This window comes from Pedobacter sp. UYP1 (assembly GCF_040547305.1).
In the GTDB taxonomy this organism is placed as follows: Bacteria; Bacteroidota; Bacteroidia; order Sphingobacteriales; family Sphingobacteriaceae; genus Pedobacter.
This window is the reverse complement of record NZ_JBEPPL010000002.1, coordinates 806,380-864,050: the sequence shown is the minus strand read 5'-3', so window position 1 is coordinate 864,050 and position 57,671 is coordinate 806,380. Positions and strand designations below refer to the sequence as shown.

Genomic DNA, 57,671 nt, shown 5'->3' with positions numbered 1-57,671 from the left:
CAAAATTTATATCTTTGTTTTTTTATAAAGTTAAAATTGAAACCATAATATGTCTGTACAAAAAATTAAAGTAGACCAGCCAGTTGTAGAGTTAGATGGTGATGAGATGACCCGTATCATCTGGAAATTCATTAAGGATAAACTGATTTTACCTTATCTTGATCTTGATATTAAATATTATGATCTTGGTATAGAATACCGTGATGAGACTAATGATCAGGTAACTATTGATTCAGCTGAAGCCATTAAAAAATACGGTGTGGGTATTAAATGTGCTACCATTACTCCTGATGAAGACCGCGTAAAAGAATTTAATTTAAAACAAATGTGGAAGTCACCAAACGGAACCATCCGTAATATTTTAGATGGTACTGTTTTCCGTGAACCAATTGTGATGAGCAATGTTCCTCGTTTAGTGCCAAACTGGACTGCACCGATCTGCATCGGCCGTCATGCTTTTGGTGACCAATACCGTGCTACTGATTTAGTAACTAAAGGAAAAGGTAAATTAACTTTGACATTCACTCCTGAAGACGGTGGTGAAGTTCAGTCATTCGATGTATATAACTTCAAAGGTGATGGTGTTGCTTTAGCAATGTACAACACTGATGAAAGTATCCGTGGTTTTGCACATGCTTGTTTCAATCAGGCATTAATCAAAAAATGGCCGTTATACTTATCTACAAAAAACACTATTCTTAAAAAATATGATGGTCGTTTCAAAGATATCTTCCAGGAGATTTATGAAAATGACTTCTTAACTAAATTTAAAGAAGCAGGTATTACTTATGAGCACCGTTTAATCGATGACATGGTAGCTTCTGCCTTGAAATGGAATGGTAATTTTGTTTGGGCTTGTAAAAACTATGACGGAGACGTTCAATCTGATACAGTTGCACAAGGATTTGGTTCATTAGGCTTAATGACTTCAGTATTAGTTACACCAGATGGAAAAACTATGGAAGCAGAAGCAGCGCATGGTACTGTAACCCGTCACTACCGTGATCACCAAGCTGGTAAACCAACTTCTACTAACCCTATTGCTTCTATCTTTGCATGGACAAGAGGATTGGAATTCCGTGGTGTACTAGATAACAATCAGCCATTAATCAACTTCTGTCACGCTTTAGAGCAGGTTTGTATTGAAACTGTTGAAAGTGGGAAAATGACTAAAGATTTAGCTGTTTGTATCCATGGTAACAAAGTAGAGCATGGTAAACACTATTTATATACTGAAGAATTCTTAGCTGCAATTGATGAAAACTTACAATCAAAACTAGCTTAGTTACTGAGGTAATTTTATTTTAAAAGTCCTGCTCTTCATTGAGCAGGACTTTTTTTTTAGAACGCCCTGTACCTAAAACAATTTTAATACTTAAATTCACAGCTCACATTGAAATATATTTTTTTCATGAAACATCCTTTCAATTAACTTGTTAACAAAATAGCTTTAGCAAGCTCCTGATTATCATTAATTTAATATATGCACTCTTAAAAACCATATTCCAATGAAAAGATATCTTCTTTTGCTGAGTACCGTCCCATTCATACTTTCTTGTAATTCGCAAACAAAAACGAATACAACAAAGACAGATACAGTGGGTACTGATACAACTACAAATGCATTGAACCTGCCGGCACCAGATACCGGCGCTTCAAAAACCAAATTCAGTAAAGTAATAGGATGGCCAGCAGAAAAAACGCCTGTAGCACCTGCAGGGTTTACTGTTACTAAGTTTGCAGGAAATATTAAAAGTCCAAGAAATATTTATGTCGCTCCTAACGGTGATATATTGGTTGTACTTTCTAACTCTGAGCGTAATACCAAAGAGAAAATTGCCAATGCTTTAAGTGGCAAAGATAAAGCAGAAGTAAGCGGCTCAAGTGCGAATACGGTACTGCTGTTCAGAGACACCAATAAGGATGGTAAATTTGACTTACAGACAACCCTTTTATCTGGACTGGATCAGCCTTACGGCGTTTTGATTATTGGTAACTCATTTTATGTAGCCAATACTGATGGCCTTTATGTATATCCTTACAAAACTGGTGACACCAAAATTACTGCGAAAGGCAAAAAAATTGTAGAGTTGCCTGCAGGTGGATATAACAATCATTGGACGAGAAATCTGATTACCAATGCTGATCATTCTAAAATATATATTACAGTAGGATCTGGGAGCAATGCAGGTGAGAATGGCATGGAACACGAAGTACGCCGTGCTAATATTCTGGAAGTCAATCTTGACGGAACGGGTGAAAAAATATATGCAGCAGGATTAAGAAATCCCGTAGGTGTGGCCTGGGCACCTGTTACCAATGTGTTATGGACCGCCGTGAATGAACGCGATGGACTTGGAGACGATCTTGTACCTGATTATATCACTGGTGTTAAGCCAGGAGGCTTTTACGGCTGGCCATATTCTTACTACGGTCAGCATGAAGATCCAAGATTAAAAGGCCAGCATCCTGAGCTGGTTAAATCTGCTCTTGTTCCTGATGTTGCAGTTGGTTCACATACTGCCTCTTTAGGGCTGACATTTTATACGGCTAAAAAGTTTCCTGAAAAATACCTGAATGGAGCTTTCATTGGTCAGCATGGCTCATGGAACCGCTCAGTACTGGCAGGTTACAAAATAGCTTTTATCCCTTTTAAAGATGGGAAGCCAGCCGGAAAATTAGAAGATTTTCTAACAGGTTTCATTGCAGACGAAGCTAAAGGCGAAGTTTATGGTCGCCCCGTTGGTGTAGCTGTTGCAAACGACGGCGCATTATTAGTTGCAGATGATGTAAGTGGTGTGGTTTGGAGAGTCGCGGCCAAATAGATGAAGCAATTCATTACGCTCCTACTTCTGACCTTAACTTTAAAGGGTTTTAGTCAGATTAAACCAGATACAACCAAGAAACTTGAAGAGGTTATTATTCGTCCTTATTTTTCTACGCAGCCCTTGTTAAGAACAACAGGGGCTGTTGCTATTTTAGACAAAAAAACCTTTGATCAGCAACCAAACAGTTCCTTAGTCACTGCTGTAAATACCATATCAGGAGTACGTATGGAAGAACGTTCTCCGGGAAGCTACAGGTTATCTATAAGAGGAAGTCTGTTACGTTCTCCCTTCGGAATCAGGAATGTTAAGATTTATTTTGACGAATTTCCCTTGACTGATGCGGGTGGCAACAGCTACCTGAATGCGCTGGACTTGTCTGGCATACAAAATATTCAAATCCTGAAAGGCCCTCAAAGCAGCATTTATGGTGCTAATTCGGGAGGCGTTGTGTTGATAGCTCCCAATACGCTGACGACAGACAGCACCCAGCTTTCCTTAAATCTTACTGGCGGCTCATTTGGCTTATTCCATGAAAATCTGAATTTAGGTAAAAGATGGAAAAATTACACCCTCAGTATTAACCAGTCTTATCAGAGAAGCGATGGTTTCCGGGATCATAGCAAAATGGAAAGGAAATACTTCCAGATACATCAAAAATGGGACTATGCACCGAAATCAAATCTGAAAGCTCTATTATTCTACAGTGATTTGCAGTATGAAACTCCAGGAGGGCTAACAGCTGCAGAGTATGAATTAAACCCAAAAGCTGCAAGACCGGCATTTGGTAAAACCAGAAGTCCGGCAGAGCAGCAAGCAGGAATTTACAGCAAGACATTTTATGCAGGTGTAACGAACAACTGGCAATTAAATTCACAGTTTAAACATGTCCTTTCTGCTTTTACTTCTTATACAGATTTTAAGAATCCATTCCTTACAAATTATGAACACCGTAAAGAATTCACAATCGGAATTCGAACATATGTGGAATACTTTAAAAAATCAGAGGATATAACATGGAGGTTCAATTTAGGTTTAGAAGCCGCCAAAACGGCCTCAAACATCAATAACAAAGATAATGACTATGGAACCCCAGGCAACTTACAAGCTTCAGACCGACTAAAAGCTGCAACCAATTTTAGTTATGCACATTTAAATGTGGATATCTTTCAAAAGTTTTTACTCGAATTTTCAGTCAGCGGGAACTTATATCAATACAAATATGAACGTATAGCTCCTGTCCCTGATCCTCAGAAAACCAAGAATTTTGACTTGCAGTTTATGCCAAGAGCAGCACTCTCCTACTTGCTAAATAAAGAGTTATCCTTACGCGGATCCGTTAGCCGGGGTTATTCACCACCAACACTTGCCGAAATAAGGGCATCTGACAATGTGATCAATATTGACTTACAGCCAGAGAGTGGATGGAATTATGAAACAGGTATCAGATACCAGACAGAAAACCGAAGGGTATCCCTGGATCTCAACAGCTTTTACTACCAGCTAAAAAACGCAATAGTAAGAAGACTAAACGAAAATGCTACAGAGTTTTTCATTAATGCAGGCGGAACAAAGCAATGGGGACTTGAAGCCTCTGCATCAGCATGGTTAATTCTGCCAAATAAAAATACAACTATAAGAGGATTGTCAATTAATAGTGCTTATACACTGAGTCGTTTTAAATTCGATCATTACCTGGATCGTACAATAGACCTTTCCGGAAAAGATCTTACCGGTGTTCCAAAAAACGTGATCGTCACCTCCATAGATCTGCAACTTCCAAAAGGATTCTATATTTTCCTCCAGCACAACTATACCTCAAGAATTCCGCTAACCGATGCCAATACTATTTATGCCAGAGACTACCACCTGATACAAAGCAAAATCGGCTGGAAAGAACTGCATATTGCAAACACGCAGGTAGAAATCTTCGCCGGAGCCGACAACCTGCTCAATCAAAACTACAGCCTTGGTAATGACCTGAATGCTGCCGGAGGAAGATATTTCAATCCTGCTGCAACCAGAAGTTTTTACGGAGGGCTCAATATTAATTTCTAAAAAAACTATTCCCTCTATCTCCGGCAGACAGAGGGAATAGTCACCTTATAATTCATACTTGTCAACTATTTCAAGCTTATGGATTATTATTTCGGTTGTGTACCTCTGATCACCATTCTTATCTGTATAAGTCTGAGCACTCAACTTCCCTTCAACCTGCATGGCCATACCTTTTTTCACGATATTTTCTACCAGCTCCACTTTCTGATTCCAGAAAATCAGATTAAACCATTGAGTTTGATCTACCGCTTCTCCCAAACCATTTTTGAAAAACTCATGTACCCCAATACCCAGCCTGGCCATCTTTTTCCCTGTAATAAAACTAACAATTACCGGGTCCGTAGCCGCATAACCAATTAAACGCACACTGTTTCTTACTCTATCCATATTTTATCTTTTAAATAGCAGAAATCAGAAATCCTAATACAGCACAAGAAGTTTTCACTGTAATAGAATCGCTGACTATTAAACCAAATATGAGAATAAGAATATTTATTAGTCGTTCATTAAACGTTTATTATCGGCTAAACAAATATTAAAAAGAGAAATATTTAACCATAAACTAACAAAAACAGATTAATTTGCGCTTATGAAATATTGCCAGGATTGCGGAACTATACTCAAAGGGCGTACAGATAAAAAATTTTGCGATGACTATTGCCGGTGCCATTATAACAATGACAGGAATAGGAACCGGGAGCAGTATTTCAAAAAGATCAATAGTATTCTGAGAAAAAACACCAGTATTCTGGAAAAATTTGTTGAACAGGGAACCAGAATCTCGACACCCTATATGCTTTCTGCGGCGGGTTTTAATTTTAGCTTTTTCACACACCAATTAAATGAACAAAATGGAGAAATGTGCATTTACTGCTATAATTATGGATATGTAAAAATAAATGAAGGACAATTAGTGATTAAACAAGTCACTCATTCACTGTCTTCTAACTAAAAAAAGCAAAATAATGCCGAAATAGTGAAATTCGAATGACAGGTTATTTCAATGTTAGTACCTCAATATCATTTAGGTTTAGTACTTTGGTCTATCAATCAATTTAGACCAAACCTTTAATGAGTTTTTTAACCGCAGAATGGAGAAAGTTAGCAATTGCTAATTATGCCATCGATCAAGAAATCCTACGTCCTTACTTGCCAGCAGGTACGGAACTGGACATTTGGAACGACACCTGTTACGTAAGTTTAATAGGTTTCCTTTTTAAAAACACTAAACTACTGGGCTTCAGCGTTCCTTTTCATGCTAATTTTGAAGAGGTTAACCTGCGTTTCTACGTGAAGTACACAGAAGGCGACACCGTCAAACGCGGCGTAGTCTTCATTAAGGAAATAGTTCCTAAATTTGCGCTTTCCGTAGTAGCTAATACCGTTTATCATGAGCATTACGAAGCCATGCCAATGACCCACAGGTGGTCTGAAACTGAGGATGAGCGCGAAGTAGAATATAGCTGGCGATGTAAAAATGAATGGCAGGTATTCTCTGTAAAAGCGAATAAAGCCTTGTCTGAAATTTTACCAGACAGTGAAGCCGAATTCATTACCGGTCATTATTGGGGTTATACCAAATGTAATGAAACACAAACTAACGAATACGAAGTAAAACACCCTAAATGGGCACAATATAAAGTTAAAGAGTTTAAAATTGCAGTAGATTTTGCACATACTTATGGTCCGCAATTCGACTGTCTGAACCATCAGCAACCAGTTTCAGTGATGCTGGCAGAAGGATCAGATATCTCTGTGGAGGGCAAAAAAGGAATTCAGGGCTAGAAACCCTATTTAAATATTTATGATCAATACATCAGACCTTCAATTGTTGCCAGACAACAAAAAACTACAATCCGCCTGCAAAGCTATGGCCGTATTAGATGCCATACTTTGCCAGGACTGGACTTATCGCTACCACTCTTATAATAGTCAATGGAGTGAAGATGAGGAATTTTTTGAAATGCGCAACGGAGAAGGTGATCAGCTCCTGGTTTTATTCAGAAATGAAGGAGCCGTAATTAATGGTTATTTCTCTGAAACAGAACAAGGGGAAAAGGACAAATTAACTGATCAGCTTCCTGAGGTATTCCATGAATTCATTTTTGGGGAACCTGTAAATTCTGCCGGAACAACATTCTCAGTATGGCAATTAAACGGTCAACCCTGGAAAACAGGAATCCCTGCCGAAAATGACGACCATTCAGCAGAACTGCTTAGTCCGCTGGACGCAGAACCTGCTACCTATATTAAATGGGCATCAGCTTATTTCAAAGGAAGTTACACAGAAAGCGGAATTCCACTGGATACTGTCACCCGGATATTTAATCAGGAACCACTGACTAAAGACATGGTTTCTTCTTTGGTTAACGAACTGGAAGACTGGGATCAGCTGATAGAAGATCTGATAGAAATTTCATATCCATATCATATAAATCTGTAAACCATACAATTGGCTCTAACAATCTTATCTTTGCGGCCAATATGAAATTACTGAAGCTAATTACCAATACAAAAATAAGTCTGATCACACTTTGCCTGGGTGGCATCAGCCTGGGAATGACAGAATTCATGATGATGGGGGTATTGCCGGATGTCGCTAAAACCCTCAGCATCAGTATTCCCTCAGCGGGGAACTTAATCTCCATTTATGCATTAGGCGTGATTATCGGAGCTCCGATAATGGTTGCCGTCCTTGGAAAATACCCTCCTAAAAAGGTTTTGATCGGACTCATGATTACGGTGGCCAGCGGTAACATCTTATTCAGCTTTGCGCCTACTTACGAACTGTTGCTTGTAGCACGTTTCCTGGTTGGCTTACCACATGGTGCATTTTTTGGTATCGGCGCAGTAGTCGCCAGCAGATTGGCCGACCCCGGAAGTGAAGCAAAATCAGTATCAGTCATGTTTGCCGGCCTTACGATAGCGAATATAATCGGCGTACCTCTGGGTACATTTATTGGTCATAATGTGAGCTGGAGAATTTCTTTCCTTTTAGTCTCTGTTATTGCCTTGATTACCGCAGCAAGTATTAAATTATGGTTACCTGTACTCCCATCACAATCAGAAACCAAGTTTTCAGACAGTCTTAAAGTATTTAAAAAACCAGAACTCTGGATCATTATCGGAATTTCTGCGATAGGCACCGGAGGTTTATTTGCCTGGATCAGTTATATCGCCCCATTGATGACAGAGGTTGCACATTTCAGCAGTAATATGATCACTCCCATTATGGTTATTGCGGGTTTGGGAATGGCAGTCGGTAACTTTATTGGTGGCCGTTTGGCAGACAAATTTTCACCACTCAAAACAACCAGTTATTTATTATTGGCCATGATTGTTACGCTGATTTTGGTTGCCTTACTGAGCCATATTAAAATTGCAGCTATTTTATTGACCTTCATTACAGGCGCACTGGCCTTCGCAGTAATTGCACCTATGCAAATGCTGATGATTGGCGCAGCAAAAGGCGCAGAAATGTTAGCCTCTTCTTCTATGCAGGCCAGTGCAAATACAGGAAACGCTTTAGGTGCATTTTTAGGCGGCATGCCAATTGCAGCCTATGGCTTTACCTCTCCACAATATGTAGGCGCAGGATTAGCCTTTGGCGGATTTTTACTGTGTATACTGCTAACCTCATTGTTAAATAACAGAACTAAATTGAAAACTGCTATTGCTTAGCAGTTTTCAATTTAGTGACTTCTTCTTTCATCGGTGTCTGCTCTTCTTTCCCTTTTTTAAGGTACATAATAGCCATACCCGTTAAAATAAAAGGAATGCTCAGCAATTGCCCCATATTTAAAAGCATTCCCGCCTCAAAAGCAGACTGATCCTCTTTAATAAATTCAATGGCAATTCTGAAACAGAAGATCAGGAAGATGACCATTCCAAAATAAAAACCAGAAGCTCCCGGGTATTTCTTCATCATCAGGTAAACAAAACCAAAAATCAATAAATAGGCGATAGCCTCATATAATTGCGCCGGATGGCGTGGGATATGATCATCTCTAAGAAATATAAAAGCCCAGCTTACATCAGTTGGCTTACCAATAATTTCTGAATTCATCAGGTTACCCAAACGGATAAAAGTACCTGCCAATGGTACTACCAATGCTACCTGGTCTAACAGAAACCATAACTTCACCTTGAACTTTCTGCTAAATAAGATTAAGCTCAGCATAATTCCTATTCCACCACCATGACTCGCCAGGCCCAGGAAACCAGTAATGCGGAAATGCGGTGTAAAAGTAACCGGAAGAACGGCCTCCAACGGATGCTGAGAAAAATAAGCGAAGTCATAAAATAGGACGTGCCCCAGACGGGCTCCAATCAATGTCCCTAAAACAGCGTAAATGGTTAGGGAATCCATCAGTTCAACATCAATTCCATACTTAATAAATTGTTTTTTGACTACGATATAGCTAAAAACAAAAGCAAGCAGAAAAAACAAGGAATAATACTTTAAAGCAAAAAAACCTAAATCTATTAGTGAATCACCGGGGTTCCATATTATGGTAGCTATGCTCATATCTCCTTAAAATTTGTGTTAATGCTTGCAAATATAGACCATATACAGACATATGCAATAACGTTGCAGATTTGAAATCAAATTAATCCTATCTTTGTTTTCATACCAGATGCCAAGGGCTTTCTTATTCATTTATGTTTAACCAGTTCACACTCTCACGCTTACATACCTTACTAACAGCAATCCTCTTGCTTGTCTTTAGCCCGGCTGTTTATGCGCAAAAAACAGTGAGCATAAATGACAATATTAACCAGCACATCTTTAATTTCGGTGAAATAGAGTGGTTCAAAGATTCACAAAACAAACTTAGCTTTGAAAAGATAAGCAGTAAAGATTTTGATCAGCATTTTATAAAAAGCTTAAAAAGCACACCACAAACTACCGATCTGAAAGCAACCTACTGGTTTAGAATTAAGATTAAACATAATAGCAAAGCCACTAAAAAATACTTGCTTGAGTTTTTCGATCAGACCATAGATCACGTAACCGCTTATTTGCCCCAAAAAGACGGGCACTATAAAATCAAAGAATTTGGTGATCAATTCAACTTTGACCAACGCGAACTTCATCATAAAAATTTCGAGCTGTACATCAATAATGATAACGATGAAACGCAGCTTTATTATTTCAAATTTAAATCCTCACAAATTTCTGATGCTATTATTGTACTCAGAAATGTAGACTGGTTTATCTCTTATGCGCTGGACGAGTATTTTTATTTTGGTATTTTCTATGGAATGATCATGGTCTTTAGTTTCTACAACCTGATCATGTTTATTGCCATGCGGCAAAGACAATACCTCTATTATGTACTGTATAATCTGAGTGTAGGATTTTTTGAAATGAGTACAGACGGTATCGCCTATCAGTATTTATGGTCTTCTGCTACTGGATGGAACCAGATTGCCTATGCATTTGCATTGTACGCGACCAGTATATTCGCCTTGATGTTTACCAAAGAATTACTCTTTGTAAAAGCCAATGCACCGAAATTAAACAAGTTTATACTTTATATAATCAGTATCAGAACAGTCCTGTTCCTCTACTGTCTATTGATAGATCAATCCTTATTCACTTACAAATTCCTGGAATTTATTCCACTGACGGTAGCTTTCTATACTGGTATTTACATTTACAAACAGGGGTATAAACCTGCCCGTTTCTTTGTTTTAGGCTACAGCTTCCTGTTTTTTGGCTTTACCCTGAAATTCCTTATTATGCTTGGATTTTCCTGGCTAAATTTTGGTGTAATCAGCTATTATAGCCTGAGTTTCTGTTTTGTCCTTGAGATGGTATTTTTATCTTTTGCCATTGGCGACAAACTCCGGATACTTAAAAACAAGAAAGAAAAAGTACAACGCCAGATGATCAGTCAGATGGCAGAAAATGTGAAGCTGAAAGACACCTTAAACCAGCAGCTGGAAACTAAAGTAGAAGAACGTACAAAAGAAGTATTTCATAAATCACTTATCATTGAAGCCAAAAATGCAGAACTGCTTGAAGTAAATGACAGGCTGAAGCAACAGGCCGAAGAAATATCCAGAATGAATGTTCTGCTGGAACAAGATAATCAGGAATTACAAACTAACGTGGAAAAAGTAACCCGTGACCGGGTGATGTCTGCCGACGTTGATTTCGAAGAATTCAGTAAAATATACCCTGACAAAGACAGCTGTAATCTGTTTCTATCCGACCTCAAGTGGAAAGACGGTTATAGCTGCCGTAAATGTAAAAACACTCATTTCTATACCGGGCACATTGCTTTTAGCAGGAGATGCAGCAAATGCGGATACGAAGAATCAGTGACCGCCTATACCGTTTTCCAGAATACCCGTATACCAATCAATAAAGCATTTTATATGATTTTCCTAATTTACTCCAGCAAAGGAAAAATCTCTTCTCACAAGCTTGCTGAAATCCTGAATATTCGCCAAAGTACCTGCTGGACTTATGGTTCCAAAATCAAACTCCTGATGGAAGAAAGAAAAACGGTGTTAAAAAAGACCAGCAAAAACGGCTGGAGTCAACTTGTACTTGAATAAAAGCCATTAAAATCAGATTAATTCTTCAAGGGTATCAGAGCGTATCGTTTATGCTAAGCAATGAACGGCATATCTTTCTCTATGCCCTGTAAATCAGCTACAAACCGTTATTTAAGCTACGGTATTGAAGCGTATCAACATCAACGTAAACACCTATATATCAGATATTTATATAAAAAATATTTGTTTAATATCTTGTTTTTAACAGATATTAGCCCTTAACTTTAACAATCAAATACAAACCTAAATAAGCAATCATGACTAAAAATTTTACTCTTTTAATCATTTGTCTTTTATGCGGGATCTCTGTAGCCATGGCACAGAACATCAATATAAAAGGTGAAGTCAAAGATAATCAGGGCCTGCCTTTACCGGGAGTCTCCGTTAAAGTCGATGGCACCAGCAACGGAGTGATGACCAATAAAGATGGTATCTACACTTTATCTGCTCCAGGAAACGGCACACTTACTTTTTCATTTATAGGCTATAAAACGATTTCGGAAGCCATCAACAACAGAACAAATATTAACACCACTTTAACAGATTCAAATCAAGAACTGAATGAAGTAGTTGTGGTAGGTTATGGTTCGCAGAAAAAGAAAGATATTACTTCAGCGATCTCTACCATCAGTGTTAAAGATGTAAGCGCACGCCCAATCATCAATACCTCTGAAGTTCTTGCAGGAAAAGCTCCCGGAGTACAAGTATTCAATGCATCAGGCGCACCAGGTGGTGGTAATTTCAGCGTAAGAATACGTGGAGTATCCTCACCAAACGGTTCTGAACCAATTTACGTTGTAGACGGAGTTGTGGTAAGGAACACTGAAAGTATTGACCCTAACAACATTGAATCAATCAGCGTACTAAAAGACGCCTCTGCTGCCGGAATCTATGGCTCATTAGGCGCAACCAATGGTGTAGTATTGATTACGACTAAAAAAGGAACCAGCGGGCAGACTAAGGTCGAAGTAAACATGTATGCTGGTAAACAGCAAATCATTAAAAAATTAGATATGCTGAATGCTGATCAGTACAAAGACCTGATTAGTGATGAGTATACTAATAAAGGACAAAATGTACCTGCATTTCCAGCCAATTTCACAGCTAATAACAACTGGCAGGATCTGACTTACCGTAGTGCAAATCAAAGTGGAATTAATGTAGGCGTATCTGGTGGTACTGACAAAGGTACTTTCTATTTAGGATTAGGCCGTTTACAACAAGACGGGATTGTATATGGTACAAACTTTAAACGTTATTCTACCAACCTGAGTTTAGAGCAAAAACTAAAACCATGGTTATCTGTAGGAACTAATATTGCCTACAACAGAACCGACGGACGTACCGTGAATGATAACCAGTCTGCTAACCGCGGCGGAACCATACTCGGTGCACTTTATGCGCCTCCTATCCTTCCAATCTTCAATGCAAGTGGTAAATACCAGGCGAACACAGATAACGTATCTAACCCACTGGATGATATCTACAGTAATGAAAACCATTATGTAAAAAACAATTTATTGGGAAATGCACATGCTGAAATCACTTTGCCATTTAACATCAAATACCGTTCACAATTTGGGATTTCATTAAACAACTATAACAATGATACCTTCGTTAATCCCCTAACCAACCAGGGAGCAAGCCAGGTAAATGGTATAGGAACTAATACAGCCAATGAAACCTTCCGTTATACCTGGGATAATACCTTGACCTACTCTACAGTAATTAACGGAAAACATAACATTACTGCTGTAGTGGGTACCTCAGCTATAGAAGAAAAATACACGAACAGCTATTTATACGGTACAGGTTTTCCAGCTGGAATAAAGACCCTAAATGCTGCAAGTGCGAATAAACAGATTTCCACTTTTAAAACAGACTGGACAAGTAACTCTTACTTTGGCCGTATCAATTACGGTTATAATGATAAGTACCTGTTAACAGCATCATTAAGAGCTGATGGATCATCCAGAGCAGGTATTAACAATCAATGGGGATATTTCCCGGCGGTATCAGGAGCATGGCGTATTTCAAACGAAGACTTTTTGAAAGAAAATACAGTCATCAAAGACCTTAAACTAAGAGCAGGTTATGGTGAAGTAGGTAATTTACCTCAAACACTGTACAATAGCTATAGCTCACTGGATCCTTCAGCCTATTTATTTGGAGGTAACAGTGCTTCAGGATACAGACCAGCTAACCCATTCGGTAATCCAGATCTGAAATGGGAAAGTACTAAAGGATTAAATATTGGTTTTGATCTAGCTGTATTGAATGACAGAATAGCATTCAGTGCTGATTACTATGATAAAAAAACAACTAACTTCATTTTCCCGGTAACTTTCCCTACTGCAATTTCGGGTAATGCAAATACTGGTTATTACAACTTACCAGGTAATATCTCGAACAAAGGGATTGAATTTTCAATAACAGGCAGAATAATCGCAAAAACAGATTTCTCATGGACTGCTAACTTAAATGCATCCTTCAATAAAAATTCTGTAAACGGTATGCCGCAGATCTTGGATAGCAAAGGTAATAACGTAGACCAGACCTTCCCATTCGGTGGTATAGGGTTTGGTGGTAATGGAAACAACACTAACTTGTCAATTGTTAAAAATGGTCTGCCATTAGGCGCGTTTTACGGTTACCAATACACAGGTGTTGATCCAGCCAATGGAAATGCATTGTATAGAAAAGCAGATGGAACGATCACTGCAAAACCAGAAGCTGCCGATGAAACTTATCTTGGTAGTGGTTTGCCAAAAGGTGTATATGGCTTTACCAATAGTTTTAACTATAAAAGCTTAAGCCTGGATATCTTAATTGATGCCGTTACCGGAAACAAAGTTTACAATGCAACAAGAGTAGAAACTGAATCTATGTCTTCCACAGCTAATGCAAGTGCTGCCGTATTAGATCGCTGGAGAAAACCAGGTGATATTACTGATATCCCAGGTGCATTTTTTGGCGGTATAAACACTGCAGGTACAACCAATACACTTCCATCATCACGCTTTATTGAGAACGGTTCATTTGTCCGTTTAAAATCAATCACGTTAAGTTACAGGATTAAAAACAGCTTGTTTGATAAGCAAGGCATACAGTTGACTGTATATGCTACAGCTCAGAACCTATGGACAATCACAAAATACAAAGGATATTATCCTGAAGTAAACAATGCCAGTTCAAGCGATCAGAAAGACGGTAAACTTGGTGCACCAAGCTCTACTGCTGTGGGTATAGATTACGGTACTTACCCGCAAACAAAAACATACACAGCAGGTCTGAATCTATCTTTTTAATCCTATCCTAAATTTTAAGAAATGAACAACTATTATAAAATATTAACCATTGCGATGTGCGGATCGATCGGTCTGCTCTGCTCTTGTAAAAAAAGCTTTTTAGATAAACAACCAATCTCACAAGGCACCGCCGGAACCTATTACAAAACTGCGAGTGATGCCGAAGGCGGCCTCGTTGGGGTTTATCAGCAAGCCTTTTTAACCAATCAATACTGGGTTTGGGATTATATTACCAATGGTGATGCCCGTGCAGACAACTGTTACGCAGGCGGTGATAACCCTGACAACTTTGCGATTGATAACTTTCAGCTTACCCCACAAAACGGAAATGCAACCCGTAACTGGCAGAATTTATACCAGGATATTTATGCAGCGAATATAGTACTGGATTATGTACCTAAAATTGCAGCAGAACAATTTAAAGATAACAGACAACAAGAGATTCTGGGTGAAGCTAAATTTGTAAGAGCACTGGATTACTTCCAATTGGTAACTACCTACAGTGATGTGCCCTTGATTTTGTCAACTGTTGATTTTCCTGCTAAACCTTCCAGAAACGCAGCAACAGAAGTATATGCACAAATAGAGAAAGACCTGATAGATGCAGAAACTGCCCTGCCGCTTACCGCAGCTTCAGTTGGCCATGCCACTAAAGGTTCCGCGCAAGCTTTATTAGCTAAAGTATATGCACAAGAAGGAAAATATCAGCAAAGTCTGGACTATAGCAATAAGGTAATCAACTCAGGAAAATATGCACTGGTTCCTAATTTTGCTACTTTATTTGATGGTACCAAGAACACGTCTGAATCGATATTTGAGATTCAGCACTCTTCTGCAAGTGGTTTTACCAGTTACAATGTTTCTTTATTCTTACCTGCGAAATTTGGTACTTACTCTTTCAATAAGTTCAACCTTCCAACAAACGACCTGGTTAACTTATATAAATCTCAAAACGATAATATACGTTTGAACTCATCAGTTTATCAGGCAACTATTGGCGCAGATGGTCTGGCTGCCGGAGATCCTATTCCAACACCATATACCGCTGCTTATGGCACAATTCCTTTCCTGTATAAATGGAAAACCAATATTTCACAATATGGTGGTGGTACAGATAACACGATACTGCTGCGTTTAGCAGATATCATCCTGTTAAAAGCTGAAGCCTTGAACCAATTAGGTCAAACAGGAGCAGCAATTCCTTTAGTTAATCAGATCAGAGCCAGAGTTTCACTTGCTCCTATCACAGTAACTTCAAAAGATGATGTTGCGCTTGCCATTTTGAATGAAAGAAGAATGGAATTAGCATTTGAAGGTAACCGTTGGAATGACCTTTTAAGATTCGGTAAACAATACACCATTGACCTGATGAATAAACAAGTTGGCCCTGATGGAAAACCATTGAATTACAATGTAAGTCAAACCAAATTATTATTCCCGGTTCCATTTAATGAAATACAATTAGACGGGAACCTGACCCAGAACCCTGGTTACTAACAAAATTTTTAGTATTGATCCCGAAGGCAGCTCAGGCTGCCTTCAATTTTTAAGCCCAAATAAACAATTAAGATGTATTTAAGAAAACCCCTCTCTGTTCTTTTGTTAATGCTCTCTTACGGAATAGCCGATGCACAAACAAAGAATAATGCAAAAGTAGAAAGCCTGCTCCAGAAAATGACACTGGAAGAAAAGGTAGGTCAGATGGCACAGATAACGTTAGACGTTATCGGAACTGGTAAAGATCGCTATACCAGCGATGAGCCTTTCTCTCTGGATCAAAAAGCAATGGAAAAAGCACTGATTCAATATAAACTAGGGTCAGTATTAAATACATCAAATAATAGAGCAAGAACACCTAAAGTTTGGTATGAAATCATCAGTAAAATCCAGCAAACAGCGATGAAAGGAACCAAGAATGGTATTCCTGTCATCTATGGTATCGATGCTATTCACGGCGAAACTTATACCGCAGGTGCAACAATGTTCCCGCAGCAAATCGGACAAGCAGCAACTTTCAACAGAAGCCTGGTTCGCAGAGGCGCCGAAATCACAGCTTATGAAACTCGCGCAAGCTCCATTCCATGGGCATTCTCACCTTTATTGGATTTAGGTGCTGATCCACGCTTCCCTCGTCAATGGGAAAGTTTCGGAGAAGATCCTTATTTAGTAAGTGAAATGGGTGTTCAGGCTGTAAAAGGTCTGGAAGGAGATAACAACGATGTTTCTAATCCATACCGTGTAGCTTCTTCGATTAAACACTTTTTAGGTTACCAGGTACCCATTTCAGGTAAAGACAGAACTCCTGCCTATATTTCTGATCAGGCTTTAAGAGAATATCACTTACCGTCTTTCCGGGCAGCTATTCAGGCAGGTGCTAAAACTATCATGATTAACTCTGGAATTATCAATGGTGTTCCGGTGCATGCAAACTATAACCTGATCACTAAGTTATTAAAAGAAGAATTAGGCTTCAAAGGTTTAGCAGTAACAGACTGGGGAGATATTGAGAATCTTTACAAAAGAGACCATGTGGCCAAAGACAATAAAGATGCAGTAAGAATTGCGATTAATGCAGGTATTGATATGTCAATGGTTGCTTATAACTATGAGCCATTCTGTGATGACCTGATTGCTTTAGTTAAAGAAGGTAAAGTTAAAGAAAGCCGTATCGATGATGCGGTAAGAAGAATCTTACAGGTAAAGTTTGACTTAGACCTTTTCAACAAACCAACCACCAACCCTAAAGATTATCCTAAGTTTGGCAGTAAAGAATTTGAACTGGCTTCTTATCAGGCAGCAGCGGAATCTATTACATTGTTAAAAAATACAGAGCAGGCCTTACCATTGAACAAAGGCGTTAAGATTCTGGTTACTGGTCCTAACGCAAATTCAATGAGAACTTTGAATGGCGCATGGACTTATTCATGGCAAGGAGAAAAAGTAGAAGAATTTGCTGCTAAATACCATACGATCCTGAAAGCTTTAGAAAATAAAGCTGGTAAAGAAAACGTGACTTATGTACCGGGTGTAAGCTATAAAATGGATGGCAAATACTTTGAAGAATACGCAGATCAGTTAGATGCAGCTATTGCAGCGGCTAAAGATGTGGATGTAGTTGTATTATGTTTAGGAGAGAACTCTTACACAGAAACTCCAGGCAACTTAAGTGACCTTTACCTTTCAGATCTTCAAACTGAACTTGCACAGAAACTTGCTGCTACCGGTAAAAAAATCATCTTAGTGTTGAATGAAGGACGTCCAAGAGTGATTTCTAAGTTTGAGAAAAAAATGAGTGCTGTAGTACAAAGTTATTTACCAGGTAATTTTGGTGGTGACGCTATTGCTGATATTCTTTTAGGTACAGTAAATCCATCAGGTAAATTGCCTTATACTTACCCACAGTATCCAAATGCTTTGTTTATCTATTACCATAAACCATCTGAATCACGTTCAACTACAGAAGGTGTTTATAACTACGATGCAGATTACAACCCTCAGTATGTTTTCGGATTTGGTTTGAGTTATACAACTTTCAAATACAGCCCGGTTAAATTAAGTACTGCTGCTTTGAAAAAAGGAGAAACTTTAACAATCTCTGTGGATGTTACCAATACCGGTAAAGTTGCAGGTAAAGAAAGTGTGTTGTTATTTACCTCAGACCTGGTTGCCACGCTAGTAAGCCCGGACGTGAAACGTTTAAGAGGTTTTGATAAAATAGAGTTAAAAGCTGGCGAAACTAAAACAGTAACTTTCAAAATTACTGCTGATGATTTAGGTTTCATTAATCCAGAAGGTCAGAAAGTAACTGAAGACGGAGACTTTACTGTTCAAATTGGGGATCAGAAAATCAATTTCACTTACAATCAGTAATTATGAAGAAGAATATTTTATTTGCTTTTGCGATTGCGCTATCGGCGTGTTCAGCAAAAAGAACAGCAACAGATCCTAACCGGTCTGCTGCTGCAAGCAGTGAAGTTAAATACTGGCTCACTAAAGGCGATCAATCAGCCTTATTACAAGAACAGCCAACGACTTTAAAGTTTGGGACAGCTCAATCTGCCAATTCTGTAATTAGTGTTGATGAAACACAGAAATTTCAAACCATTGATGGCTTTGGCTATACTTTAACTGGTGGTAGTGCCGGCTTAATCAATGCATTGGATGAAAAAGCGAAAGATACCTTGTTGCAGGAGCTCTTCTCTACAAAGAAAAATGGTATCGGAGTAAGTTACCTGAGAATCAGCATCGGTGCCTCCGACCTGAGCGCAGATAACTTTACCTACAATGAATTACCAGCCGGACAGACTGATATTAATCAGGATAAGTTTTCTATAGCGAAAGAGATGACAGATTTAGTACCTGTTCTGAAAAGGATTCTGGCCATTAACCCTGATATTAAAATCTTAGGTTCCCCATGGACTGCTCCTACCTGGATGAAAACGAATAATAGTTTTAAAGGTGGAAGCCTGAAACCAGAGTATTATGAATCTTATGCCAAATATCTGGTCAAATATATTCATGTGATGAAAGCTCTGGGAATTACAATTGATGCAATTACGATTCAAAATGAGCCTTTACATCCTGGAAATGTGCCGAGTATGTATATGGAAGCAAAAGATCAGGCTATCTTCATTAAATCTGCTTTAGGCCCGGCATTTAAAGCTGCTGGCGTTAAAGCAAAGATTATCATTTATGATCATAATGCAGATCGCCCCGATTATCCAATCACGATCCTGGATGATCCACAAGCAAAACAATATGTTGATGGATCAGCTTTCCACTTATACGGAGGCCAGATCACCGCATTGTCTAAAGTGCATGAAGCACATCCGGACAAAAACCTGTATTTCACAGAACAATGGGTTGGCGGGCCAGGTAAATTTGATGATGATTTAAAATGGCATGTCTCGACCTTAGTAATTGGAGGAACCCGCAACTGGAGCAGAAACGTTTTAGAGTGGAATTTAGCTGCCGACCCATTATATGGCCCACATACTATCGGAGGATGTAAAAATTGTTTAGGAGCCATTACAATAGCTCCTGCGATAACCAGAAACGTAGCTTATTACATTATTGGGCATGCCTCTAAATTTGTAAGACCAGGATCTTACAGGATCGGATCCAACATCACTGCTAATTTACAAAACGTAGCGTTCAGGACACCAGATGGAAAAACTGCATTAATCGTTGTCAATGGGAATACTGCTGAAAAAACCTTTAACATTCAATATCAAGGAAAAACAGTAGAAACTTCATTGCCGGCAGGTGCCGTTGCAACTTACGTCTGGTAAACATAAGCAGCGTAAAAATGGGGCTTTGATTAATTTCAAAGCCCCATTCTTTTTTACAGCTCATTGTGAACTGCGCATTATATTAATTAGGGACATAAAAGGCAATCCCTTCATTCCTGAAACCACCATTCCCTATAGTAGGTTGATTATCTGGTGTAAAATAATGATCACTGTTTCTTGAATCATAATACACATAAACCGGAGTTCTTTCTGCACCTGCCGATAAATAAGCGTGAAATGCTATACCTTCATTTCTGAAACTGCCACCTCCAATAGTGGGTTGATTATCTGGTGTAAAATAATGATCGCTTGATCTTGAATCATAATAAACATAAATAGGTACTGTTCCTGTAGCGGGCGCTGAAAAAGCATAAAAAGCTATCCCCTCATTTCTAAAATTACCGTTACCTATAGTTGGCTGATTATCTGGCGTGAAATAATGATCACTGTTTCTTGAATTATAATAAACATAAACCGGAACATCCCCTAACGCTTTTACTCCTTTATCTCTAAAATACTGATCAATATATAATCTTACAGCTTCTTTTTTTGCAGGATCACTAATCAGATCAGAAAGTGGGATAGCTCCGTCTCTTACAATTTCAATTAATGTCGCATTTGCCGCAGTACAGGTACTTTGCCAATTGCTAATATTCACTTTTGTGATAGGCTTATCCAGCTCAACCTCTCCTATTACCCCTTTAGTACCGTCTCCGCCAACAGTACGGTAACTTAAAGTTTGGTTAGTATTAGTTTTAGCCAGACTTTCATCATAAGTAAAATCAGCACTTAATGAAAAAAACTTGATCAGCCCATGCGCAGCTGCTCCAGCTGTTGCTGCTTTCTTTTTATCTGAGCTGCTGGTTGTAGAGCGATAATTGATCTCAAGCTTTGCGCCCAAAACGATATTACTCAATACATGAGTTCCATAAGCCACCACTAATTGCTGCGGAGTCATTGTATTGATATCGGATTTAAATGCATCTGATAAATAGTTAGCTATAATCAGTTCTTTGGATGCATTGACCTTAACCGATCTTTGTTTATTAATCTGCGAGAGGTGAGCATAAGAATATTTACTGGATGCTTTCATAGAATCCTTATAAGATCCGTATACTGTTCCACCAAAAAGCTTAAAGTCAGTTGAAGCACTAAATTTACCGGATAAATCACGGGAGTAATCTTCTGAATTTGCACCGGATTCTATTGTAGTGTACTGATCCGGGGCAAGACTATTTTCAACCCTGTCAGGCTGCTCAAGCTTTAATTTTGCAATATCAATAACTTTAAATCTTGAGGCACTTGCATTGCCATATTCCCCTGTTGCATCATATCCGTAGCCTAATAAGTCATACAGGCCGTCTCCACCAGAGTTTACTTTACGAACATCTTCAGGATTTCCGGATACATTTTTTAATTGATCTTTTTTACATCCGGCTATTGTACCCAATAATAGCAGAATGAACAGAGCGTAGTTTTTCTTCATAGTTGTCTTAAATATTAATCTACATAATTTAAATTGATCGAATATAAAAACTAATTACACACAAAACCAATTAAAATAATTATAAAGACAAAATAAAACTATTCAAAAAACAAAAAAAGTAATTTTAATTAAATAGATTATCACATCAATATTAAAAAGAACTTAACTTGTATGCTAGCTATTGATAAAGCCTGAAGTTTTCCATATTTTCTTTTTCTGGCCAGACTCTTGTGCTAAACAATCGATATACTTATTTTTAGCAGAGAAATCTGCATAAAAACACCAGCATGAAAAAAACAATTTTATCACTAACCATCCTGGCAGGACTTTTTGCTGCCTGTCAGCAAAATAAAACTACAGAACAAAAAATAGATAGCCTGGCTACAACACCAGACACGAACGCTTCCAAAGCGAAAGTATGCTATGCCTATATTAAAGACAAAGACACAGTTTCCCTATCCTTAATTACTGCAGGAAACGCAGTAGCAGGCAACTTAAACTATAATTTTTATGAAAAAGATAAAAATGCCGGCACTATCGCAGGAATAATTAAAGGAGATACGATCATTGCAGATTATACTTTTCAATCTGAAGGGACAACTTCTTACAGACAAGTCGCATTCGTCAAAAAAGGAGACCAATTGTTCGAAGGTTACGGCCCAACGCAGGAAACTGATGGCCGAAGAGTATTTACCAATTTAGCAGGCTTAAAATACGGGGATATTACCCTATCGCCAGTAAACTGTAAATAAGGAACGTTGAATCCTTAAAAGGACTCAAAACGTTCCCAAAATCCATCTACAGGAAGTTTGGCAAAGATATTTACCGGTTCTTTTTTAACCGGGTGAAGAAATTGCAATCTTCTGGCGTGCAAACAAATACTTCCCTTACGGCTGCCACGTGGGTAGCCGTATTTATTATCTCCAACAATCGGACAGCCTAAAGTAGAAAGCTGTACTCTTATTTGATGAGAGCGCCCTGTTAAAGGATCAACCTCAATCAGATAATATCCACCAAGTTCACCAAGCAGCCTATAGCTTAATTCAGCACGCTGACTTCCCGGAACTTCGGTATTATGCGGCGTAACCACATTTGTTTTTGGGTTTTTAACCAGCCAGTGTACCAGTGTCCCGGAAATATTAGCCGGACGATTGCGTACAACCGCCCAGTAAGTTTTCTTAACCTCCCTGTTTTTAAAAATAGCATTCATTCTTTCCAGTGCCTTACTTGTCTTTGCAAATAAGATCACCCCGCTTACCGGGCGGTCTAAACGATGTACTACCCCTAAAAATGCACTGTTAGGCTTATTATATTTTTTGGCGATGTACCTTTTCACCATATCTTCCAATGGCTCATCACGAGTTTCATCCACCTGGACAATATCACCTGCACGTTTACAAATCGCGATCAGGTGGTTATCTTCGAAAAGTACATCTTTATCAGTTACCGACATTTTTAGTATTGCTCCTTTTCATTTGGAAAGTCATTCGCTTTCACATCCTTAATATATGCTTTTGCAGCACCTAAAATTCCGTCATATAAATTAATATACTGACGTAAAAAGCGTGGTTTAAAGCCTTTAGTTAAACCGATCATATCGTTTACCACTAAAACCTGTCCATCACAATGTGGCCCTGCCCCTATTCCGATAACCGGGATATGAAGACTTTCAGAGACTTCTTTAGCCAGCGCAGCAGGTATCTTTTCCAATACAATTGCAAAACAGCCAGCATCCTGTAAAGCCTTAGCATCAAGTTTAAGCTTTTCAGCTTCTTCTTCACCTTTAGCTCTTACCGTGTACGTTCCGAATTTATAGATCGACTGAGGAGTTAAACCCAAGTGGCCCATTACAGGAATACCAGCAGTAATAATTCTGGAAATAGAATCGACCACTTCAGTACCGCCTTCCAGTTTTACACCGTGAGCACCTGATTCTTTCATGATCCTGATTGCAGAGCTTAAAGCCTCTTTAGAATTACCCTGGTAAGAACCGAAAGGAAGATCCACTACGACAAAAGCGCGTGTTGCACCTCTTACGACACCCTGTGCATGATAAATCATCTGATCCAGTGTAATCGGCAAAGTAGTTTCATGGCCCGCCATTACGTTTGAAGCTGAATCACCAACCAGTAAAACATCAAGTCCTGCATCATCCAGAACCGTAGCCATGGAATAATCATACGCAGTTAACATCGATATCTTCTCACCACTCTGTTTCATCTCTTGCAGAATGTGGGTCGTAATACGCTTTACTTCTTTGTGTATAGACATAAATTTATGCTTTTAGGGGAGCAAAATTAGGGTATTCAATTGAGAAAATTACCCTAAAACCAATTATATAAGGGATATCTAACGTAACAATTCAATCCTGATAAAAAAAATATGGATTTAAAAGATGAAAAAGCTATCTTTGTATCCCGAAATGAACGGGTTAAACAACAGCACATTTGTTAATCAATATAGCGACCTCAAAACCGCAAATCTTCATTCATTAATCCCTTTTTTAAACTTTATTTTTCATTTTAATTACGATGACTAACTACACCAAGTTACCTGCTATCCTGTTATTGGCTGACGGTACTGTTTACCACGGTAAAGCTGCCGGAAAGATTGGTACAACGACAGGAGAGATTTGTTTCAACACAGGAATGACGGGTTATCAGGAAATTTTCACTGACCCATCTTATTTCGGACAAATCATGGTCACTACGAATGCCCATATTGGTAATTATGGAATTCATAAAGAAGAAATCGAATCAGATTCGATTAAGATTGCAGGACTGGTTTGCAAGAATTACAACATCGGCTATAGCCGTAAAGAAGCAAATGAATCTATACAGGACTATTTCCAGGATGAAAACATCGTTGGGATCTCTGATATCGATACCCGTGCTTTAGTAAGGAAAATCAGAGATCAGGGAGCAATGAATGCGATTATCTCTTCTGAAATCACTGACATCGAAGAACTGAAAGCTAAATTGGCACAAGTACCTTCTATGGACGGATTGGAACTATCTTCACAAGTTTCTACTAAGGAACCTTATTTCTACGGTTCACCGGATGCGGCTTATAAAGTTGCAACCCTGGATTTCGGGATCAAGAAAAACACGTTACGTAACTTCGACGAAAGAGATTTATACGTACAGGTTTTCCCTGCAAAAACGACTTTTGAAGAAATGGACAAATGGGGAGCTGATGCTTACTTTGTGTCTAACGGCCCTGGTGATCCATCGGCAATGCCTTATGCCATTGAAACTGTGAAACAAATTCTGGCTTCAGACAAACCACTTTTCGGTATTTGTTTAGGTCACCAGTTATTAGCGCAAGCTAACGGAATTGGTACCATGAAAATGTTTAACGGCCACAGGGGATTAAACCACCCGGTAAAAAATATCATTAAAAACCACTGTGAAGTAACTTCTCAAAATCACGGTTTCGGTGTAATCCCGGAAGAAGTAAGAAGTTCTGATAAAGTGGAAATCACCCATATCAACTTAAATGACCAGTCGATCGAAGGAATTCGTGTGAAAGGCAAAAAAGCATTCTCGGTACAATACCACCCTGAATCTTCACCTGGCCCGCATGACTCCCGTTATCTGTTTGATGACTTCGTGAAACTGATCAAAGGCGAATTAAGCTGGTAGACTGGTAACCACCGGTTCTAACCATCATTTTACCGACATTTTAAGAAAGGATTGAGTCACATCAATCCTTTTTACATTAAACCTTGTTACATTTATCTCATGGATAAAACGAATACCATTATCAGTGTCCGTAATCTGGTAAAAAACTATGCTGACTTCAAAGCAGTCAAAGGGATTAGTTTCGACGTCTATGAAAATGAGATTTTCGGACTGCTTGGCCCTAACGGTGCAGGAAAAACGACTACATTAGAAATTATCGAAACACTTCGGGAAAAAACTTCCGGAGAAATCACAGTAGATGGATTTTCTGTAGATAAAGATGCCAATGAGATCAAAAGGATTATTGGTGTACAATTACAGGCCGCAGGTTATTACCCCAATCTGAACCTGGTGGAACTTATGGAACTCTTTGCTGGTCTGTATGGTGTAGCTATCAAACCGATGGAAATGCTGGAGAAAGTAAACCTTCAGGATAAAGCCAAAGCAAAATTCAAAGCCCTTTCCGGCGGACAGAAACAACGCTTCTCTATTGCGACAACATTACTGAACTCTCCTAAGATCATTTTCCTCGATGAGCCTACAACGGGACTTGACCCTCAGGCGCGCCGTAATTTATGGGACCTGATTATTGACATCAGGAACAATGGAACTACGGTTGTGCTGACCACTCATTATATGGATGAGGCAGAACAACTGTGTGACCGCGTAGCTTTTGTAGAGCATGGAGAAATCATTGCACTTGACACCCCCGATAACCTGATCGATCAATTAATCAGCAGCGGATTCGAAAGAAAAAAAGAAGTTAAAAAAGCTAACCTCGAAGATGTATTTATCAATCTTACAGGCCAGGAATGGCGTGAAGGCTAAATGAGCTCAAAAATGAACAAATCATATAACAATACTAAAGCTACACTGGCGCTTGCCAAAGCAAGTTTCAGATCTATTACCCGCAGCCCTTCAGCTGTAGTTTTCACCCTCGCCTTTCCACTGATTTTTATCCTGGTCTTTGGCTTTCTGGGCGGTGGCGGCGTTAAATTAGATCTTGCCGTAGCCCCAGGATCGGATATGCAGAACCCAGTGATTATCGCCTTGCAACACACTTCTGTAGTTCACCTGATTACTGATAAAAGCGAAGTTGAGCTTCAGCAGCGCTTAGAAAAAGGAACGATTGCTGGTGTAATTGATGTCCATAAAAACATCGTGGATCAACCAGCTTATCTGGCAAACGTAAAATATACTTCCGCATCGATGGATAAAGGAAACATCCTGAAGTCGATACTGAACAACCTGATGTATACTTTAAATACGAAAGATTTGAAGCCATCGGTAGCAGAGCTGAAAGAAAGTACTGTTCATGGCAGAACTTACCGCACAATAGATTTTATCCTGCCGGGACAGCTTGGTTTCTCTTTATTGAGTACCGGCGTTTTTGGAACAGCTTTCGTATTCTTCAGTTTAAGACAAACCCTGGTGATTAAACGTTTTTTTGCCACTCCGGTAAAAAGATCGAGCATTATCCTTGGGGAAGGGCTGGCAAGAATAGGCTTCGCCTTAATTGGTGCGTTATTTATCATTCTGATCGGCCATTTCTTTTTCCATTTTACGCTCATCCATGGGTTCACGACAGTGGTTAACATGCTGCTGCTTTCCACTATCGGTGTCATTGTGTTTATGGGCTTCGGTTTTGTCGTTTCTGGTATCGCAAAAAGTGAAAGCACTATTCCTCCTATCTCAAATATTATTACCTTACCACAATTTTTATTATCTGGTACGTTCTTCTCTATAGAGAATTTCCCAAACTGGCTTCAACCAATTAGCAGGGCCTTACCGCTTACCTATTTGAATGACGCGATGAGACAGGTTGCTTTTGAAGGCGCCGGACTATGGGATGTGAAACAACAGATTTTAATCATGGTGATCTGGGGAATAGGAATATACGCGGTAGCGGTGAAGGTATTCAAGTGGGAATAAAATTATAGGAAAATCAATCCTGATAATTTATAATTTTATTTTAACTTTGATCATCACCTGGTAATTGTATTATTTACACTAAGGAGATAAAAACACTTAAAACAACTAAAATGAGTTTAATTATTGATGTTCATGCAAGGCAAATCCTCGATTCTAGAGGTAACCCTACTGTTGAAGTAGAAGTAATCACTGAAAATGGCCAAATGGGCCGTGCTGCTGTACCATCTGGTGCAAGTACTGGTAAACACGAGGCTGTTGAGCTAAGAGACGGAGATAAGAAAGTTTACATGGGCAAAGGTGTATTAAAAGCCGTTGAGAATGTGAACAAGAAAATAGCTAAAGAACTTCAGGGTATCGACGTTTTTGAGCAAAATCTGATTGACAAGGCGATGATCGACCTTGATGGTTCAGAAAACAAAGGAAATCTAGGAGCTAATGCAATCTTAGGTGTTTCTTTAGCAGTAGCTAAAGCAGCAGCAGCAGAAAGCAGACAGCCATTATACCGTTATATCGGTGGTGTAAATGCAAATACATTACCTATTCCAATGATGAACATCTTAAATGGTGGTGCACATGCGGATAACAAAATCGACTTCCAGGAGTTCATGATTATGCCATTGGGAGCTAGCAGTTTCTCTGAAGCATTACAAATGGGAACTCAGGTATTTCACCACCTGAAAGACGTATTAAAGAAAAAAGGTTATTCAACAAATGTTGGTGATGAAGGTGGTTTTGCACCAAACATCGGTTCAAATGTTGAAGCAATTGAAACTGTTTTAACAGCGATTGAAACTGCAGGTTTCACTCCTGGTAAAGATATCTGGATTGCTATGGATGCAGCTGCATCTGAAATGTATGATTCAAAAACTAAAACTTACAACTTCCATAAATCATCTGGTGAGAAATTAACTTCTGACGAAATGGTTAAGTATTGGGTTGACTGGGCTAATAAATATCCTATTATCTCAATTGAAGATGGTTTGGATGAAGATGACTGGAATGCATGGGAAGCTTTAACATTAGCTATCGGTAACAAAGTACAGTTAGTAGGTGATGATTTATTTGTAACTAACGTTAAACGTTTACAACAAGGAATCGATAAAAGTATCGCGAACTCTATCTTGGTTAAAGTAAACCAGATCGGTACTTTGACTGAAACTATCAACGCAGTATCATTGGCACAAAACAGTGGTTACACGTCGGTAATGAGTCACCGTTCAGGAGAAACTGAAGATACAACTATCGCTGATTTAGCAGTAGCTTTAAACTGTGGTCAGATCAAAACTGGTTCGGCTTCACGTTCTGACAGAATAGCTAAATACAACCAATTATTACGTATTGAAGAAGAATTAGGTTCTGCAGCACGTTTCATTGGTAAAGATTTCAAATTCTTGAAAAAATAAGCTGATTTTTCAGTTTTAATAGAAAAAGCATAGTCGGAAACGGCTATGCTTTTTTGTTTTATAATTTATATCTTTGTTTATATGAACAGATTACTGGAAATCTTTCGCAACAAGTACTTTCTCTCTACCGCAGCATTCGCAGTATGGATGTTATTCTTTGACAAGAATGATATGCTCTCGCAATACGAGTACCGCACAGAAGTACACAAGCTGCAGGAAGAAAAAGATTTCTATGAAAAGCAAACTGCCCAGGTGAAAAAAGATCTTAACGAACTGAACACTAACCTGAACACCGCAGAAAAATTTGCAAGAGAGAAATACTTCATGAAAAAAGACAATGAAGATGTTTTTGTGATCATTAAAGCAGCTCCTAAAGACTAATAGCCAAATCTCGGCAGCGAAAGTTTATAGCGAACTACTACTACCCTGAGTGCAAAGATAAATCCGATGACCAATACTTTTGCCACATCAGCTTTCAGGTTAAAAAACAATAAAGTAAAATATAAGATCCCGCCCAGAATACAGGCCGTAGCATAAATCTCTTTCTTAAAGATCAGAGGAATAGTATTCAGCAAAGTATCCCTGATTACTCCGCCAAAACAACCTGTAATTGTACCCAGTGCAATACAAATCCCCGGACTCAAACCAAAGGCTATCCCCTTTTGAATCCCAAGAATAGTAAATAACCCCAGCCCCATCGAGTCAAACAGAAACAGCGTTACAGTAAACCGTTTCCGGTGTCTTTTCAAAACTATGGTTAATAGTGAAGTGACCAGGATCAGTAAACAGTAATTTACATCTCTCATCCATTTAACCGGGGTATCGCCCAAAAGCAAATCCCTGACTGTACCACCACCAATAGAAGTTACAAAAGCAATAATCAATACTCCAAAAGGGTCAAGGCGCCGCTGTATAGCAGAAAACGAACCAGAGATCGCAAAAGCAATGGTTCCTAAAATTTCGATAACCTGAGAGGTAGTGAATTCCATAAATTAACCTTTATTACAGTGCCGAATTTCTTTTACGTACAAACCATTCTATACTGAGCATGACTATAATCAGCACAAATAAACTTTTCAAATTAATCAGCTCCTCATACTTGCGATCCTCATAACTCAGTGTTTTCAACTGGTTACTTTGCAGCAAGTCATTCTTAATTTTCAAAAGTTGGTCTGGAAGATACAATTTTCCATTGGTCTGGTTAGCTAACTGATACAATAATTGATGATTTGCAAGAGTCTGCTGGAATTCGGCAGTTAAAGTCTTGACGAAAAATGAACCTTTATCCTGGTAAGGCTGATTACCGAATGTTGTACTGGCAGTATAACTGTAATTACCCGGAGGCAATACACCGGCATCCAGCTGATAAGAGGATTCATACCTGGAAAAAGTAAAATTATAAGTCTTGCCCTTTTCATCTTTTAATAACAATTTGACATCTGGTGTATTCACCGGCTGATAGCTATCATTATATAAAGACGCATTCAGCAATACCGGATCATTCTCTTCAAAAGTATTTTTAACCGGCCTGACTTTGAATTTTCTTTTATCATCCTTCACAGAAAGATACTGCACTACTTTACCCATCAGGTCATTGAATACAGGAGTCTGCGGATTTTCACGGGCTTCTGACAGCCTCCACTTCCATAAACCTTCTCCAATCAGATATCCCACTTTACGTCCGTTATCATTCATAAAAAACAACTGAGGACGATCAGTTTTCGCTTTTCCATTCCGCTGGTCCAGTACAACCTGCTGCGTTCCTAAAATCTTAAACAAGCTAGCTGGTGACTGTAAAGGATCAAAATTTTCAATGACTTTACGAGAAACAGGATCCAGATCGAATACAGAAAGGTTTTGATCAATAGCACTATATTGATATTGAGGGCTGGAATTTCCAGAAAAGCTAACCTGTTGCTGCACCTGATTAAATCTGCCCGGGTTACTTTGCATGCCCACCACGTACCAAAGCGGAACTTTCGCTGTCTTTATTTTCGCCAGAAAACTACCAGCGTCAAATTGATTATCCGGCAATTGATAAAGAATGATTAACCCATATGCCTCCGGATCGATCTTCAGCAGCGCATCATTCAGGACTACCGAAACCTCATGATGTTTATTTAAGCCGATCGCCTGCTTTAAAGCTGCCAGATCCGGATGCGGGCCTGCTGCAGCGATCAATATCTTCTGACGTGCATCAATTACATCTACTAAAGTCTGATAAACATTATTTTTCGTGGAAATCTCCTTATCCACAGGGGCTAATGAAACGGTATATTTATGCTGACCAATTTTTGAGGCCTTTAAATTAACCGGAATGTTTTTCGAAAATTGAGCTGTATTTACCTGGATAGTTTTTTCATCTATTTTTTTCCCGTCTTCCAGCACCGTTAGCCGAATTGGAATCCCATCACATTGAAATGCCAGTACCTGTACCTCCATCCTGAAATCATTATCCAGGTAAACCAGGTCATTCACATTCACTGAACTGATCAATATATCCTTTTTAGGAATCGTATCTCCCAAAGCAATCGTATAAACCGGCGCTTTCAATAAAGCCAGCTCCTGTGCAGGATTTCCCCCCCGGTTAAAAATTCCATCAGTAGCTATAATTACCGCTCCGACGTTTTTATTGAGCAGTTCATCATTGAGTTTACTGATCAGCTGTGCAGCGTTAGTAAGTTTACCTTTATAGCTAAAATCAAGCCCGTTAACCACACGATCGCTAAAACTATAGGCTCTTACCTCATATTGCTCAGAAAGCTCAGCCTGAAGCTGCTGAAGAGATTTCCTGTATTTCAAACTATCAAATCCTGCAGACTTAAAAGCAGCAATAGATTCTGAGTTATCCTGTGCAATAACTACAATTGGTTTCTCCAGTGTATAACTTGTCTGCTTAATTAACGGGGAAAATAAAAGCCACAAGATCAGGGTGAGTGTCACAGCCCTGATAGCTGCTAAACCTATCTTTACCGGGCGGGTCAGATTCGGACTCTTTCCATAAAGCAACCATGCACAAAATAAACCGGCTGTCAGACAGCCAGAAAATGCAAGGAAATTATAGAAATTAAAAGTATCGTTCATAGGTCAGGCTAAAGATGCTGAATTTTTAAAAACTGGCTGCATAATTCTTTATAAAAAATCAGTTTCATTTGCTTGTTTTACCAGCATTTAACCTAATTCCACCAGAATAAAAAGGGGGTAAAGACTTTCCTGTAACAGCAAATTCTTTCCCCCCTTTAAATAAAGTTTAATAGCTTGACTTGCGCTTATAACATACCGCCGCAAACAGACAATACCTGCCCGGTTACGTATGCACTCATATCAGAAGCAAGGAATACGCAAACATTTGCCACATCTTCAGGCTCACCCGCACGTTTCAATGGAATACCTTCTTCCCAGCCTTGAACAACTTTAGGATCCAGTACATCAGTCATCTCTGTCCGGATAAATCCTGGAGCAACAACGTTAGTACGTATATTTCTTGAGCCTAATTCTTTCGCAACTGATTTAGAGAAACCAATAATACCAGCCTTAGAAGCTGCATAATTAGCCTGACCAGCATTTCCCTGCACGCCTACTACCGAGCTCAGGTTAATGAAAGATCCTTTACGGGCCTTCATCATCACTTTTGAAGCTGCTTTAGTTACGTTAAACACAGATTTCAAGTTAACATTGATTACGTCATCCCAGTTTTCTTCACTCATACGGATCAATAAACCATCTTTAGTAATACCAGCGTTGTTAACAACGATGTCAATTGTACCAAATTCAGCAACGATATCACTAATTAGTTTTTCTGCTTCATTAAATTTAGAAGCATCAGAACGGTATCCTTTGATTTTAGTACCGAAAGATTGTAACTCCTGCTCTAAAGCTTCTCCTTTTTCTACTGAAGACAGATAAGTGAAAGCAACATTCGCACCCTGTTCTGCAAATTTCTCCGCTATTTTGCGGCCTATTCCTTTTGAAGCACCAGTAATTAATGCTGTTTTTCCTTCTAATAGTTTCATGTAGTGGTTGTATATTGTTTTTTATAAAATTTAAACTTTTTAAACTGCTGGTTCCTGCTGGCTTAAGCAATGAAAACTACCCAATCCCCAGATAATATCTGTAGAATCAATTCCCACGACTTTCCGGTCAGGGAAAGCACCTCTGATAAGATCCAGGGCAATTTCATCATTCACATCTCTGAAAGTAGGTACAATTACCGCAGCATTTGCAATGTAGAAATTAGCATAGGAAGCAGGTAAACGTGTATCCTCATGGATAACTGGCGATGGCATTGGCAACTGGATGATATTTAAAGGCTCACCGTTCAGTAAATGCATCGCTTTCAGCTCTTCCAGATTTTCCTTTAAAAGTATATAATTCTCATCCAATGGATTTGACTCCACTACAGTTAATACCGTATTTGCACTCACAAAGCGGGTAATATCATCAATATGACCATCTGTGTCATCACCTACAATACCATCTCCAACCCATAAAATCTGTTCTGCGCCATAACATTCTTTCAGGTATTCTTCAATCTGTTCCTGATTCAAATGTGGATTTCTGTTTGGATTTAACAGACAAGCTCTGGAAGTTAAAATCGTTCCTGCGCCGTTAAACTCCACAGACCCACCTTCCATTACAATACCCGGGTTAAATACCGGCAAACTAAAATGATCTGCAATACGCGTAGGTATGATGTCATCCAGTTCATAAGGAGGATATTTTCCGCCCCATGCGTTATAGCCCCAGTCAATCACCACTTTTTGCTGCTCCGCTTTTGGATTCAACAGAAAAGCAGGCCCATGATCACGGCACCAGGCATCATTGCTAGGATTGAAATAAAATTCTATCTGCGTTAAATCTGCACCCGCTTCCTGCAATTTTGAAATTGCGAAAGCTTTAGTTGCTTCATCGTTTACATTGATTCTTACTTTTTCTCCCTGCGCCACGATTTTGATAAACTCACAATATGGTGCGTAAATCAGATCAATTTTACCAGGCCATGAAGCCTCTTTATGCGGCCAGGTTAACCAGGTAGCCTCATGTTTAGCCCATTCAGCAGGAAAGCTATAACCGGCTTTCTTCGGAGAGTTATCAAATAGACTCGTCATCTATATATCTTTTGGTAATTGGTGAATAAGTATCAATTCTTCTGTCACGTAAAAATGGCCAGTGTGTTCTGTAACGGTCAGATTTAGACAAGTCAAGTTCTACCACTTTCAGTTCTTCCTGATCGTGTGTAGCCTGGTATAAAAGTGAACCAAAAGGATTAGATACAAATGACCCTCCCCAGAAAGATACACCAGCCTCTTCACCAACCCTGTTGATACTTACTACAGGTACACCATTTGCGATAGCGTGTGAACGCTGAATGGTCTGCCATGCATTGTATTGTTCTTTATTCGTTTCCTCATCCTGTGTCGTTGCCCATCCTATTGCAGTTGGGTAAACTAAGAAATCAGCACCCATCAGCGCAGTAATTCTTGCAGCTTCAGGATACCATTGATCCCAGCAGATCAGGACACCAATTTTCGCATATTTGGTTTTGAATACTTTATAACCTAAATCACCAGGGGTGAAATAGAATTTTTCATAAAATCCAGGATCATCCGGGATATGCATTTTACGATATTTACCTAAATAGGCCCCATCTGCATCCAGAACAGCAGTAGTATTATGATATAATCCTTCCGCTCTTTTTTCAAACAGGGAAGCAACAATGACTACATTTAATTCTTTGGCAACAGCCGATAAAACATCGGTAGACGGGCCAGGGATAGTTTCTGCTAATTTGAAGTTCTCATACTCTTCAACATCACAGAAATATAGTGAGGTAAAAAGCTCCTGCAGGCAAACCACCTGGGCACCCTGAGCCGCTACTTCACGGATCTTTGCAATTGCTTTATCTAAATTTTCTTGTTTGCTACTGGTGCAGGTCATCTGCACCAATCCAACTTGTACTTTAGCCATTCTTTGAATTTTTGTGACCACAAAGTTAGCAGAAAAAAAATTCTGTACTTCATTATTCTGAAAAGCGTATCTCAGCTATGATCAGAGCCTGAAAATCAGAATCTGGCAAAGGGTTGCCCCGGTATTCCGGACAGGAAGATATTTTAAGTAGCTGGATTTGAAGTTAGTGAATCTCTGTATTCCTGTTGTAATTCAAACAGACATTTAGCACAAAGACAACTGTCATAATGTTCACTGATATACTGTACTTCATTCAGATCAAGATAGACCACACTGCACTGACATTTAGTGTAAGAGTTAGCCTTGCACTCAATTGGCACACCGCAACGTTCGCATGGTATAATTTCGTGTTTAGCCATTAAAAAGGGTCTTATACAACAAAAGTACGGTAATTTGACTTACCGTACTTTATGCCTTTCATTTTATGAGATTTAGATTATCCTGAGCAGCTGATGCAGCCTTCTTCCATAGAACAGACAGGGCCATCAGTAATTTCTTCCACTACCTGGTCAATATGTGCCGGAATTACAGGTTCCATATTTTTACCAGCCTGGTTTTCTACAGTGAATTTCACCGCTTGTGACGCAGCCTGAGTACGCAGGTAATACATTCCTGTTTTTAAACCTTTTTTCCATGCATAGAAGTGCATTGAAGTTAGTTTAGAAGTATTAGGTGCATTGATAAACAAGTTAAGGGATTGCGACTGGCAGATATAAGCACCACGATCGGCAGCCATATCAATGATACTACGCATTTTAATCTCCCAAACTGTTTTATACAATTCTTTGATATAATCTGGTATTTCAGCGATATCCTGGATAGAACCGTTAGCTAAAATAATTCTGTCTTTCATTGCTGGTGTCCATAAACCTAAAGCAACTAAATCTTTCAATAAGTGTTTGTTAACCACGATGAATTCGCCGCTCAATACACGTCTTGTATAGATGTTTGAAGTATAAGGTTCAAAACATTCATTGTTACCCAAAATCTGAGAAGTTGAAGCTGTCGGCATTGGCGCAACCAGTAAAGAGTTACGTACACCGTCTTTAACTACTTGTTTACGCAACGACTCCCAGTCCCAACGGTTACTTGATGGCGTTACATTCCAAAGATCAAACTGGAATTTACCTTGTGATAAAGGAGAACCTTTGAAAGTTTCATAAGCTCCATCTTGAACAGCAAGATCGTGCGAAGCAGTCATTGCAGCAAAGTAAATAGTTTCAAAAATCTCTTTATTCAGCTCTCTTGCGCCTTCACTTTCGAAAGGTAAACGCATTAAGATAAACGCATCTGCAAGTCCCTGTACACCTAAACCAATTGGTCTGTGGCGCATGTTGGAGTTCCTTGCTTCTTCTACCGGGTAAAAGTTATAATCAATGATTTTATTCAGGTTTAAAGTAGCCTGGTAAGTTACATCATATAATTTCTGGTGGTCGAATTCTCCATTGATTACATATCTTGGTAAAGCCAGTGAAGCTAAGTTACATACCGCAACTTCGTCTTTAGAAGTATACTCAATGATCTCTGTACACAAGTTAGAACTTTTGATAGTTCCTAAGTTCTGCTGATTAGATTTACCGTTTGCCGCATCTTTATACAACAGGTAAGGTGTACCTGTTTCAATTTGTGAATCCAGGATAGCGAACCATAATTCCTGTGCTTTGATCGTTTTACGGGCACGGCCTTCTTTTTCGTAACGTGTATATAACGCGTTAAATTCTTCTCCCCAGCATTCTGCTAATCCTGGTGCTTCATGCGGACAGAACAGGCTCCATTCGCCATTTTCTTCAACACGCTGCATAAATAAATCGCAAACCCAAAGTGCATAGAACAAGTCACGTGCGCGCATTTCTTCTTTACCGTGATTCTTACGCAAATCAAGGAAAGCGAATACGTCGGCATGCCAGGGCTCTAAATAGATAGCGAAAGCACCTTTACGTTTACCTCCACCCTGATCGACATAACGTGCAGTATCATTGAATACTTTTAACATCGGTACGATACCATTACTGGTTCCATTTGTTCCGCTGATATAAGAACCTGTAGCTCTTACGTTGTGAATACTCAATCCGATACCACCTGCACTTTGTGAAATTTTAGCAGTTTGTTTTAAAGTATCATAAATTCCTTCGATACTATCATCCTGCATCGATAATAAGAAGCAAGATGACATTTGAGGTTTAGGTGTCGCTGCATTAAACAAGGTTGGTGTAGCATGTGTAAACCAACGCTCACTCATCAGGTTATAAGTAGCAATTACACTATCAATATCACCTTTGTGAATTCCGACAGAAACACGCATAAATAAATGCTGCGGACGTTCTACAATTTCACCATTAATTTTTAGCAGGTACGATTTTTCAAGGGTCTTGAAACCAAAGTAATCGAAACCAAAGTCACGGTCATAGATGATTGTGCTGTCTAATAAATCAGCATTCTCCTGGATAACTTCCCAAACATCCTCAGCGATTAAAGAAGCTGATTTTTCAGTTTTAGGATCTATATATCTATATAACATTTCCATCGTCTTTGAAAACGACTTCGTGGTATTCTTATGTAAATTTGATACGGCTATTCTAGAGGCTAATAAAGCATAGTCCGGGTGTTTAGTGGTTAAAGAGGCAGCAGTCTCAGCAGCAAGATTATCTAATTCTGAGGTTGTAACACCATCATACAATCCTTCAATTACTTTCTTGGCTACATCTATAGGATCAACAAGTTCCACATTAAAGCCATAACATAACTTTTCGATTCGGGCAGTGATCTTATCAAACCGCACCGCTTCTTTGCGACCATCTCTTTTTTCTACAAACATATATTCTTAAGGTTTTATGCTGCTTATTCTCGTTGTTCAAAGCAATTCCGAACATAGGCAACAGTTTATATTCTTTTATTAAAAGTCATCATCCAGAGAGAAAGCCGAAGCTTTGTCTTCTGAAGACGTTAACACACCACTTTTCTGGTAATCGCCAACACGTTTTTCAAAGAAGTTGGTTTTTCCCTGCAAGGAGATCATCTCCATGAAGTCAAACGGATTAGTAGCATTATATATTTTATCATACCCCAGCTCACTTGACCATCTGTCGGCCACGAATTCAATATACTGAGACATTAATTTGGCATTCATTCCGATCAGTGCAACTGGCAGTGCATCTGTCACAAATTCTTTTTCTATTTCAACGGCATCTTTGATGATACCATGAACTGCTTCCTGAGAAAGTCTATTTTTCAGCATTTTGTAAAGCAGGCACGCAAATTCACAGTGCATACCTTCATCTCTTGAGATCAGCTCATTGCTGAAGGTCAAACCTGGCATTAAACCACGTTTCTTCAACCAGAAAATTGAACAAAAACTTCCGCTGAAAAAGATACCTTCTACAGCTGCAAAAGCGACCAGACGTTCTGCGAAGTTTCCTCCGTCAATCCAGCGTAATGCCCATTCTGCTTTTCTCTTTACACAAGGTACAGTCTCAATAGCGTGGAACAGTCTGTCTTTCTCAGCTTCATCCTTGATATAAGTATCAATTAATAAGGCATAAGTTTCAGAGTGGATATTTTCCATCATAATCTGGAAACCATAAAAGCAACGCGCTTCTGGTAACTGGACTTCACTCATAAAGTTGACTGCAAGGTTCTCATTCACAATTCCGTCGCTGGCTGAGAAAAATGCCAGGATGTGAGAGATAAAGTGGCGCTCTCCATCATTAAGATTATCCCAGTGTTTTTGATCATCAGACAGATCAATCTCTTCGGCCGTCCAAAAACTAGCTTCACTCTTTTTGTACATTTCCCAGATTGCCGGATATTTAATCGGCAAAAGTACAAAGCGATCTTTGTTCTCTTTCAGTAATACTTCTTCTTCCATGGGTATATTATAAGGGTAATAAACGATTGTCAATAGGTATAAGTCTTCTTCAATAGTCTTTTCAGCAGACTGGTTTCAATAAATCAAAAGTTTCACCTAAAATCAGGCTTAATATCTTAGCATAAAATATTAACTACTAAACCTTTATCTAACAAATTATTGATAATAATGTCAGAATATTTGTTAAAACAAATATAAACTTTGAGGCTTTTAAACGTTAGCAATAGTTCTTAACAAGCGGACGTAGTTATCCACACTGCGGGACAAAAATTACAGTTAATTTACTTTGTAAAGTTGTTATTGTTTTCTGTTGTTATCAAAGAGGCTTAGAAAAACTGTTGATAACATTCGCAATTCTGACTATTGCTACCTGATATTCAGGATTTAAGAGGATTTATCGTAGCTGATTTTCACTTTGGACTGTCCTTTTCTAAAAAAACCGAGGTCTTTGGCAGCTTGTTCCGAAACGTCGATAATATATCTTTTTGTAAAAGGGCCTCTGTCATTGATTTCCACATCTACTGATTTTCCGGTTGCGATGTTGGTTACTGTAACAATTGTACCGAATGGAAGTGAGCGGTGAGCGGCTGTTAATTTTTTTCGCCGGTATTTGGCCCCGCTTGTAGTTCTTTTACCTTCAAACTTCCTATGATAATAGGTTGCCATTCCTGTTTTTATTAGCGAAGAACTGTCTAAAGCTGTACTGTCTAGCGCTGTAGTATCTCCTTGTGCGTCAACTTGCAAGAACAAGAATATACTCAATAAAAGCAAACAATATCTCATATTTAATTTTGTTGGTGAACTTTCAAAGGTAAGTAAAAAAAGTATATACCACCAAACTAAAAATGCCCAATGAACTGATCATCGGGCATTTACGTAAATTAAAAAGGTTATTTTACGGGTTTAAACACCCTTAAAAGCTATTTATCAGGAACAAAATTCATGGAAATTGAGTTCACACAGTTTCTTGTGTTTTTAGCGGTAAATCCTTCCCCCAGGAACACATGTCCAAGGTGTGCTTTACAGTTAGCACATACGATTTCAGTACGCGATCCGTCTGCATCAGGAATCCGGATTACAGCCCCTTTAATTTCGTCATCGAAACTCGGCCATCCACAGGAAGATTCAAATTTTGATTCAGAACGGTAAAGAGCTGCATTGCAACGCTTGCAGGTATAAGTACCTTTTGCTGTATTTTTCAGAAGCGTTCCTGTGCCTGGGTATTCTGTGCCTTTATGCACAATTACATCTTCTTCTTCTGCGGTTAATTTATTCCATTCCATTTTTCCGTTGGTTTTTGAAGGTGATTCTTTTTGTTGTTTCTGAGCACAGGCCATCAAGCTGCAAATGCAAACCAGCCCGGCTACTAATATCGATTTACTGATGATCGTTTTCATACTTTATATACGTTTAACGGCCCACTTCAGTTTTTAGCACAAGACTCAGGTAAGCTGACAAATACGTGATAAAAAAAAAGAGGCCCGTTTTGACACGAACCTCTTTTATATTAATTTAAGAAGGATTATTTCTTCAGTAATTCTGCCATAGCTTCACCGATTTCAGCAGGACTTTCTACTACACGGATTCCACATTCTGCCATAATTTTCATTTTAGCAGCAGCAGTGTCATCAACACCACCAACGATAGCACCAGCATGGCCCATTTTACGTCCCGCAGGAGCAGTCTGGCCAGCGATAAATCCTACTACTGGTTTTGTACCATGTTCTTTGATCCAAAGCGCAGCTTCAGCTTCCATGCCACCACCAATTTCACCGATCATGATGATACCTTCAGTTTCAGGATCATTCATTAACAATTCAACAGCTTCTTTAGTAGTTGTACCGATAATTGGGTCTCCACCAATACCGATTGCTGTAGTGATACCTAAACCTGCTTTCACTACCTGGTCAACTGCTTCATAAGTTAATGTTCCTGATTTAGAAACAACACCTACTGTACCTTTTTTGAAGATAAAACCTGGCATGATACCAACTTTAGCTTCATCAGCAGTAATAACACCCGGGCAGTTAGGACCGATTAAACGGCAATCTCTTCCAGTAATATATTCTTTAACCTGAATCATATCCTTTGTAGGGATACCTTCAGTAATACATACAATAACTTTTATTCCAGCTTCAGCAGCTTCCATAATGGCATCTGCAGCAAATGCAGGTGGAACAAAAATAATAGATACATTAGCTCCAGCTTGATCAACCGCATCTTTAACCGTGTTAAAAACCGGTCTGTCTAAATGAGTTTGTCCGCCTTTACCAGGTGTAACCCCGCCAACTACGTCAGTTCCGTATTCTATCATTTGTGAAGCATGGTAAGTACCTTCATTTCCGGTAAAACCTTGTACAATTACTTTTGAATCTTTATTTACTAAAACACTCATGTATCTATAATTTTTTATGCAAATCTAAGATTATTGAATGGAATGACAAATGCATTTGAAATTATAATGAAAAGAATTGTTGGGGAGAGTGCGTGGGAGGGGAAACAATAAAAACCGACAACGTATTTTCCGCCTTACGTTCCCCGAAGAGGGGATCCGGGGCCGGGAAACACGGTATCGGTTTTTTATTGTTTTTCTCACTTAACTGTAGAGGTGGGTGGGTTGTTATTGCAAATAATAATTTAAAATACTTCGTCTTTTTGCTTGTCTACGCCTGTTCAGCCGTATTTCTGGACTGTTCAGATACTGCTCTGCATTGTTCTAACACTGGTTTTAAGTTGGTTACTGGCTATATTTTCCAGCAGTTTGATACCAGACGCTACCAGTTACCTTGTTAAAAAGTAATTGTTTTACAATCAAACTAATTGTCTGTCAGGCTAGTGCATAAATTTATTATAGACCTGAAAATCAGGGCTATAATAAATTTATCAAACAAAATCCGGCCTCTTTATTAAATAATAACATGACCACCAAACATGAACACCAACAAAGAATGGAGCGCCGTAAGGGTTAGACAATCACTATCTTAAGATCCCGTTGGAAAAACCTACTTAGCGATACCAACGGAGTGAAACTGCAAATCGTACAGCTTTTTGTAATACCCATCGAGTTTCAGTAACTCCTGGTGATTCCCAATTTCTTTAATCTCTCCTTTATCAAGCACTATAATCTGATCAGCTTTTTGTATTGTTGACAAACGATGCGCAATCACAATTGAAGTACGGCCTTTCATCAGCTTATCAATTGCAGTCTGAATCAGCATTTCGGTTTCTGTATCTACGGATGAAGTGGCTTCATCGAGCACAAGAATAGAAGGATTATAAACCAATGCCCTGATGAACGAAATCAGCTGTGCCTGCCCCGCAGAAAGTGTTGCTCCGCGTTCCATTACATTGTACTGATAACCTCCGGGAAGTCTCTCAATAAAATCATGTGCACCTACTTTTTGCGCAGCATCAACCACTTCCTCCATCGTGATGGCAGGATTATTTAGTGTGATATTATTGAAGATCGTATCGGAGAACAGAAAAACATCTTGTAATACAGTAGCGATATTATTTCTCAGGTAATTTAACTCATAGTCATTGATACTTACACCATCAACTTTGATTTCCCCTTTCTGGATCTCATAAAAGCGGTTCAGGATGTTGATTGTAGATGATTTACCTGCACCGGTTGCGCCAACCATTGCTACAGTCTGCCCTGCTTTTACCTCAAAAGAGATATTTTTCAAGACATAATTTTCATCGTTATAAGCAAACCAAACTTTATCAAACTTAATATTACCGGCCATTTTCTCAGGCTTATAAGTCCCGTTGTTTGTGGTCAGTTCTTTGGTATCTAATACTTTAAATACGCGCTCTGCTCCTACCATTCCCATTTGAAGCGTATTGAATTTATCAGCAAGCTCGCGGATTGGCCTGAACAACATACTGATGTACAATATAAACTCGGCAATTGTCCCAGGCGTAACATCAAGAGGTTTAGCCAGAATACTTTTCGCACCATACCATACCAAAAGGCCAAGTGACATCGCTGAGATAATTTCTACAACAGGGAAAAAGATAGAATAATACCAATTGGAGCGAATGTTTGCATCGCGGTAACGGGCATTGATTTTCTTAAATTTACGAAATTCCTGATCTTCTCTTGCAAAGTACTGGATGATAGAGATACCCGTAATATGCTCTTGCAAATAGGTATTTAAATTCGATACTTCAGTTCTGATTTCCTGGAAAGCCGATTTAATGGATTTCTGGAATACCGAAGTGGCCATAATCAAAAGAGGCATTGGTAAAAGCACAATTACCGTTAATTCCCAGTCAGCGTAAAACATAACAGCGATAATAGCGATGACCTGCAGAATATCACCGATGATAACGATCAGTCCTTCTGAGAAAATATCAGAGATGGTTTCCAGATCTGAAACTGTACGGGTTATCAATTGTCCTATTGGTGTTTTATCAAAGTATTGCAACCTGAGTTTAGTGATATGATTGAATACATTGATTCTCAGATCACGGATGGCCGACTGCCCCAGGGTATTGGTCAACAAGGTGTGACTGTATTGAATGACACTTTGTACAACCAGTAAAAAGAGCATCAGCATGGTCATCATTAACAGGCCATTGTATTCACCTTTCAGAATATAGTTATCCAGGGTGTATTTGATCAGGAAAGGTCTTACTGGTGCAATTAATGCAAGGAGTATCGTTAAAATAACTGACCAGATAAATATGCTGCGGTATGGTTTAACGTACTGAAAAACTCTTCTCAATAAGCCTACGTTTAACGCATCACCTGTAATTTTCGACATAATTAGTTTACAAAAGGATAAATGACATTGACCAGGTAAAGTCCACAGGCAGGTACCGACTGCCCGGCATTACTCCGGTTTTTACTTCCTATAATTTCTTCCAGCTGCGCCAGCCCGATTTCTTTTTTCCCGATCAGAATTAAGGTACCAACAATTGCCCGCACCATATTCCTTAGAAAACGATCAGCAGAGATCGTAAATATAAGACCACCATCTATTTCACGGAAATAAGCCTCGGTAATTTTACAATTATTTGTAGCTGTAGAAGTATTGGATTTACTAAAGCTGGTAAAATCTGTATAATTCAGGAGTTGTGCAGCGGCATTGTTCATCGCTTCAATATCCAGTTTACCTTTGTATAACCAGGAACGGTTTAATTTAAAAGGGTCTTTATGGAAATGAAAATGATATTCATAAGATCTTGCAGTTGCATCAAAACGTGCGTGTGCGGTTTCTGATACTTTAAAGATTCTTTTAATAGCTATGGGATAAGGTAAAAGGGAATTCACACTTCCCATGGCATTCGCAGCTGCCTGTTCTGTGACGTCCTGTAAATCTGCATGTGCAAAAAACTTACTGGCATGAACGCCGGCATCTGTTCTGCCACAACCCAGGGTTTCAACAGGTTGTCTGAAGAAAACGGTTAATGCCCTGTCCAGTTCCTGCTGAACGGTTATCGCATTTGGCTGCGTCTGCCATCCATGGTAAGCTGTTCCATCGTAGGCTAATTCTATAAAAAAACGTTGTATATTCAATGTAATGCAAAAATACTTTTTTCCGCTTAACAAGACAGTCGTTTAATGTCTTTTAATATATTTGTTGGAAATTATTAAATTGATATGATACAAAGGGTTCAATCCATCTGGTTATTTTTAGCAGCACTTACGTTGTTTTTGTTAGTAATTCTTCCTGTGTTAATCATACATGGTGCTCCGGGAGATTTAACTTTCCAGATTGGTGGTATTTATGAGAAAGTAAATAATATCAGCCAGAAAACTGAATCCTTTACTGCGCTTTTCGGTACAACAATCGCTGCAGGCCTGGTTTGCCTGGCAAATATTTTCACTTTCAAAAACAGAACCTTACAGAAACGGATCATCTTGCTGACTATAGTTTTAATTCTGGCTTTAGCCGCATGGACAACAAGTTATGCACTTCAGCTTCCCCGGCTTTCAGAAGGATTTACTTTAAGTGCGGGTGCATATTTACCTGTTCTTTCGCTTATTTTTTGTGCCCTTGCGATCAGAGGTATCAATAAGGATGACCAGTTAATACGCTCGGCAGATAGATTGAGATAGTCTTTTTATAAGTTATTTTTTTACTTAAAGGTCAAATAACCTAACCATTAACAATCAAAATGTTAGACTTATAATTATTATTTGGTTATGTACCAAACAAATACCGAAAATTAAGCTTACCTTTGCGGCTTAATAAATAAAGTTAAAATGATAAACCCATTTAAATTATTGGGGATAAGTGATGACGTTGTTAATGCCGTAAAGGATTTAGGTTTCGAAAATCCAACACCTATTCAGGAGCAAGCTATTCCTGTGCTGTTAGAGGGCAATAATGATTTTGTTGGTTTGGCCCAAACAGGAACAGGAAAAACAGCAGCATTTGGTTTGCCGCTAATTGAACTGATTGACTTCAAGATGAATAAGCCTCAGGCTTTAATTCTATGCCCTACCCGGGAGCTTTGCTTGCAAATTGCCAGCGACATCAAAAATTACTCAAAAAACACGCCTGGTGCTAGTGTTGTTGCCGTTTACGGTGGCGCGAACATTGTGCAGCAATTGCGTGAAATTAGAAACGGTGTACAAGTAGTTGTAGCTACACCGGGTCGTATGTTAGACATTATCGGTCGTAAGGCTATAGATTTCAGTAGTGTGAAATATGTAGTTCTTGATGAGGCTGACGAAATGCTAAACATGGGCTTCCAGGAAGACATTAATGATATCTTGTCTACTACACCTGACGACAAAAAAACCTGGTTGTTTTCAGCTACTATGCCTCCTGAGGTTAGAAGAATAGCTAAAAACTACATGGACAACCCTACTGAGTTGACTATGGGAACCAAAAACACTGGTAACGTAAATATTGAGCATGAGTACTATGTAGTACGTGCCAGAGATAAATATGCTGCCTTAAAACGTATTGTAGATTTCAACCCTGAAATTTTCGCAGTAGTTTTCTGTAAAACCAAAATGGATACACAGGATGTTGCTGAGAACCTGATTAAGGATGGTTACAATGCTGATGCTTTGCATGGTGACTTATCACAACAACAACGTGATAAAGTTATGCAGCGCTTCCGTGACCGTAACATGCAGTTATTAATTGCTACTGATGTTGCAGCACGTGGTATCGATGTAAATAACGTAACTCACGTTGTTAACTATTCATTACCTGATGAAATTGAAAGTTATACCCACAGAAGTGGTCGTACAGGAAGAGCTGGTAAATCTGGTATTTCTATCTGTATCATCAACTCTAAGGAAACTGGAAAAATCCGTCAGATTGAAAGAATCATCGGTAAAGCATTTACTAAAGCTGAATTACCTACAGGATTTGATGTTTGCGAAAAACAACTTTTCTCATTGGTTCACAAAGTTCACAACGTTGAAGTAAATGAAGCACAAATTGAGCAGTACATTCCAAGAATCATGGATGAATTTGCTGAATTAAGCAAAGAAGAAGTGATCAAACGTTTTGCATCTTTAGAGTTTAACCGCTTTTTAGAGTATTACAAAAATGCACCTGATTTAAATGCAGCTGCTAACGATGAGCGTGGTGAACGTTCTGAGCGTGGTGCAAGAGGTGCTAGAAACAGTGATTTTACCCGTTTGTTTATCAACGTAGGTTCGGTAGATGAATTCACAAGAGGTGATTTATTATCTTTTGTTTGTAACAATGGTAAAATCAGTGGAAAAAACATTGGTAAAATTGACCTTAAAGGTGTGTATTCATTCTTTGAAGTTGAAAATGCTATTGTTGATTCATTGTTCGCAAATTTCAAAGACATCCAGTTCAATAACAGAAGTGTTAGAATTGAAAAATCTGGCGACGCCCCTGAAGGTGGCGAAAGAAGATCTGGTGGTGGAGAAAGAAGAAGCTATAGCGGTGGTGGCGACAGAAGAAGTTCTGGCGGCGGAGAAAGAAAAAGCTATGGTGGTGGTGAAAGAAAGAGTTATGGCGGTGGCGAAAGAAAAAGCTACGGTGGCGGTAATTCTGGTGGAAGCGGAAGACGTGAAGGTGGAAGCAGTGCTGGAGGTTTCAGAGATTTCTCTGGTAAACCACGCGAAGGTGGAAGCGGAACGGGCGAAAGAAGACGCAGATCTTAATCTCAACCCAAATATAAAATTAAGCAGCCCGATTTATCGGGCTGTTTTTTTTTGCTTTTATTAGCGCTTCTCCATCAATGGGGCTTTAAGCCAAAATCTCCTCACTCACTGGCTGATAGCTGATTAGGTTCTACAGCCTAGATATCGCTACTTAAAGTAAACACATATAAGTTTGCATTTAAAATGCTAATTTAATAACATAAAATTAACCATAAAATAATAAAAGTATTCCAAAATATAAATAAATTATATATAATATTACACATAAGACATTTATTAAAAAAACATTATTATGAAGAAAATTTATATTATTAATTTATTTATTATAGGGCTGTTTATAACATTTTGTGGATGCAGGAAACAAGAGAATTTAAATATATTAAAATCAGAAAAAAAAAATACAAATGCAATCATTCCCGATTATTTTGAATGGGAAGTTGGAGATTATATGCCATCGCAATCTGGGATTAACATTTTGCGGCCATGGGCTTCAGGAGCGAACCAATCTTTTCCTCTTATATATACTACCGATATAAAAAAAGCAGATGGATGGGAATTAGTCTATAATACATTTAGTACTACCAAATCTGAGCCATCACTCTATTTTGTTTTGTATAACAAATACAGAGGATTACTAAGAGGCTATTTTTACCTTACACCAGGAACACCTATTCCAAGCAGTTATATTGTTCACTCCTTAATACCAAGAACTGGCACATTACCTATTACATTGACCTATAACGCAAATGGGCCTTATGACTTGGGTTATATGAATAATCCTCCAGAAACTGTAAATAATGGAGTTTCACTCACGCAGCAATTTAAAACTACATCTACAGGAACTTGGTATGCCGCAGAATTTGAAATGGCTTATGATAGCCATGTAAGTGAAAAAGAGGCCGCAAGTAACCTGATAACGTGGCAAATTAACTCAATCAATGCAAGTGATCTTGCAATTAATGGAACATCTCAAGGAGGAATTAATGGAACGATAGCTCAGCCAAACGCTCCTGGACCCGGTATTTTCGGCAGTTTAATTCAGGGGGCCCTTGATTTTGCTGGATTTAAAGCTCTTGGGAGCCTAATCAAACAAGCGACTAGTGAAGGAACAAAGAAAATATTTGAATCACTACAAGATGCTGCAAAAGCTGGTCTAACCGGGCAGGCAAAAAATGTAGTTAATGGTATTTTCGGGGGCTCTTCCGGAGGAGCAGATAGTACAAAACAATATATTCATTTAACTACAAACACTACCTATAAATTAACAGGTACTCAAACTGACATTTACAGTCTTGCCACACCAAGTATGGTTATCCCTGGAAGTAAAAATCAAGATATAATAGCAGCAGGGTATTCTCCATTATACAAAAAAGCACTTGGTATTGTGAATCTATCTAAATCCCCTACTGCATATAGCTGGTCTGAAGGCAATTTCTATACTATAGATCACCTAGCTCTTATACATGATTACAATGTGATGTGGAATCCAGATATTATAAATTCATCTCCCAATGGTGCAACAATTAAAAACCTGAAACAGGATATTTTAATATATGAAGATGCACCATATTATGCACCAAATGATGGCCCTATGGAATTCGATGGTCAAAAAACTTATTTCAAAAGAAATATAGATAATCTATTGAAAACGCCAAATTCGATTATAGAATTACCAATCGAATTTTATGATACATGTTCCGGATGTGACTTTTCAAGTTTACTATGGCTAAATAGAGTTTATGCGGGACAGAAATTGCCAAATCATTTATTGCGATTAACATTCGATGTTGTTCCAAATAATGGTGCTCCAAAATCTACAATTGTTAAATCGTTTAATATTTATGTAGCTAATACTCCTGCCCTTTAAAAAAGGTAGTTAATTTGATAAATTATAGTATTGATAGGAAATACTCAATACTATAATTTATCAAATTTAATGAGCGAATTGTGATAAGGTATGTTTAATTCTAATAGCCTAGGCCTTTATCGGTGCCTCTTGGGTCTGCTCCTGTTTCCAGGGTTCCGTCTGATTTGATCAGGATAGCATCTACGCGGCCCATAGGCTTACGTTCTGTAATTTTATAGCCTTTGTATTCTAATTTAATTCTTGTGGCGTCATCGATGGCGCCTTTCTCTGCGAAAATTTCATCAGGTAACCATTGGTGGTGGAATCTTGGGGCTGCAACTGCCTGCTGCATGGTTTTGCCGAATTCCAGTACGTTCAGGATCGTCTGGAAAACTGAAGTGATAATGGTTGATCCGCCGGGTGTACCGACTACCATTTTTAGTTTCCCGTTTTCTTCAACGATTGTAGGGGTCATTGAGCTTAGCATTCTTTTGCCGGGAACAATTGAGTTGGCTTCTCCACCAACTAAGCCGTACATGTTTGGAGTGCCTGGTTTGACAGAGAAATCATCCATTTCATTGTTCAGGATAAAACCACCACCGTCTACGACAACTAGTGAACCGTAAGATCCGTTTAAGGTCGTTGTTGCAGATACTGCGTTTCCTTCGCTATCCACGATGGAGTAATGGGTGGTTTCTTCGCTTTCTTTTAGGGGTAATGTACCGGGTTTAACCTCAGAGCTCGGGGTAGCTTTGTTAAAGTCGATCCCTTTGGTTCTGGAATTGATATAAGTGGTACTTAAAAGGGCTGTCTGAGGGACTTTAAAGAAGTCGGGGTCACCTAAATAAGTTGCACGGTCTGCATAGGTTCTTCGTTCTAGCTCAACCATTAGCTGAACGGTAGAGTCTCTTTGAAAGCCCCATTTATTTAAGGGGTAATCACTTACTTGTTTTAACATCGTGATTAATGAAATACCACCACTGGACGGTGGGGGCATAGAGATTACTGTATAGTTTTTGTATTTACCTGTTACGGTTTTTCTCCATACGGACTGGTAATCTTTAAGGTCTTTGGTCGTGATCACTCCACTGGTGTTTTTCATGGAAGCGACAATCGCTGCTGCAACTGGTCCTGCGTAAAAGCCTTTTCTACCGTTATCTCTGATCAGTTTTAAAGTTTTTGCGAGTTGTGGCTGTCTTAATAAGTCACCGGCTTTCCACAAACCCTCTTTAACGAAGGCTACCGGTTTGTTGTTGTATTTCAAGAACCCTTCTTTAAGGCCATTTAATTCTGACGCTTGCTGACCAGTAATCTGAAAGCCATTTTGCGCCAGATCAATTGCAGGCTGAATATCTTTTTTCCAGTTTAGTTTACCATATTTATTATGGGCTTTGACCATCCCATCAACAGTACCGGGAATTCCTGTTGCTAATGCACCGTAAAGGCTTTTATCAGTAATTGCATTCCCCTGAGCATCCAGGTACATATCTCTGGAAGCTTTTTCAGGAGCTTTTTCTCTATAATCAAGCGCATCCGAATCTCCGCCTTTACCTCTGTAAACCAGGAAACCACCACCACCGATGTTTCCGGCATCAGGATAAACTACGGCAAGGGCGAATTGTACTGCTATCGCCGCATCAATTGCATTTCCGCCACGCTTAATGATCGCAACTCCAACCTTGGATGCCTCAGGATGCGCGGTAACTACCGCAGCATGTTTGAATTGGTTCAATTCCTGCCCGTTTACAGTAAAGGAAACCAGCAATCCCAGACAAACAGGGGCCAGTAGCAGTTTCGATAATGATGTTTTTGGTTTCATGGTCAACATAAATTATAAAAAAATCCCGCTGATGAGTCTGTTGCTTGTTTAAACTGAAACAGACTCACCTGCAGGAAAACGCATTAAATTTAAAGAATTATATTGGAATTAAAAGTTAAGGGAGAGCCTGGTAAATACATATCTGCCCAGAAATCCGAATTGAGGAGCCTGGTTAGGATACAATATACCTGAAGTTCCCTGAGAATCCAACAATAATTCCTGAGGATAAACGTCAAACAGGTTGTTCGCGCCTACCGTAATTTTAAGGTTCTTAGTTAAGTTATAACCCGCACCTATATCTGTAATTACCCTGCCTGTAAGTTCTTGTCTGTTAGCCACGACATTAGTTGGCTGAGAAACTTTACCAAAGTATACATTCCTCAAAAAGACATTCCATTTATTGATTGTATAATCAAAAGTAATATTTGATTTTATGCGTGGGGTAACTTTCTCAATCAGAATCCGGCTCGCATCATCCAGATAGGTACTTTCTTTTCCTACCAACAGCGGTGAGGCATGAACAGGACCAACTATAGCAGTTTTAGTGAAAGTAGTTGCCCAATCTGTTCTCAGGTTACCTGAACCTAAACGGGTATTGTAAGAGAATACCACATCCAGTCCTTTGGTCTCTGTATTCACTGCATTTGCAAAGAATCTTGCCGTTGTTGCATTCGCCAGGCGTAATAAGTCATAAATTTCCTTATCCTGCGGAGAGGCGGTTGGTGAGTTATTTCCAGTGAATTGCCCGGTATAAATTACGCGGTCATTGATCCTGATAAAGTAACCGTCAACGGTAATTTTTAGTTTTCCAAGATTAGAAGTAAAACCTGCGCTTAAACTCTTAGAAGTTTCTTGTTTCAATTTCGGGATACCCAATAACTGTGCAATACGGCTATCGTTCGCGAAAGTACCGGATTCTACGATGTTTCCGTCGATGTAAACTGATGAAGTAGAACTAAAGTATTTCTGGTGAAGAGAAGGCGCTCTGAAGCCTGTACTTGCCGCAGCACGCAACAGGAATTTATCAGAGAACTTATATCTTGCTGCTAATTTACCATTTACTGTCGAGCCGAAATCCGAGTAATTCTCAAACCGGGCCGCTGCATCCAGTAATAATTTCTCAGTGAAGTTCAATTCTACATCTCCATAGGCTGCAAATGAATTACGTGATTCATTCGTCAGGTTAGCCGTACTAATGCCGGGAAAACCTTGTGCTCCGCCAGCGTAAGCAGCGCCGTTAGGTGCAAAACGGGTAGAGATATTACCATTGGCATCCGGAATAAGGATTGGCTTGCCTGCACCATCTACACCTACTTGCAGTGCATTGCCATAATTCCTCCATGAGGCTTCTTCTCCGGGCTTAATTTTGTAGTTCTCATACCTGTTTTCAAATCCAAAGGCTACGTTGATACCTTTTAATGGGCTTTCAAAGAAACGGGTAAAGTCTAAATTAGTTGTGTTTTGAACGAATTCATAACCACCAGATTCAAATGAAGTTGGTGAAGCCGTCAGCATAGAGGCATTTACTGTGTTAGCGGTTTTAAAGTCAATCACATTACGGCCTATGGTATTACTGAAATCCGTTTTCCACGCACCTAATTTTCCCCTGATCCCTCCTGCAAAAGATTGATCCAGGCTATTGGTTATAATTTCTGGTAAAAATCCATTTGGATAAATAACCGCGTTATTTTGGTTAAGTTGACGTGGGGTACGGTAAAAGGCATTGGAAATACCATTCCTATAGTTTACACCACCAAAGGCATAAATTTCGGCATCCTGTGCAACAGGAATTACGGAGTTAAAAAATAAAGCGCCTCCCCTGTTTTTTGATTGCCCGATGTTTGGCACAAAATCAGATCTGCTCTGCCCTCTTCTGGCCAATTCAGCATCGGTAATGTCAACCCCCGTAGGCGTTGGATATAAACCTGGATTGTTATAATCTGAATAAATAACTCCACGGTATGGTGTAGTACGCGAAGCAAAGTCTCTGTAATCAAATGAGCCGGCAAGGTTTAAGAAACCTCCTTTGTCGCTTAGTTTAACGCCATAGTTTACGTTAGCCTGTACAGTCTGTCCATCCAGACCGTCAGCATGTTTACCGGTATAACCACCGCCCGAAACGTTGGCTGTTAATTTATTAACGTCATCATTTAAGATGATATTGATCACTCCTGCGATGGCATCAGATCCGTATTGTGCCGCAGCACCATCCCGCAGAATTTCTACTCTTTTAATGGCCGAAGTAGGAATGGCATTCAAATCTGTACCTACTGATCCTTTCCCTAAGCTCCCGTTAATATTGACAAGAGCGGTAGTATGTCTTCTTTTTCCATTAATTAAAACCAATACCTGGTCTGGCCCCAGTCCACGCAAGGATGCAGGGTCAATATGGTCTGTTCCATCTGTCAGACTCATTACGTTGGAAGTAAAAGAAGGGGCAACGAAATTCAGGATCTGGTTCAGGGAAACCTGCGGAATATTTTGTGTGATTTTTTTAATATCCACAACATCTACCGGAACCGGGGTATCTAAATTAGATCGTGGCGCACTTCTGGAACCCAGCACCACTACATTTTCCAGGTTGTTATAATCCGATAGTAACTGGAAGTCCAGGTCTTTGGTCTCGTTGTCTGCTATCGTAATTTTCTTTTGCTGTGTTTGATAACCGATATAAGAAACAACAACTGTATAGGTACCCGCTTTTGCCAGTTTAAGCTGGTATTTCCCTGTAGCATTTGTTCCTGCTTTCTGACCGGTTCCCACTACGGAAACTGTAGCGCCTATAATAGTTTGGGAGGTGTCGCTTATTGTTCCGCGTATAGTCTGTGCTTGCGTGGTCAGTGCAAATGCAATAAGGAACAAAATAATTGAGTAAAATTTAATTTTCATATGCGTTCGTTTAGGTTTAGGACTGATAGTTAACAATAGCGCTTACTATCAGTGATTTCCAAATATATTCTTATTCAGATTAAAAACTACTCATTTAGTATACTTTAATAAGAATAATAAGTTATTTAACGCATAGTTGATAAAAAAGAGACAAAAAAAAATCCGGACCTGACGATCCGGATTGAAGTTATTTTATAGTCTGACTTATTTGCCAGCTGGTTTGTCTTTGATCTGAGAGGCTTTAAGATAAACTTTAGCTCCTTTTTTATTGATGTAATATTTACGGTTTTTGCCGTTGATATAAACATCTGAACCATCTGGTGCAACTTTACCTTTATAAGTTTTGTCGCCTACTTTTGAAACGCCTTTTACTGCTACTTCTGCTGTCTTGTTACCAACTGATGAAGCTGTGTTTTCGATCTTCTCACCAACTGTTTTCTTTTTTTCTTGTGCCTGAGTAGAAAGAGAGACTGTACCCGCTAATGCCAGGGTTAATAAACCCACTAGATATTTCTTGTTCATATTATAGATTGTTTTAAGTTTTCCATTTGTAGCTAACCAGCTTCCCCTTTGGTCGCTGAAAAACACACAGGTATAATTTTTATAACAATCTGATAATTATATTGTTTTAATTTAGTTGTTCGGTCAGTAAAGCCATTTCAATTTGTGGGGAATGACGTTCATAAAGGATCGCATATACTGCACGGCAGATTGGCATTTCAACTTTATATTTTTTGTTGATCACATGCATGCAGCTTGCTGCATAATAGCCTTCGGCAATCATATTCATCTCCAATTGTGCAGATTTAACAGTGTAACCCTTCCCTATCATATTACCGAACGTTCTGTTACGGCTGAATTGAGAATAAGCGGTTACCAGCAGATCACCCAGATAAGCAGATTCTTTGATATCACGATTTATCGGATGTACAGCCTCAACAAACCGGTTAATTTCACGAATTGCATTAGAGATTAAAACTGCCTGAAAGTTATCACCGTAACCTATTCCATGACAAATTCCACTGGCTACTGCATAAATATTTTTTAATACTGCAGCATATTCAGTCCCGAAAATATCATCTGATATGTTGGTTTTGAGATATCTTGTATTCAATAATTTAGAGAAGCTGCCGGCAGTTTCCAGGTTAATGGATGCTATAGTCAAATAAGACAACTTTTCCAGTGCAACTTCTTCTGCATGACATGGCCCGCTGATCACCAGGATATCATCCAAAGGAACATTAAATTTATCATTCATAAATTCACCGATAATCTGATTTTCATCAGGAACGATTCCTTTAATGGCTGAAACGATCTTTTTGCCTGCTAACATTTCCGGAGTAACCCCACTCAGGGATTCTTTAAGAAAAGCAGCTGGTACATTCAGAATGATATAATCTGCTTGTTTGATAATATCGCAGATATCATTAGAGATATTATCTTCTGGTATCCTAAGCTCAACTGAACTCAGGTATTTTGGATTGTGTTTGTACTGCTTCAGGTGTGCAATTGATGCGGTATCACGCAGCCACCAATAGATCTCTTTTTCGGTAAGATTATCTGAAAGCATTTTTATGACCGCAGTTGCCCAACTACCGCCACCAATCATTGCGACTCTTGGTATCATCATATATAAATAAAAAATCCCGGCTTAATGTTTTAAACCGGGACAAATTACTTAATTTATTGCGAACAGCCTGTCTTACTTCTTCTCAGATTTAGAAACTGACTGATCTTTAACGTCTTTTTCTACTTTCATTCCGTCTTTCAATTTGTTCTGAACGGTTGAGTATGGCCCACTTACAATCTCTGTTCCTTCTTTCAATCCGCTTTTAACCTGGATGTATTTATCGTCCTGAATACCAGTTGTCACCTCAACTTTTTTCACTTTACCATCAGCATACGTGTATACATACTGTTTAATCGCTTTGTCGTTCAGCTTACTTTTCTGTTTCCCGCCAGCAGGATCTTCCTCTTTGTCTTCTTTAACAGCGTCCTTTTTAAGTCCTTCAACAAAGACAGCCATAATAGGAACCGATAAACTTTTCACAGAAGAACTTTCGATATCAACTGTCGCTGACAAACCTGGTCTGAATGGAGATGGAAGATCTTTTGCTCCACCTTTAATTCCTGTATAGGAGTCTGCCGAGATACGAACTTTAACGACAAAATTAGTCACCTGATCAACTGTTGTTGTTGCTACAGCAATATCTTTAGAAGAACTGGCTATTTCAGTAACCACCCCTTTAAACTTTTTATCATCAAAAGCATCAACCTGAATTGCTGCATTGTCACCCACATTTACACGGTTAATATCATTTTCATTCACATCAACATTAACTTCCATCGTATTCAGGTTAGAGATTCTCATCAACTCTGTACCAGCAAACTGAGCTGTACCTAAAACCCTGTCTCCAAGTTCTACCGATAATTTAGAAATCACACCGTCAACAGGTGAAAATACGGTAGCTTTTGCCAGGTTGGCACTAGCTTCCTGAACTCCCGCGCCAGTTTGTGCAAGGTTATACTTCGCAGCAATCAAAGATTGCTTTGCGCCGTCCAAATTCGTTTTACCTGTCACGTAAGCCGCTTTAGCGGCATCATATTCTGAAACTGAAATCACTTTCTTTTTGAATAACTCTACATTACGTTTGTAGACAGCTTCCTGATTGACAAAGTTAGCTTCAGCCTGTTTAAGTTGCTGCGCTGCCGATCCTACGGAAGCTTTTTGTGCACTATAAGTTGCACTGGCCCTGTCCAAACCAGATTTCAAAACGTCTGGTCTGATTCTAAACAAAAGCTGACCTTTTTTAACGATATCCCCTTCTTTAACACGTAATTCCACAACCTCACCTGATACCTCAGAACTTACTTTAACCTCTGTTTCCGGTTTAATTTTACCACTTGCAGTAACGGTTTCAATGATATTTCTGGTTTTCGCTTTTTCTATCGTAACTTTTTCAGCTTTATCACCGCCTATTATTCCGGTCACTTTACCGGCAATTAATAAGACAATAAGCGCTCCTACGGCGATGAGTATGTATTTTAGTTTCATTTCTATTTTATTTATGGTCTGAGCTTAAAAGGTTATCTGTTTGCCTAAGTAATAATCTATAACTTTTGATTTGAATAGTAAATCGTATTTTGACTGGATATAATCAACTTCTGCTTTATTTCTGTTTGTTCGTGAAGTATTGTAATCTAATGAATTCACCAAACCTACTGCATAACGTTGTTCAATTACGTTAAAAGCGTCTTTTTGGGCATTAAAAGTATTTTCGTTTGATTTGTATCTGCTGTCGGCGGCTCTTAAATCAGCCACTGCCTGAGCAATCACTTTATTTAAATTGTTCTTAGCCAGCTGCTCACTGATTTTACTGGTTTCATAAGAGATCTTTGCTCTTTTCACATTTGATCTCACGGTATAGCCATTGAAGATTGGAATGGAAAGTGAAAAACCAACATTCTGATAAAAGTTATTGCTGATCTGATCGGTTAAATGTGCATCGGCAGGAAACCCAACTGTTTTTGTACCCAGGGTGTAAGAATATCTTGACCCAAGACCAGCACCTACTGCAAGTTTTGGATAATAAGATCCTTTCGCTACATCGACAGCTTTTTCAGCAGCCCGTCTGTTTAATTCTGCAAGTTTGATATCCGGAAAAAATGATACGGAAGTAGTATAGACATCATTGACGTCATAGCTTTTTTGCGCTTCTGCGATATCTTTAATAGTCGGCTTAACTACTGTATAATTCTGAGAGTCAGGACGCATTTCCATCAACTGAGAAAGTGTCAGGTATGAAATGGTCAACTGGTTTTGTGCATTGGTCACATTCAGCTCAGCTGTGGCGGTCTGCGCTTTGGCCTGCGAAATGTCTGCCAGCGTTTTGTTTCCAGCTTCTAGCAAAGACTGCTCGCGTCTTTGTGTTTCCTGTGCAACCAATAGCTGCTCTTTGGAAGCCTTTAATAAATCGGTATTAAATACCACTTGAAAATAAGAGGTCACAACCTGCAAAACAAGGTCATTCTTAATTTTATCCAGGTTACTGTTTCCAGCTTCCAGTAAAATTTTATTCTGACGGATCTGATTAACTTTACTAAATCCGGCAAAAACATCTACCTGAGCACTCAGGCTTCCGTCTCCTGAATAGAAATTCTGTGTGATCAACTGATTCGTTGCAGGGTTCAAACTTCTTCCGTAATTCAGCGTATTGTTTACGGTTCCGTTCAAACTTGGATAAAGCGCTGCTTTGGACTGTTCCAGATTTACAGCTGCAGTAGACACATTCAATGACGATTGTTTAATATTCAGGTTATTTTCCAGCATACGATCAATCGCATCCTGAATGGTTAGCGTCTCCTGGGCGTGCAGGTTAGCAGACATACCTGCTGTGACCAAACTAAAAGTAACAGCGAAGGTTAATTTTGACAGCGTATTTTTAGTAAACATTTTCATTGGTTTTGTATTTTTCTTAAATAAACAACTTATCGATTTTATCAATTTCTTTACAACCATCTGTAATTTCTTACATTTGATCAATGTATCTGGTTAAATCACCTCTTTTATTAAAATGGTATTATCCATCCTTAGTCTGGAACAAAAGCCGGTCTGA

Annotated in this window: 46 protein-coding genes (1 of these 46 running past the window's edge); 22 read left to right on the top strand and 24 right to left on the bottom strand. The window is 39.0% G+C overall.

Going from position 1 to position 57,671, the window contains the following annotated elements; translation table 11 throughout:
- Positions 1–49 precede the first annotated feature (49 nt).
- The 3 genes from ABIB30_RS07755 to ABIB30_RS07745 all read left to right on the top strand — a co-directional run bounded on the left by ABIB30_RS07755 (position 50) and on the right by ABIB30_RS07745 (position 4,883).
- Positions 50–1,285 carry an isocitrate dehydrogenase (NADP(+)) gene (locus ABIB30_RS07755; protein ID WP_354300749.1) on the top strand — a complete coding sequence of 412 codons (1,236 nt, stop codon included), beginning with the start codon at positions 50–52 and terminating at the stop codon, positions 1,283–1,285.
- Between the two features lie 223 nt (positions 1,286–1,508).
- Complete coding sequence (locus ABIB30_RS07750; protein WP_354300746.1) at positions 1,509–2,825, top strand: PQQ-dependent sugar dehydrogenase; 1,317 nt, start codon at positions 1,509–1,511, stop codon at positions 2,823–2,825.
- A complete protein-coding gene (locus ABIB30_RS07745) occupies positions 2,826–4,883 on the top strand; it encodes a TonB-dependent receptor (protein WP_354300744.1) in 2,058 nt (685 codons plus the stop codon).
- A 45-nt stretch (positions 4,884–4,928) separates the two neighbouring features.
- On the opposite strand, the gene ABIB30_RS07740 is transcribed toward ABIB30_RS07745, so the two are convergent.
- On the bottom strand, positions 4,929–5,270 hold the full coding sequence (locus ABIB30_RS07740) for a single-stranded DNA-binding protein (RefSeq protein WP_354300742.1): 342 nt from the start codon (positions 5,268–5,270) through the stop codon (positions 4,929–4,931).
- Between the two features lie 202 nt (positions 5,271–5,472).
- On the opposite strand from ABIB30_RS07740, the gene ABIB30_RS07735 reads away from it, so the two are divergent.
- The 4 genes from ABIB30_RS07735 (at position 5,473) to ABIB30_RS07720 (ending at position 8,564) form a co-directional block, all read left to right on the top strand.
- Positions 5,473–5,835, top strand: coding sequence for a hypothetical protein (locus tag ABIB30_RS07735; protein WP_354300740.1), 363 nt, complete (start codon positions 5,473–5,475; stop codon positions 5,833–5,835).
- Positions 5,836–5,954: 119 nt separating this feature from the next.
- Positions 5,955–6,668, top strand: coding sequence for a YqjF family protein (locus ABIB30_RS07730; RefSeq protein ID WP_354300738.1), 714 nt, complete (start codon positions 5,955–5,957; stop codon positions 6,666–6,668).
- A gap of 19 nt (positions 6,669–6,687) precedes the next feature.
- A complete protein-coding gene (locus ABIB30_RS07725; protein ID WP_354300735.1) occupies positions 6,688–7,326 on the top strand; it encodes a hypothetical protein in 639 nt (212 codons plus the stop codon).
- Between the two features lie 41 nt (positions 7,327–7,367).
- Positions 7,368–8,564, top strand: coding sequence for an MFS transporter (locus tag ABIB30_RS07720; RefSeq protein WP_354300732.1), 1,197 nt, complete (start codon positions 7,368–7,370; stop codon positions 8,562–8,564).
- On the opposite strand, the gene lgt is transcribed toward ABIB30_RS07720, so the two are convergent.
- Positions 8,554–9,411, bottom strand: a complete 858-nt coding sequence (gene lgt / locus ABIB30_RS07715) for a prolipoprotein diacylglyceryl transferase (RefSeq protein WP_354300731.1) — start codon at positions 9,409–9,411, stop codon at positions 8,554–8,556. The genes ABIB30_RS07720 and lgt overlap by 11 nt on opposite strands.
- 134 nt (positions 9,412–9,545) lie before the next feature.
- Between lgt and ABIB30_RS07710 the strand changes: the two genes are divergently transcribed.
- The 5 genes from ABIB30_RS07710 (at position 9,546) to ABIB30_RS07690 (ending at position 20,052) form a co-directional block, all read left to right on the top strand.
- Positions 9,546–11,453: a 7TM diverse intracellular signaling domain-containing protein gene (locus ABIB30_RS07710; protein ID WP_354300729.1), complete on the top strand. Its 1,908-nt coding sequence runs from the start codon at positions 9,546–9,548 to the stop codon at positions 11,451–11,453.
- A gap of 257 nt (positions 11,454–11,710) precedes the next feature.
- Complete coding sequence (locus ABIB30_RS07705; protein WP_354300727.1) at positions 11,711–14,761, top strand: SusC/RagA family TonB-linked outer membrane protein; 3,051 nt, start codon at positions 11,711–11,713, stop codon at positions 14,759–14,761.
- Between the two features lie 21 nt (positions 14,762–14,782).
- The gene (locus tag ABIB30_RS07700; RefSeq protein WP_354300725.1) at positions 14,783–16,258 is read left to right on the top strand and encodes a RagB/SusD family nutrient uptake outer membrane protein; all 1,476 of its coding nucleotides are present in this window, start codon (positions 14,783–14,785) and stop codon (positions 16,256–16,258) included.
- 72 nt (positions 16,259–16,330) lie between these two features.
- Positions 16,331–18,631, top strand: coding sequence for a glycoside hydrolase family 3 N-terminal domain-containing protein (locus ABIB30_RS07695; protein WP_354300723.1), 2,301 nt, complete (start codon positions 16,331–16,333; stop codon positions 18,629–18,631).
- A gap of 2 nt (positions 18,632–18,633) precedes the next feature.
- A complete protein-coding gene (locus ABIB30_RS07690; protein ID WP_354300721.1) occupies positions 18,634–20,052 on the top strand; it encodes a glycoside hydrolase family 30 protein in 1,419 nt (472 codons plus the stop codon).
- A gap of 82 nt (positions 20,053–20,134) precedes the next feature.
- On the opposite strand, the gene ABIB30_RS07685 is transcribed toward ABIB30_RS07690, so the two are convergent.
- Positions 20,135–21,538, bottom strand: a complete 1,404-nt coding sequence (locus ABIB30_RS07685) for an MAC/perforin domain-containing protein (RefSeq protein WP_183865878.1) — start codon at positions 21,536–21,538, stop codon at positions 20,135–20,137.
- Between the two features lie 287 nt (positions 21,539–21,825).
- On the opposite strand from ABIB30_RS07685, the gene ABIB30_RS07680 reads away from it, so the two are divergent.
- Positions 21,826–22,290, top strand: coding sequence for a hypothetical protein (locus ABIB30_RS07680; protein WP_354300719.1), 465 nt, complete (start codon positions 21,826–21,828; stop codon positions 22,288–22,290).
- A 14-nt stretch (positions 22,291–22,304) separates the two neighbouring features.
- On the opposite strand, the gene ABIB30_RS07675 is transcribed toward ABIB30_RS07680, so the two are convergent.
- Positions 22,305–22,991 (bottom strand): RluA family pseudouridine synthase, encoded by a 687-nt coding sequence (locus ABIB30_RS07675; RefSeq protein WP_068403383.1) that lies wholly within the window; start codon positions 22,989–22,991, stop codon positions 22,305–22,307.
- A 2-nt stretch (positions 22,992–22,993) separates the two neighbouring features.
- A complete protein-coding gene (gene panB / locus ABIB30_RS07670) occupies positions 22,994–23,809 on the bottom strand; it encodes a 3-methyl-2-oxobutanoate hydroxymethyltransferase (RefSeq protein ID WP_183865880.1) in 816 nt (271 codons plus the stop codon).
- Positions 23,810–24,069: 260 nt separating this feature from the next.
- On the opposite strand from panB, the gene carA reads away from it, so the two are divergent.
- From carA to ABIB30_RS07645, 5 genes are all read left to right on the top strand, one after another.
- On the top strand, positions 24,070–25,182 hold the full coding sequence (gene carA / locus ABIB30_RS07665; RefSeq protein ID WP_354300716.1) for a glutamine-hydrolyzing carbamoyl-phosphate synthase small subunit: 1,113 nt from the start codon (positions 24,070–24,072) through the stop codon (positions 25,180–25,182).
- Positions 25,183–25,281: 99 nt separating this feature from the next.
- Positions 25,282–26,049: an ABC transporter ATP-binding protein gene (locus ABIB30_RS07660; protein WP_354300714.1), complete on the top strand. Its 768-nt coding sequence runs from the start codon at positions 25,282–25,284 to the stop codon at positions 26,047–26,049.
- Between the two features lie 12 nt (positions 26,050–26,061).
- Positions 26,062–27,153, top strand: a complete 1,092-nt coding sequence (locus tag ABIB30_RS07655; protein ID WP_354300712.1) for an ABC transporter permease — start codon at positions 26,062–26,064, stop codon at positions 27,151–27,153.
- A 110-nt stretch (positions 27,154–27,263) separates the two neighbouring features.
- A complete protein-coding gene (gene eno / locus ABIB30_RS07650; RefSeq protein WP_354300710.1) occupies positions 27,264–28,556 on the top strand; it encodes a phosphopyruvate hydratase in 1,293 nt (430 codons plus the stop codon).
- 81 nt (positions 28,557–28,637) lie between these two features.
- Positions 28,638–28,937 carry an FtsB family cell division protein gene (locus ABIB30_RS07645; protein WP_354300708.1) on the top strand — a complete coding sequence of 100 codons (300 nt, stop codon included), beginning with the start codon at positions 28,638–28,640 and terminating at the stop codon, positions 28,935–28,937.
- Here ABIB30_RS07645 and ABIB30_RS07640 read toward each other — a convergent pair.
- The 13 genes from ABIB30_RS07640 to truA form a co-directional block, all read right to left on the bottom strand.
- Positions 28,934–29,545 (bottom strand): trimeric intracellular cation channel family protein, encoded by a 612-nt coding sequence (locus ABIB30_RS07640; RefSeq protein WP_068403394.1) that lies wholly within the window; start codon positions 29,543–29,545, stop codon positions 28,934–28,936. The genes ABIB30_RS07645 and ABIB30_RS07640 overlap by 4 nt on opposite strands.
- A gap of 13 nt (positions 29,546–29,558) precedes the next feature.
- On the bottom strand, positions 29,559–31,640 hold the full coding sequence (locus tag ABIB30_RS07635) for a hypothetical protein (protein WP_354300706.1): 2,082 nt from the start codon (positions 31,638–31,640) through the stop codon (positions 29,559–29,561).
- Between the two features lie 185 nt (positions 31,641–31,825).
- A complete protein-coding gene (fabG, locus tag ABIB30_RS07630; RefSeq protein WP_354300704.1) occupies positions 31,826–32,569 on the bottom strand; it encodes a 3-oxoacyl-[acyl-carrier-protein] reductase in 744 nt (247 codons plus the stop codon).
- 39 nt (positions 32,570–32,608) lie between these two features.
- Entirely contained in the window at positions 32,609–33,664 is a 1,056-nt protein-coding gene (locus tag ABIB30_RS07625) for an agmatine deiminase family protein (RefSeq protein ID WP_354300702.1), read from the bottom strand.
- Positions 33,648–34,523: a carbon-nitrogen hydrolase gene (locus ABIB30_RS07620; RefSeq protein ID WP_354300700.1), complete on the bottom strand. Its 876-nt coding sequence runs from the start codon at positions 34,521–34,523 to the stop codon at positions 33,648–33,650. Before ABIB30_RS07620 ends, ABIB30_RS07625 begins: the two co-directional genes overlap by 17 nt.
- A gap of 143 nt (positions 34,524–34,666) precedes the next feature.
- Positions 34,667–34,882, bottom strand: a complete 216-nt coding sequence (locus ABIB30_RS07615; protein ID WP_084359331.1) for a cysteine-rich CWC family protein — start codon at positions 34,880–34,882, stop codon at positions 34,667–34,669.
- Positions 34,883–34,959: 77 nt separating this feature from the next.
- Positions 34,960–37,338: a ribonucleoside-diphosphate reductase subunit alpha gene (locus ABIB30_RS07610; RefSeq protein WP_354300698.1), complete on the bottom strand. Its 2,379-nt coding sequence runs from the start codon at positions 37,336–37,338 to the stop codon at positions 34,960–34,962.
- A gap of 78 nt (positions 37,339–37,416) precedes the next feature.
- Positions 37,417–38,388 (bottom strand): ribonucleoside-diphosphate reductase small subunit, encoded by a 972-nt coding sequence (locus tag ABIB30_RS07605; protein ID WP_354300696.1) that lies wholly within the window; start codon positions 38,386–38,388, stop codon positions 37,417–37,419.
- A 384-nt stretch (positions 38,389–38,772) separates the two neighbouring features.
- Entirely contained in the window at positions 38,773–39,171 is a 399-nt protein-coding gene (locus ABIB30_RS07600; RefSeq protein ID WP_354300694.1) for a septal ring lytic transglycosylase RlpA family protein, read from the bottom strand.
- Positions 39,172–39,308: 137 nt separating this feature from the next.
- Complete coding sequence (locus tag ABIB30_RS07595; protein ID WP_354300692.1) at positions 39,309–39,785, bottom strand: methionine-R-sulfoxide reductase; 477 nt, start codon at positions 39,783–39,785, stop codon at positions 39,309–39,311.
- A 125-nt stretch (positions 39,786–39,910) separates the two neighbouring features.
- The gene (gene sucD, locus ABIB30_RS07590) at positions 39,911–40,783 is read right to left on the bottom strand and encodes a succinate--CoA ligase subunit alpha (RefSeq protein WP_068403412.1); all 873 of its coding nucleotides are present in this window, start codon (positions 40,781–40,783) and stop codon (positions 39,911–39,913) included.
- Between the two features lie 607 nt (positions 40,784–41,390).
- Positions 41,391–43,160, bottom strand: coding sequence for an ABC transporter ATP-binding protein (locus ABIB30_RS07585; RefSeq protein ID WP_354300691.1), 1,770 nt, complete (start codon positions 43,158–43,160; stop codon positions 41,391–41,393).
- Between the two features lie 2 nt (positions 43,161–43,162).
- The gene (gene truA / locus ABIB30_RS07580; RefSeq protein WP_502931085.1) at positions 43,163–43,909 is read right to left on the bottom strand and encodes a tRNA pseudouridine(38-40) synthase TruA; all 747 of its coding nucleotides are present in this window, start codon (positions 43,907–43,909) and stop codon (positions 43,163–43,165) included.
- A gap of 90 nt (positions 43,910–43,999) precedes the next feature.
- Between truA and ABIB30_RS07575 the strand changes: the two genes are divergently transcribed.
- From ABIB30_RS07575 to ABIB30_RS07565, 3 genes are all read left to right on the top strand, one after another.
- Positions 44,000–44,458 carry a DUF4293 domain-containing protein gene (locus ABIB30_RS07575; RefSeq protein ID WP_354300688.1) on the top strand — a complete coding sequence of 153 codons (459 nt, stop codon included), beginning with the start codon at positions 44,000–44,002 and terminating at the stop codon, positions 44,456–44,458.
- A 147-nt stretch (positions 44,459–44,605) separates the two neighbouring features.
- Positions 44,606–46,501 (top strand): DEAD/DEAH box helicase, encoded by a 1,896-nt coding sequence (locus ABIB30_RS07570; RefSeq protein ID WP_183865899.1) that lies wholly within the window; start codon positions 44,606–44,608, stop codon positions 46,499–46,501.
- Between the two features lie 292 nt (positions 46,502–46,793).
- Positions 46,794–48,368, top strand: a complete 1,575-nt coding sequence (locus ABIB30_RS07565) for a hypothetical protein (protein WP_354300687.1) — start codon at positions 46,794–46,796, stop codon at positions 48,366–48,368.
- Between the two features lie 100 nt (positions 48,369–48,468).
- Here the strand turns inward: ABIB30_RS07565 and ggt are convergent, their stop codons facing one another.
- The 6 genes from ggt to ABIB30_RS07535 form a co-directional block, all read right to left on the bottom strand.
- Positions 48,469–50,166, bottom strand: coding sequence for a gamma-glutamyltransferase (gene ggt / locus ABIB30_RS07560; protein WP_354300686.1), 1,698 nt, complete (start codon positions 50,164–50,166; stop codon positions 48,469–48,471).
- Between the two features lie 108 nt (positions 50,167–50,274).
- The gene (locus tag ABIB30_RS07555) at positions 50,275–53,055 is read right to left on the bottom strand and encodes a TonB-dependent receptor (RefSeq protein WP_354300684.1); all 2,781 of its coding nucleotides are present in this window, start codon (positions 53,053–53,055) and stop codon (positions 50,275–50,277) included.
- A gap of 204 nt (positions 53,056–53,259) precedes the next feature.
- Positions 53,260–53,577 (bottom strand): hypothetical protein, encoded by a 318-nt coding sequence (locus tag ABIB30_RS07550; RefSeq protein WP_111635296.1) that lies wholly within the window; start codon positions 53,575–53,577, stop codon positions 53,260–53,262.
- Positions 53,578–53,683: 106 nt separating this feature from the next.
- Positions 53,684–54,682 carry an NAD(P)H-dependent glycerol-3-phosphate dehydrogenase gene (locus ABIB30_RS07545; RefSeq protein WP_502931084.1) on the bottom strand — a complete coding sequence of 333 codons (999 nt, stop codon included), beginning with the start codon at positions 54,680–54,682 and terminating at the stop codon, positions 53,684–53,686.
- A gap of 75 nt (positions 54,683–54,757) precedes the next feature.
- Entirely contained in the window at positions 54,758–56,110 is a 1,353-nt protein-coding gene (locus tag ABIB30_RS07540; protein WP_354300681.1) for an efflux RND transporter periplasmic adaptor subunit, read from the bottom strand.
- A 24-nt stretch (positions 56,111–56,134) separates the two neighbouring features.
- Entirely contained in the window at positions 56,135–57,508 is a 1,374-nt protein-coding gene (locus ABIB30_RS07535; RefSeq protein WP_354300680.1) for a TolC family protein, read from the bottom strand.
- 89 nt (positions 57,509–57,597) lie between these two features.
- Between ABIB30_RS07535 and ABIB30_RS07530 the strand changes: the two genes are divergently transcribed.
- Positions 57,598–57,671, top strand: the beginning of a protein-coding gene (locus tag ABIB30_RS07530; RefSeq protein ID WP_354300678.1) for a polysaccharide deacetylase family protein. Its footprint extends 544 nt past the window's final position; only the first 74 of its 618 coding nucleotides appear in the window; it begins with the start codon at positions 57,598–57,600; its stop codon lies beyond the right edge, outside the window.

What these genes read in the sequence shown, in the direction of transcription:
- ABIB30_RS07535 (WP_354300680.1), bottom strand. Translation starts at nt 57,508, where the DNA reads ATGTTTACTAAAAATACGCTGTCAAAATTAACCTTCGCTGTTACTTTT.
- ABIB30_RS07675 (WP_068403383.1), bottom strand. Translation starts at nt 22,991, where the DNA reads ATGTCGGTAACTGATAAAGATGTACTTTTCGAAGATAACCACCTGATC.
- ABIB30_RS07635 (WP_354300706.1), bottom strand. Translation starts at nt 31,640, where the DNA reads ATGAACGATACTTTTAATTTCTATAATTTCCTTGCATTTTCTGGCTGT.
- ABIB30_RS07750 (WP_354300746.1), top strand. Translation starts at nt 1,509, where the DNA reads ATGAAAAGATATCTTCTTTTGCTGAGTACCGTCCCATTCATACTTTCT.
- ABIB30_RS07695 (WP_354300723.1), top strand. Translation starts at nt 16,331, where the DNA reads ATGTATTTAAGAAAACCCCTCTCTGTTCTTTTGTTAATGCTCTCTTAC.
- ABIB30_RS07595 (WP_354300692.1), bottom strand. Translation starts at nt 39,785, where the DNA reads ATGAAAACGATCATCAGTAAATCGATATTAGTAGCCGGGCTGGTTTGC.
- ABIB30_RS07730 (WP_354300738.1), top strand. Translation starts at nt 5,955, where the DNA reads ATGAGTTTTTTAACCGCAGAATGGAGAAAGTTAGCAATTGCTAATTAT.
- ABIB30_RS07570 (WP_183865899.1), top strand. Translation starts at nt 44,606, where the DNA reads ATGATAAACCCATTTAAATTATTGGGGATAAGTGATGACGTTGTTAAT.
- ABIB30_RS07625 (WP_354300702.1), bottom strand. Translation starts at nt 33,664, where the DNA reads ATGACGAGTCTATTTGATAACTCTCCGAAGAAAGCCGGTTATAGCTTT.
- fabG (WP_354300704.1), bottom strand. Translation starts at nt 32,569, where the DNA reads ATGAAACTATTAGAAGGAAAAACAGCATTAATTACTGGTGCTTCAAAA.
- ABIB30_RS07565 (WP_354300687.1), top strand. Translation starts at nt 46,794, where the DNA reads ATGAAGAAAATTTATATTATTAATTTATTTATTATAGGGCTGTTTATA.
- ABIB30_RS07640 (WP_068403394.1), bottom strand. Translation starts at nt 29,545, where the DNA reads ATGGAATTCACTACCTCTCAGGTTATCGAAATTTTAGGAACCATTGCT.
- ABIB30_RS07745 (WP_354300744.1), top strand. Translation starts at nt 2,826, where the DNA reads ATGAAGCAATTCATTACGCTCCTACTTCTGACCTTAACTTTAAAGGGT.
- ABIB30_RS07690 (WP_354300721.1), top strand. Translation starts at nt 18,634, where the DNA reads ATGAAGAAGAATATTTTATTTGCTTTTGCGATTGCGCTATCGGCGTGT.
- ABIB30_RS07680 (WP_354300719.1), top strand. Translation starts at nt 21,826, where the DNA reads ATGAAAAAAACAATTTTATCACTAACCATCCTGGCAGGACTTTTTGCT.
- ABIB30_RS07755 (WP_354300749.1), top strand. Translation starts at nt 50, where the DNA reads ATGTCTGTACAAAAAATTAAAGTAGACCAGCCAGTTGTAGAGTTAGAT.
- ABIB30_RS07575 (WP_354300688.1), top strand. Translation starts at nt 44,000, where the DNA reads ATGATACAAAGGGTTCAATCCATCTGGTTATTTTTAGCAGCACTTACG.
- eno (WP_354300710.1), top strand. Translation starts at nt 27,264, where the DNA reads ATGAGTTTAATTATTGATGTTCATGCAAGGCAAATCCTCGATTCTAGA.
- ABIB30_RS07540 (WP_354300681.1), bottom strand. Translation starts at nt 56,110, where the DNA reads ATGAAACTAAAATACATACTCATCGCCGTAGGAGCGCTTATTGTCTTA.
- ggt (WP_354300686.1), bottom strand. Translation starts at nt 50,166, where the DNA reads ATGAAACCAAAAACATCATTATCGAAACTGCTACTGGCCCCTGTTTGT.
- ABIB30_RS07545 (WP_502931084.1), bottom strand. Translation starts at nt 54,682, where the DNA reads ATGATACCAAGAGTCGCAATGATTGGTGGCGGTAGTTGGGCAACTGCG.
- ABIB30_RS07720 (WP_354300732.1), top strand. Translation starts at nt 7,368, where the DNA reads ATGAAATTACTGAAGCTAATTACCAATACAAAAATAAGTCTGATCACA.
- ABIB30_RS07660 (WP_354300714.1), top strand. Translation starts at nt 25,282, where the DNA reads ATGGATAAAACGAATACCATTATCAGTGTCCGTAATCTGGTAAAAAAC.
- lgt (WP_354300731.1), bottom strand. Translation starts at nt 9,411, where the DNA reads ATGAGCATAGCTACCATAATATGGAACCCCGGTGATTCACTAATAGAT.
- ABIB30_RS07550 (WP_111635296.1), bottom strand. Translation starts at nt 53,577, where the DNA reads ATGAACAAGAAATATCTAGTGGGTTTATTAACCCTGGCATTAGCGGGT.
- panB (WP_183865880.1), bottom strand. Translation starts at nt 23,809, where the DNA reads ATGTCTATACACAAAGAAGTAAAGCGTATTACGACCCACATTCTGCAA.
- ABIB30_RS07600 (WP_354300694.1), bottom strand. Translation starts at nt 39,171, where the DNA reads ATGAGATATTGTTTGCTTTTATTGAGTATATTCTTGTTCTTGCAAGTT.
- carA (WP_354300716.1), top strand. Translation starts at nt 24,070, where the DNA reads ATGACTAACTACACCAAGTTACCTGCTATCCTGTTATTGGCTGACGGT.
- ABIB30_RS07615 (WP_084359331.1), bottom strand. Translation starts at nt 34,882, where the DNA reads ATGGCTAAACACGAAATTATACCATGCGAACGTTGCGGTGTGCCAATT.
- ABIB30_RS07700 (WP_354300725.1), top strand. Translation starts at nt 14,783, where the DNA reads ATGAACAACTATTATAAAATATTAACCATTGCGATGTGCGGATCGATC.
- ABIB30_RS07725 (WP_354300735.1), top strand. Translation starts at nt 6,688, where the DNA reads ATGATCAATACATCAGACCTTCAATTGTTGCCAGACAACAAAAAACTA.
- ABIB30_RS07610 (WP_354300698.1), bottom strand. Translation starts at nt 37,338, where the DNA reads ATGTTTGTAGAAAAAAGAGATGGTCGCAAAGAAGCGGTGCGGTTTGAT.
- ABIB30_RS07710 (WP_354300729.1), top strand. Translation starts at nt 9,546, where the DNA reads ATGTTTAACCAGTTCACACTCTCACGCTTACATACCTTACTAACAGCA.
- ABIB30_RS07645 (WP_354300708.1), top strand. Translation starts at nt 28,638, where the DNA reads ATGAACAGATTACTGGAAATCTTTCGCAACAAGTACTTTCTCTCTACC.
- ABIB30_RS07740 (WP_354300742.1), bottom strand. Translation starts at nt 5,270, where the DNA reads ATGGATAGAGTAAGAAACAGTGTGCGTTTAATTGGTTATGCGGCTACG.
- sucD (WP_068403412.1), bottom strand. Translation starts at nt 40,783, where the DNA reads ATGAGTGTTTTAGTAAATAAAGATTCAAAAGTAATTGTACAAGGTTTT.
- ABIB30_RS07685 (WP_183865878.1), bottom strand. Translation starts at nt 21,538, where the DNA reads ATGAAGAAAAACTACGCTCTGTTCATTCTGCTATTATTGGGTACAATA.
- ABIB30_RS07655 (WP_354300712.1), top strand. Translation starts at nt 26,062, where the DNA reads ATGAACAAATCATATAACAATACTAAAGCTACACTGGCGCTTGCCAAA.
- ABIB30_RS07585 (WP_354300691.1), bottom strand. Translation starts at nt 43,160, where the DNA reads ATGTCGAAAATTACAGGTGATGCGTTAAACGTAGGCTTATTGAGAAGA.
- ABIB30_RS07605 (WP_354300696.1), bottom strand. Translation starts at nt 38,388, where the DNA reads ATGGAAGAAGAAGTATTACTGAAAGAGAACAAAGATCGCTTTGTACTT.
- ABIB30_RS07705 (WP_354300727.1), top strand. Translation starts at nt 11,711, where the DNA reads ATGACTAAAAATTTTACTCTTTTAATCATTTGTCTTTTATGCGGGATC.
- ABIB30_RS07620 (WP_354300700.1), bottom strand. Translation starts at nt 34,523, where the DNA reads ATGGCTAAAGTACAAGTTGGATTGGTGCAGATGACCTGCACCAGTAGC.
- ABIB30_RS07555 (WP_354300684.1), bottom strand. Translation starts at nt 53,055, where the DNA reads ATGAAAATTAAATTTTACTCAATTATTTTGTTCCTTATTGCATTTGCA.
- ABIB30_RS07735 (WP_354300740.1), top strand. Translation starts at nt 5,473, where the DNA reads ATGAAATATTGCCAGGATTGCGGAACTATACTCAAAGGGCGTACAGAT.